Annotated in this window: 54 protein-coding genes and 2 pseudogenes (1 of these 56 only partly in view); 26 read left to right on the top strand and 30 right to left on the bottom strand. The window is 67.3% G+C overall.

Going from position 1 to position 55,368, the window contains the following annotated elements:
- Positions 1-494 carry the final stretch of a glycosyltransferase family 39 protein gene (locus tag DPQ64_RS13880; RefSeq protein ID WP_115864911.1) on the top strand. It extends 1,132 nt beyond the left edge of the window, so the window shows 494 of its 1,626 coding nt (coding positions 1,133-1,626); the start codon falls outside the window, past its left edge; its stop codon occupies positions 492-494.
- On the opposite strand, the gene DPQ64_RS13875 is transcribed toward DPQ64_RS13880, so the two are convergent.
- On the bottom strand, positions 491-1,663 hold the full coding sequence (locus DPQ64_RS13875; RefSeq protein WP_115864910.1) for a tubulin/FtsZ family protein: 1,173 nt from the start codon (positions 1,661-1,663) through the stop codon (positions 491-493). The genes DPQ64_RS13880 and DPQ64_RS13875 overlap by 4 nt on opposite strands.
- Before the next feature lie 357 nt (positions 1,664-2,020).
- Here DPQ64_RS13875 and DPQ64_RS13865 point away from each other — a divergent pair, with 357 nt between their 5' ends.
- Positions 2,021-2,863, top strand: coding sequence for a hypothetical protein (locus DPQ64_RS13865; protein WP_157971714.1), 843 nt, complete (start codon positions 2,021-2,023; stop codon positions 2,861-2,863).
- A 49-nt stretch (positions 2,864-2,912) separates the two neighbouring features.
- Here DPQ64_RS13865 and DPQ64_RS13860 read toward each other — a convergent pair whose 3' ends face one another.
- The 3 genes from DPQ64_RS13860 to DPQ64_RS13850 all read right to left on the bottom strand — a co-directional run bounded on the left by DPQ64_RS13860 (position 2,913) and on the right by DPQ64_RS13850 (position 5,558).
- Positions 2,913-3,155, bottom strand: a complete 243-nt coding sequence (locus DPQ64_RS13860) for a SelT/SelW/SelH family protein (protein WP_115864907.1) — start codon at positions 3,153-3,155, stop codon at positions 2,913-2,915.
- A 687-nt stretch (positions 3,156-3,842) separates the two neighbouring features.
- Positions 3,843-4,382: an Ntn hydrolase family protein gene (locus DPQ64_RS13855; RefSeq protein WP_115864906.1), complete on the bottom strand. Its 540-nt coding sequence runs from the start codon at positions 4,380-4,382 to the stop codon at positions 3,843-3,845.
- Positions 4,383-4,496: 114 nt separating this feature from the next.
- Positions 4,497-5,558, bottom strand: a complete 1,062-nt coding sequence (locus DPQ64_RS13850; RefSeq protein ID WP_115864905.1) for a glycosyltransferase — start codon at positions 5,556-5,558, stop codon at positions 4,497-4,499.
- A 398-nt stretch (positions 5,559-5,956) separates the two neighbouring features.
- Here DPQ64_RS13850 and DPQ64_RS13845 point away from each other — a divergent pair, with 398 nt between their 5' ends.
- Positions 5,957-6,250 carry a PadR family transcriptional regulator gene (locus DPQ64_RS13845; RefSeq protein WP_115864904.1) on the top strand — a complete coding sequence of 98 codons (294 nt, stop codon included), beginning with the start codon at positions 5,957-5,959 and terminating at the stop codon, positions 6,248-6,250.
- Positions 6,251-6,403: 153 nt separating this feature from the next.
- On the opposite strand, the gene DPQ64_RS13840 is transcribed toward DPQ64_RS13845, so the two are convergent.
- Together DPQ64_RS13840 and DPQ64_RS13835 are read right to left on the bottom strand one after the other, a co-directional pair.
- Positions 6,404-8,125 (bottom strand): MBL fold metallo-hydrolase, encoded by a 1,722-nt coding sequence (locus DPQ64_RS13840; protein WP_115864903.1) that lies wholly within the window; start codon positions 8,123-8,125, stop codon positions 6,404-6,406.
- A 233-nt stretch (positions 8,126-8,358) separates the two neighbouring features.
- Positions 8,359-9,180 carry a phosphosulfolactate synthase gene (locus DPQ64_RS13835; protein ID WP_115864902.1) on the bottom strand — a complete coding sequence of 274 codons (822 nt, stop codon included), beginning with the start codon at positions 9,178-9,180 and terminating at the stop codon, positions 8,359-8,361.
- A 308-nt stretch (positions 9,181-9,488) separates the two neighbouring features.
- Here DPQ64_RS13835 and DPQ64_RS19300 point away from each other — a divergent pair, with 308 nt between their 5' ends.
- Positions 9,489-9,632 carry a hypothetical protein gene (locus DPQ64_RS19300; RefSeq protein WP_198662133.1) on the top strand — a complete coding sequence of 48 codons (144 nt, stop codon included), beginning with the start codon at positions 9,489-9,491 and terminating at the stop codon, positions 9,630-9,632.
- A gap of 88 nt (positions 9,633-9,720) precedes the next feature.
- On the opposite strand, the gene DPQ64_RS13830 is transcribed toward DPQ64_RS19300, so the two are convergent.
- From DPQ64_RS13830 to DPQ64_RS13810, 5 genes are all read right to left on the bottom strand, one after another.
- Positions 9,721-11,142 (bottom strand): outer membrane protein assembly factor BamB family protein, encoded by a 1,422-nt coding sequence (locus tag DPQ64_RS13830; protein WP_115864901.1) that lies wholly within the window; start codon positions 11,140-11,142, stop codon positions 9,721-9,723.
- Between the two features lie 113 nt (positions 11,143-11,255).
- Positions 11,256-11,615 carry a CGCGG family putative rSAM-modified RiPP protein gene (locus DPQ64_RS13825; RefSeq protein ID WP_115864900.1) on the bottom strand — a complete coding sequence of 120 codons (360 nt, stop codon included), beginning with the start codon at positions 11,613-11,615 and terminating at the stop codon, positions 11,256-11,258.
- Between the two features lie 73 nt (positions 11,616-11,688).
- Positions 11,689-13,056: an MmgE/PrpD family protein gene (locus DPQ64_RS13820; RefSeq protein ID WP_115864899.1), complete on the bottom strand. Its 1,368-nt coding sequence runs from the start codon at positions 13,054-13,056 to the stop codon at positions 11,689-11,691.
- 375 nt (positions 13,057-13,431) lie between these two features.
- A complete protein-coding gene (locus DPQ64_RS13815; RefSeq protein WP_157971713.1) occupies positions 13,432-15,705 on the bottom strand; it encodes a DUF7827 domain-containing protein in 2,274 nt (757 codons plus the stop codon).
- A gap of 444 nt (positions 15,706-16,149) precedes the next feature.
- Positions 16,150-17,871 carry a potassium channel family protein gene (locus DPQ64_RS13810; protein WP_115864897.1) on the bottom strand — a complete coding sequence of 574 codons (1,722 nt, stop codon included), beginning with the start codon at positions 17,869-17,871 and terminating at the stop codon, positions 16,150-16,152.
- A gap of 84 nt (positions 17,872-17,955) precedes the next feature.
- Here DPQ64_RS13810 and thiC point away from each other — a divergent pair, with 84 nt between their 5' ends.
- On the top strand, positions 17,956-19,389 hold the full coding sequence (gene thiC / locus DPQ64_RS13805) for a phosphomethylpyrimidine synthase ThiC (RefSeq protein ID WP_115864896.1): 1,434 nt from the start codon (positions 17,956-17,958) through the stop codon (positions 19,387-19,389).
- 12 nt (positions 19,390-19,401) lie between these two features.
- Here thiC and DPQ64_RS13800 read toward each other — a convergent pair whose 3' ends face one another.
- Together DPQ64_RS13800 and DPQ64_RS13795 are read right to left on the bottom strand one after the other, a co-directional pair.
- On the bottom strand, positions 19,402-19,710 hold the full coding sequence (locus tag DPQ64_RS13800) for a nucleoside triphosphate pyrophosphohydrolase (RefSeq protein WP_115864895.1): 309 nt from the start codon (positions 19,708-19,710) through the stop codon (positions 19,402-19,404).
- Positions 19,711-19,755: 45 nt separating this feature from the next.
- Positions 19,756-20,037 (bottom strand): winged helix-turn-helix domain-containing protein, encoded by a 282-nt coding sequence (locus DPQ64_RS13795; RefSeq protein ID WP_115864916.1) that lies wholly within the window; start codon positions 20,035-20,037, stop codon positions 19,756-19,758.
- A 176-nt stretch (positions 20,038-20,213) separates the two neighbouring features.
- On the opposite strand from DPQ64_RS13795, the gene DPQ64_RS13790 reads away from it, so the two are divergent.
- Together DPQ64_RS13790 and DPQ64_RS13785 are read left to right on the top strand one after the other, a co-directional pair.
- Positions 20,214-21,011, top strand: a complete 798-nt coding sequence (locus DPQ64_RS13790; RefSeq protein WP_115864894.1) for a creatininase family protein — start codon at positions 20,214-20,216, stop codon at positions 21,009-21,011.
- 78 nt (positions 21,012-21,089) lie between these two features.
- Positions 21,090-21,506 (top strand): hypothetical protein, encoded by a 417-nt coding sequence (locus tag DPQ64_RS13785; RefSeq protein WP_115864893.1) that lies wholly within the window; start codon positions 21,090-21,092, stop codon positions 21,504-21,506.
- Positions 21,507-21,601: 95 nt separating this feature from the next.
- Here the strand turns inward: DPQ64_RS13785 and DPQ64_RS13780 are convergent, their stop codons facing one another.
- The 3 genes from DPQ64_RS13780 to DPQ64_RS13770 all read right to left on the bottom strand — a co-directional run bounded on the left by DPQ64_RS13780 (position 21,602) and on the right by DPQ64_RS13770 (position 24,103).
- Entirely contained in the window at positions 21,602-21,925 is a 324-nt protein-coding gene (locus DPQ64_RS13780) for a transcriptional regulator (RefSeq protein ID WP_115864892.1), read from the bottom strand.
- Positions 21,926-22,056: 131 nt separating this feature from the next.
- Positions 22,057-22,731 carry an O-methyltransferase gene (locus tag DPQ64_RS13775; protein ID WP_115864891.1) on the bottom strand — a complete coding sequence of 225 codons (675 nt, stop codon included), beginning with the start codon at positions 22,729-22,731 and terminating at the stop codon, positions 22,057-22,059.
- A gap of 25 nt (positions 22,732-22,756) precedes the next feature.
- Positions 22,757-24,103 carry a Zn-dependent hydrolase gene (locus DPQ64_RS13770; protein WP_115864890.1) on the bottom strand — a complete coding sequence of 449 codons (1,347 nt, stop codon included), beginning with the start codon at positions 24,101-24,103 and terminating at the stop codon, positions 22,757-22,759.
- Between the two features lie 111 nt (positions 24,104-24,214).
- On the opposite strand from DPQ64_RS13770, the gene DPQ64_RS13765 reads away from it, so the two are divergent.
- Both DPQ64_RS13765 and DPQ64_RS13760 read left to right on the top strand, forming a co-directional pair.
- Positions 24,215-24,394 (top strand): hypothetical protein, encoded by a 180-nt coding sequence (locus tag DPQ64_RS13765; RefSeq protein ID WP_157971712.1) that lies wholly within the window; start codon positions 24,215-24,217, stop codon positions 24,392-24,394.
- Positions 24,395-24,521: 127 nt separating this feature from the next.
- On the top strand, positions 24,522-25,634 hold the full coding sequence (locus DPQ64_RS13760) for a halocyanin domain-containing protein (RefSeq protein WP_115864888.1): 1,113 nt from the start codon (positions 24,522-24,524) through the stop codon (positions 25,632-25,634).
- Between the two features lie 464 nt (positions 25,635-26,098).
- Here the strand turns inward: DPQ64_RS13760 and DPQ64_RS13755 are convergent.
- Positions 26,099-26,362 (bottom strand): annotated as a pseudogene (locus tag DPQ64_RS13755) (aldehyde dehydrogenase family protein); the annotation flags it as partial.
- Entirely contained in the window at positions 26,275-26,457 is a 183-nt protein-coding gene (locus DPQ64_RS13750) for a hypothetical protein (RefSeq protein WP_115864887.1), read from the bottom strand. The pseudogene DPQ64_RS13755 and the gene DPQ64_RS13750, both read right to left, overlap by 88 nt.
- A 224-nt stretch (positions 26,458-26,681) precedes the next feature.
- Here DPQ64_RS13750 and DPQ64_RS13745 point away from each other — a divergent pair, with 224 nt between their 5' ends.
- Positions 26,682-27,173, top strand: coding sequence for a hypothetical protein (locus tag DPQ64_RS13745; protein WP_198662132.1), 492 nt, complete (start codon positions 26,682-26,684; stop codon positions 27,171-27,173).
- A gap of 168 nt (positions 27,174-27,341) precedes the next feature.
- The gene (locus tag DPQ64_RS13740) at positions 27,342-28,928 is read left to right on the top strand and encodes a hypothetical protein (RefSeq protein ID WP_115864886.1); all 1,587 of its coding nucleotides are present in this window, start codon (positions 27,342-27,344) and stop codon (positions 28,926-28,928) included.
- Between the two features lie 110 nt (positions 28,929-29,038).
- On the opposite strand, the gene DPQ64_RS13735 is transcribed toward DPQ64_RS13740, so the two are convergent.
- Positions 29,039-29,464, bottom strand: coding sequence for a helix-turn-helix domain-containing protein (locus DPQ64_RS13735; protein ID WP_115864885.1), 426 nt, complete (start codon positions 29,462-29,464; stop codon positions 29,039-29,041).
- Positions 29,465-29,602: 138 nt separating this feature from the next.
- Here DPQ64_RS13735 and dgoD point away from each other — a divergent pair, with 138 nt between their 5' ends.
- From dgoD to DPQ64_RS13715, 5 genes are all read left to right on the top strand, one after another.
- On the top strand, positions 29,603-30,751 hold the full coding sequence (dgoD, locus tag DPQ64_RS13730) for a galactonate dehydratase (RefSeq protein WP_115864884.1): 1,149 nt from the start codon (positions 29,603-29,605) through the stop codon (positions 30,749-30,751).
- Position 30,752: 1 nt separating this feature from the next.
- A complete protein-coding gene (locus tag DPQ64_RS13725) occupies positions 30,753-31,106 on the top strand; it encodes a hypothetical protein (protein ID WP_115864883.1) in 354 nt (117 codons plus the stop codon).
- A gap of 257 nt (positions 31,107-31,363) precedes the next feature.
- Positions 31,364-31,507: a hypothetical protein gene (locus DPQ64_RS18875; protein WP_157971711.1), complete on the top strand. Its 144-nt coding sequence runs from the start codon at positions 31,364-31,366 to the stop codon at positions 31,505-31,507.
- Positions 31,508-31,657: 150 nt separating this feature from the next.
- Entirely contained in the window at positions 31,658-32,017 is a 360-nt protein-coding gene (locus tag DPQ64_RS13720; RefSeq protein WP_157971710.1) for a HalOD1 output domain-containing protein, read from the top strand.
- Between the two features lie 160 nt (positions 32,018-32,177).
- On the top strand, positions 32,178-32,438 hold the full coding sequence (locus DPQ64_RS13715; protein WP_115864882.1) for a hypothetical protein: 261 nt from the start codon (positions 32,178-32,180) through the stop codon (positions 32,436-32,438).
- Positions 32,439-32,463: 25 nt separating this feature from the next.
- Here the strand turns inward: DPQ64_RS13715 and DPQ64_RS13710 are convergent, their stop codons facing one another.
- On the bottom strand, positions 32,464-34,659 hold the full coding sequence (locus DPQ64_RS13710; RefSeq protein ID WP_115864881.1) for a S9 family peptidase: 2,196 nt from the start codon (positions 34,657-34,659) through the stop codon (positions 32,464-32,466).
- A gap of 205 nt (positions 34,660-34,864) precedes the next feature.
- On the opposite strand from DPQ64_RS13710, the gene trxA reads away from it, so the two are divergent.
- The 3 genes from trxA to DPQ64_RS13695 all read left to right on the top strand — a co-directional run bounded on the left by trxA (position 34,865) and on the right by DPQ64_RS13695 (position 38,223).
- The gene (trxA, locus tag DPQ64_RS13705; protein ID WP_115864880.1) at positions 34,865-35,305 is read left to right on the top strand and encodes a thioredoxin; all 441 of its coding nucleotides are present in this window, start codon (positions 34,865-34,867) and stop codon (positions 35,303-35,305) included.
- Between the two features lie 71 nt (positions 35,306-35,376).
- A complete protein-coding gene (locus DPQ64_RS13700; protein ID WP_115864879.1) occupies positions 35,377-35,955 on the top strand; it encodes a class I SAM-dependent methyltransferase in 579 nt (192 codons plus the stop codon).
- Positions 35,956-36,981: 1,026 nt separating this feature from the next.
- The gene (locus DPQ64_RS13695; RefSeq protein ID WP_115864878.1) at positions 36,982-38,223 is read left to right on the top strand and encodes an orc1/cdc6 family replication initiation protein; all 1,242 of its coding nucleotides are present in this window, start codon (positions 36,982-36,984) and stop codon (positions 38,221-38,223) included.
- Positions 38,224-38,565: 342 nt separating this feature from the next.
- Here DPQ64_RS13695 and DPQ64_RS13690 read toward each other — a convergent pair whose 3' ends face one another.
- From DPQ64_RS13690 to DPQ64_RS13680, 3 genes are all read right to left on the bottom strand, one after another.
- Positions 38,566-39,375 (bottom strand): hypothetical protein, encoded by an 810-nt coding sequence (locus DPQ64_RS13690; RefSeq protein WP_115864877.1) that lies wholly within the window; start codon positions 39,373-39,375, stop codon positions 38,566-38,568.
- Between the two features lie 183 nt (positions 39,376-39,558).
- Entirely contained in the window at positions 39,559-41,238 is a 1,680-nt protein-coding gene (locus DPQ64_RS13685; RefSeq protein WP_115864876.1) for a response regulator, read from the bottom strand.
- Between the two features lie 160 nt (positions 41,239-41,398).
- Positions 41,399-42,382 carry an MBL fold metallo-hydrolase gene (locus tag DPQ64_RS13680; RefSeq protein ID WP_115864875.1) on the bottom strand — a complete coding sequence of 328 codons (984 nt, stop codon included), beginning with the start codon at positions 42,380-42,382 and terminating at the stop codon, positions 41,399-41,401.
- Between the two features lie 146 nt (positions 42,383-42,528).
- On the opposite strand from DPQ64_RS13680, the gene DPQ64_RS13675 reads away from it, so the two are divergent.
- Entirely contained in the window at positions 42,529-42,780 is a 252-nt protein-coding gene (locus tag DPQ64_RS13675; RefSeq protein ID WP_115864914.1) for a hypothetical protein, read from the top strand.
- Between the two features lie 501 nt (positions 42,781-43,281).
- The gene (locus DPQ64_RS18870) at positions 43,282-43,452 is read left to right on the top strand and encodes a hypothetical protein (protein ID WP_157971709.1); all 171 of its coding nucleotides are present in this window, start codon (positions 43,282-43,284) and stop codon (positions 43,450-43,452) included.
- A gap of 14 nt (positions 43,453-43,466) precedes the next feature.
- Here DPQ64_RS18870 and DPQ64_RS13670 read toward each other — a convergent pair whose 3' ends face one another.
- The 5 genes from DPQ64_RS13670 to DPQ64_RS13650 form a co-directional block, all read right to left on the bottom strand.
- Positions 43,467-44,183: a uracil-DNA glycosylase family protein gene (locus tag DPQ64_RS13670; protein ID WP_232820585.1), complete on the bottom strand. Its 717-nt coding sequence runs from the start codon at positions 44,181-44,183 to the stop codon at positions 43,467-43,469.
- Between the two features lie 195 nt (positions 44,184-44,378).
- Positions 44,379-44,912 (bottom strand): hypothetical protein, encoded by a 534-nt coding sequence (locus DPQ64_RS13665; RefSeq protein WP_115864874.1) that lies wholly within the window; start codon positions 44,910-44,912, stop codon positions 44,379-44,381.
- A gap of 511 nt (positions 44,913-45,423) precedes the next feature.
- Positions 45,424-45,612, bottom strand: a complete 189-nt coding sequence (locus DPQ64_RS13660) for a DUF5786 family protein (RefSeq protein WP_115864873.1) — start codon at positions 45,610-45,612, stop codon at positions 45,424-45,426.
- Positions 45,613-45,704: 92 nt separating this feature from the next.
- The gene (gene tuf / locus DPQ64_RS13655; RefSeq protein WP_115864872.1) at positions 45,705-46,976 is read right to left on the bottom strand and encodes a translation elongation factor EF-1 subunit alpha; all 1,272 of its coding nucleotides are present in this window, start codon (positions 46,974-46,976) and stop codon (positions 45,705-45,707) included.
- Positions 46,977-47,153: 177 nt separating this feature from the next.
- Complete coding sequence (locus DPQ64_RS13650) at positions 47,154-48,374, bottom strand: MFS transporter (RefSeq protein WP_115864871.1); 1,221 nt, start codon at positions 48,372-48,374, stop codon at positions 47,154-47,156.
- A 133-nt stretch (positions 48,375-48,507) separates the two neighbouring features.
- Between DPQ64_RS13650 and DPQ64_RS13645 the strand changes: the two genes are divergently transcribed.
- The 5 genes from DPQ64_RS13645 to hflX all read left to right on the top strand — a co-directional run bounded on the left by DPQ64_RS13645 (position 48,508) and on the right by hflX (position 54,483).
- A complete protein-coding gene (locus tag DPQ64_RS13645) occupies positions 48,508-49,482 on the top strand; it encodes an aldo/keto reductase (protein ID WP_115864870.1) in 975 nt (324 codons plus the stop codon).
- A gap of 77 nt (positions 49,483-49,559) precedes the next feature.
- Complete coding sequence (locus DPQ64_RS13640) at positions 49,560-51,194, top strand: succinic semialdehyde dehydrogenase (RefSeq protein WP_115864869.1); 1,635 nt, start codon at positions 49,560-49,562, stop codon at positions 51,192-51,194.
- Complete coding sequence (locus DPQ64_RS13635; protein WP_115864868.1) at positions 51,194-52,348, top strand: SDR family oxidoreductase; 1,155 nt, start codon at positions 51,194-51,196, stop codon at positions 52,346-52,348. Before DPQ64_RS13640 ends, DPQ64_RS13635 begins: the two co-directional genes overlap by 1 nt.
- 50 nt (positions 52,349-52,398) lie before the next feature.
- Positions 52,399-52,677, top strand: coding sequence for a DUF7553 family protein (locus DPQ64_RS13630; RefSeq protein ID WP_115864867.1), 279 nt, complete (start codon positions 52,399-52,401; stop codon positions 52,675-52,677).
- A gap of 321 nt (positions 52,678-52,998) precedes the next feature.
- The gene (gene hflX / locus DPQ64_RS13625; RefSeq protein ID WP_115864866.1) at positions 52,999-54,483 is read left to right on the top strand and encodes a GTPase HflX; all 1,485 of its coding nucleotides are present in this window, start codon (positions 52,999-53,001) and stop codon (positions 54,481-54,483) included.
- Positions 54,484-54,491: 8 nt separating this feature from the next.
- Here hflX and DPQ64_RS13620 read toward each other — a convergent pair whose 3' ends face one another.
- Together DPQ64_RS13620 and DPQ64_RS13615 are read right to left on the bottom strand one after the other, a co-directional pair.
- Positions 54,492-55,121 carry a hypothetical protein gene (locus tag DPQ64_RS13620; RefSeq protein WP_115864865.1) on the bottom strand — a complete coding sequence of 210 codons (630 nt, stop codon included), beginning with the start codon at positions 55,119-55,121 and terminating at the stop codon, positions 54,492-54,494.
- Positions 55,122-55,154: 33 nt separating this feature from the next.
- A pseudogene (locus DPQ64_RS13615) lies at positions 55,155-55,368 on the bottom strand (glycerate kinase type-2 family protein); the annotation flags it as partial.

Raw genomic sequence — 55,368 nt, 5'->3', positions numbered from 1 at the left:
CCAGCGACGTGAACGCCCACGGCGGGAGCCCGTCGCTCCCGCAGTTCGTCGACCACGACGACGTGGAGGCGATGGACTGGGTTCGGGCGAACACGGACCCGAGCGCCACGTTCGTCGTCCAAGGTGACACCGCCGAGTGGTTCCCACAGCAGACCCAGCGCACGATGCTGGTCGGGCCGTGGGGCGTCGAGTGGGAGGGTCCCGAGGCGTACCAGCGCCAGCTCGGCCTCTTCCGAGGCGTCTCCTCGTGCAACAGCGCGACCTGCATGAGCCGGACCCTCTCCGAGGAGGGCGTCCAGCCCGACTACGTCTATCTCCCGAAAGGGAAGTTCACGGTCCGCGGGATGGAGTACCGCCGGACGAGCAAGCTGGCGATGTCGATGCATCTCTCGCCGACGTACCGCACCGTGTTCGAGAACGACGGCGTCATCGTGTTCGAGGTCGCGGACGGTGCGACCGTGAACGCTGACGGAGCGTCGGGCGGAGGGAGTTAGAACAGCGGGTCGAGCTCGCCGTCCTCGTCCTCGATCAGGTCGGTCGTCTGCGCCTCGCTCTCGGCCTCGATCTCGTCGATGTTGTCCTGCGCGTCGACCGCGACCTGCTGGAGTTCCTCGACCCGTGGCACCGCCGAGACGCCCGACAGAAGCACCGCGCCCGCGACCTCGTCGGCGTTCGGCGTCGGGTAGTCGCCGCCCCGGACCTCCATCGATCCGGTCTGGTTCTCCAGCCACTTGCGGCCCTTCTCGACGCCCTTCCGGTTGAGGAACTGCGGCGGGCCGCTGGCGACGAGAAGTGATCGGTCCGCGCTCTCGATCTCGCAGGGCAGCGTGAGCCGACCGAGCGCGGCCTTCCGGACGAGGCTCGTGACGCGGTTGGTCGCGTGGGTCGAGTCGACCGCCTCGGTGCCGTCACTTTTGAACCGCGAGAGCAGGCCGCCCGAGGGGTTCTCGACCGCTTCCGCGGCGTAGCCCACCGTCGAGACGCCGCCGCAGTCGAGCGTGTTGATGATCTCGCTGGAGTCGACCACGCTCTCGCCGACCGCGCCCCCGCGCTCGACCTCGCCCGCGCCGAACAGCACGCCGAACCGGCGGACGATCTCCTCGTTGATGCGGTCGTAGCCCGCGCCGACGCTCTCGCCGGCCTCGCGCCACGCGTCGTTGTCGAACACGAGCAGGTTGTCGACCTCGCGGACGAACGTCTGGAACGACCGCGCGGCGTTCAGCGTGTAGATGCCGCCTTCGTCGCGGCCCGGCAGGACGCCGAGGCCGTAGACGGGTTCGGTGTAGATGCGCTTGAGATACTTCGCGAGCACTGGCGCGCCGCCCGACCCGGTCCCGCCGCCCATCCCGGCGACGATGAGGAACGCGTCCACGTCGTGGATCGGTACGTTGTCGACCGCGCCCTGGATCTCGTCGATGTCCTCCTCGGCGATTTCCGCGCCAAGCTCGTTGTCCGCGCCGACGCCGTGGCCCTTGACTCTGGACTGGCCGATGAGCACCTGATTCGCCTCGGGGACGTAGTCGAGTCCCACGAGGTCGGCCTTCGCGGTGTTGACCGCGACCGCCGAGCGCACCGCCTCGCTACCGGTGCGCTGGTCGTACTCGATGAACTTGTCCACGATCTTGCCGCCGGCCTGTCCGAAGCCGATCATGGCGAGTTTCATCGCAATCCCTCCGTGGCGCGGGACGGGCGACGCGCGCTCGTCGTTCCGCCGGCGAGTCGAGAGTCCCCGCTGGCGTTCCAGATGGCCGTAGCCGAGTCACTACCCCCGAGCTGATTAGTACACATTCCGTAGCCCCCGAGGTGGTAGACCACGAGGTCACTGATAAATCATGAGCACGGTTTTGTCCCACGAGCGACAGGTGTCCGTTCGGCGCGCGGTACGGATTCGTGTCAGGTTCGGCGTAACTCGCTGACGCCGTTTCGGTGTTCCACGAGTAGATATTAGGCGAGCCGACACCGACGAGATACAGTAGTTAATTATCCGTCACTACCGTCGCTCCGCGACGGGGAGACAACGATGAAGCGAACACTGCTGATAGCGGTAGTCGTCGCAGGACTGGCCGCCTGCGGGGCGCTGTCGTCTGCAGCGACGCTGACGCCTGCGGCGGCCTCGACCGACTCGGCGGAGTCGGCGATTTCGCCGCCACAGGCCAACGAGACCGCGTTCCCGCCGGGGGTGAACGAGTCGGGCGTGACCGGCCCGCTCGCGCTCGCGACGGCCCACCGCGAGACGCTCGGGAACACCTCGTACGCGGCGGTGACCACGATCACGTTCCAGCGGCCGAACGGGACCGTGGTGGCCGAGGCGACGACCATCACGCGCGTCGAATCGGGCGGCGAGTCGTTCTCCGTGGCCACGACGGGGAGCCAGTCGAACGCGAGCGCGCCGCTCGGCGTCGACCACTACAGATCAGAGAGGTGGGTGAACGAGACCACTGTGGTAGTTGCTGATACCCTCCGTAGCGAGGAGCCGACTTACCGGCAGGTCAACCGCGAAAACTCGCTGACCGGTCCGGACGCCAACTGGGAGTTGCTGTACGGCGCGTTCGGGACCGGCGAGACCATCTACGTCGGTCAGGTCGAGCGGGGCGGGACGACCCTGCACAAGATCGTGTCCACGCCATCGAGAACCGAGGCGACCGACGGCCCCGTCGACGGAACGACGTACGACTTCTCGGCGCTCGTGGACTCCGAGGGAGTGGTCCACAACTTCCAGACGACCCAGCGCTCGACGCTAGAGGGCGAAACGGTGGTGGTCACCAGAACGATGCGGATTACCGAGATCGGGAACACGACCGTCGAGCGACCGGACTGGTACGAGCAAGCAGTCGAGAACGACACGGAGACCGCGTCCGAATAAGAACGAAAGGGAAGACGGGCGGAGTAATTCGATTCCGGCGGTCGGCGATCTACGCCGACGCCGACACCTTCTCGCCGACCGACTCGGCGATGCTGTCGACGTCGTACTCGTCAGTCTCCTTGTCGAAGACCTGCTCGCCGTCCGCGCGAACCCTAAATACGCCGCTGTCGCCGGTCACGAGCGCCACCGAGTCGAGTCGCTCGCCGTACTCGCTGAGCAGCGCGTGCTGAAGGTCCTGTGCTCGGTCGAGCATCCCGCACGGCACGCAGTATTCGATTTCGACTTCTGTCATGGTCGCTTGGCAATTGGTGTCGAGTGAACTTAAAAAGCGGTGGGACTCTCGGATTAGCGTTTCCCAGTATTCGGTGTGGCTCTCGTTGCAACCGGGATCTGCGACACTGAAGCGAAATTATTCGAAATGAGGCTGGCGCGCGCGAGCAACGCGCGCGAGGTCTTCGGGAGCGTCGCGACCGAAGGCTCGGAGGACGCGGGTTGTCCTCCGGTGGACGAACGACCGAGCGGAGTCTGCGCGAGCGATGCGAGCGCAGGCTCGGCAGTGGCAGCCCGCGCAGCCCGCAGGGCGAGCAGGACCGTCTGCCGGTGCGAGGGAGTGAGGAGGCTGGGGAGGTGTGAGGTTGCGGTTATCATGTGTCGAGGCAGTAGCTAGCTTCGTGCTTCTTTGAATCGGAAGACAGTTCTGAGCTAGCTACTGCTTGCGCCTCGGCGTGACCGCACAGCACCGCACCGCGACAGCACCGCAACGAGCCTCGTCCTCCCCAGCCTCCTGTGCTTCTCGACCTCCGCTACGCTCCGGTCTGCGATGCTCGTCCCTCGCGCGTTTTGGCGCGGCGCATAAAAGCGCCGCGCAGCACGCGCCGGGGGTGAAAGGAAAACCAGCGCATTCAGAGTCCGGAAGACTAGCGCAAGCCGAGCAGAAATCGACCGAGACAGAAAATATTGGCAAGCCGAACGAGCGAGTTCAGAGCGTTTCCGAACTGCTTTCGAGGCGGTACACGTCGATGGTCTCGCCCGTCCCCGCGTCCCGGTCCGCGGCCGACACGATGGCCTCGCGAGCGAGTTCCTCCGCGTCGTCCAAACGCGCCACGTCTCCGCCGTCCAGAACGCCCAGCGCGAACTCAGCGCCCGAGCCCAATGCGATCCTGTCGTCGGTGACGATGCTCCCGCTGGCGTCGATGCCTCGGACGCGAGCCTCGCCGTCGTCCTCGCGGCCCGCAACGACGGCTTCCACGCCCTCGCGCGCGAGGTTCGAAGCGACCGTCGCGAGCCTGCCGATGCGCATCGATTCGCCCTGCTCGGTCTCGTACGACCGGATCTCGGATTCGAGTTGGCTGCGGAACTCCTCGACCACGCCGCTCTCGCCGACTGCGGCCGCGCCCACCTCGCCGAAGTCGAAGACGTGGTCCTCGTCGCGGCTCCGGACCGTCCCGTCCTCGACTCGCAAGCGGTCGCCCGCCAGCACTGCGCCGCCCTCGGCCTCGACGGCCACGATAGTTGCCATGAGCAAATCGACGGGAGCCCGGCGGAAGTGCGTTGTTGCCGCGGACCCGGGGTGGAGAACGCAGCTGCGACGACTGAGCGGCTCCGCGTCGGCGCTCGACCGACTCTCGCCGATTCACGTGACCGACTCGTAGACCGCCTCGATGCGTTCGCCCGTCCGCCGGAGGCTGATGTCCCTGACCGCCTCGCGACCGTCGGACGGCCGGGGGTCGTCGAGCACGTCGACGAGTCCTGCGAGGAGTTCGTCGTCGTCGTCCGAGACGGTCGCGAGGGAGACGCCGTCGAGCCGGTCGGCCACGTCGCCAACGTCGGTCGAGACGACCGGGAGGTTACACGCCATCGCCTCCTTGACGGCGTTGGGCGAGCCCTCGTGGTCGGAGGTGAGCAGGAGCGCGTCAGCGGCGTTCATGTACGTCGCGACCTCCGCGTGCGGGACGCCGTAAACCACCTGTAGCTTCGCGTCGCGGTCGATTCGGTCGTCGGCGCGTTCGACCAGCCGGCGGGCGCGCTCGTGGTTCTTTATCCCGCGAGAGGGCGGATACGGAAACAGGACGTGGCGAGCGTCGGGGTCCCAGCCGACGTGCGCGCGGGCCTCGTCGGTCGGTCGGGGCGCGAACTTCTCCATGTCGATGCCGTGCGGGATGACGTGGCAGGGGGCGTCGAGCTCGCGTGCCATCTCCTCGGACATCACGATGACCGCGTCGCAGTGGCGGGCGCACCGCTTCGAGAGCCAGCCGTACTCGCCGAACAGATCGGTGCCCCACAGTGAGAGCACGACCGGGAGCCGAACCTGCGCGAGCGCCATCGGCGCGGTCAGGCCGTAGTTGGCGTGGACGAGGTCGTAGCCGTCGAGCGACTCGCGGACGACCTGCGGCACGAACCGGAGGTAGTCGCCGACCGAGCGCTCGGTCACGTCCTCCCCCGCGAGGTGGTCTCCCGGCGGCGTGACAGTCTCGCAGTCGACGCCCCGCTCTTCGAGCGTCCGGACCTGCTGCTCGAAGAACCGGGCGTCGCGGTTCGAGACGAGGTTGAGGACCCTCGTCGTCCGCTCCGATCGAGTGTCGGGGGCAGTTCGCGCCTCGGGGCCCGACGTGCCTCGGTCGAGCGCCCGCGCCGACCGGGTCGTTTCGGACTGAGACGTGTCGGGACCGGTCGTCTCAGATCGAGTCGATTCCATACGGTTCTCGTCGCGTTCCTGCGTGGGTGTGTCTCGTGACATGGTATCGGTGAGTGCCGCGAATCGGTGTGCTGCGACCACCTCGCGTGCGCCAGCGCGGCACTGGCGGTCGGGCGGCACTGGCGCTCGTTGCACGACCTTCCGCGCCGAGCGTGTTTGTTATGCGGAGCCTGAACCGCGGGGTGGAGCGAAGCGGGCTCGGGCGTCGCGGAGTCGGCCGGCAGAAGCGCGTGCAACCGTCGACCCTATCCGCCGCCGCGCAAAGCCGGAAAACCGGGGCTCCCGCAGTCCGAACCCCTCGGTGCGAAAAAATAAGCTGAGGGTCGTTTCCGAGGAAAATTCGAATTTAATGGCCACCAAATTTATAATTACAGAGAAACCACTATCTAGCGTAACTCATGCACGACCTGACTGGGTTCCAGCGGGACCTCCTGTACGTCATCGCGGGCAAAGACGAGCCCCACGGCCTCGCCATCAAGGAGGAGCTCGAATCGTACTACGAGAAGGAGATCCACCACGGCCGGCTCTACCCCAACCTCGACACGCTCGTCGACAAGGGGCTCGTCGACAAGGGCCAACGCGACCGCCGGACGAACTACTACGTCCTCACCGACCGCGGCCGCCGCGAGATCGAGGCCCGCCGCGAGTGGGAGCAGAACCACCTCGAAGAGACGGCCTCCATCTCCGCGTAACGCCCGATAGACGGCAGGTATCGCCCAATCGACGCCAGCAACGTCCCGCCGAACCGCCGACCGAGCGGTCCCCGAATCGAACCGCCAATCGAACTGCCCGCCGAATCTCCTTCGGCAAGCTGTTCTCCGCCAACTCACACCGCAAAGCGTCGCTCACTTTTCGCCCGAATCTGGCTCCTCGCCGGGAGCTGACGCTGCACCCGAGTCGGAGACGACCACCGAGACCTCCTCGCCGTGGTCGAGATCGGCGTCACCGAGCAGTCTGAGCAGCGTCGCGTCCTCGCCGGCCTCGACCACGCGAGCCCGGTAGGGGTCCCGGCCAGTTGCGCCAGTGGACCCCGGTTCGAGCGCGTCGAGGCGGTCGAGCACCGCGCGACGGAACGCCTCGGGGTCCTCGACGACCGCGTCGGACTGGGACTCAGCGGCGTCCGAGACCGTCTTCGACGCGGTCGATTCCCCTTCCGGCTCTGCCTCCGCGGCAGCGTCATCCGCCACTGGGAAGTCGGCCGACTCGCCGGTCGGACCGTCGAAGCGGGCTTCGAACCGTTCGACGTCGAGTCCCTCCGCGTCGAGGTCGGCCGCTTGCATTCGCGTGACTCGGGGCAAGTCGTCGGCCTCGGCGTCGTCGACTCTGAGGCCGTTCGACCGCCAGTCGCGGGCGCGGATGGACTGGACCGCGGGCTCGCTCAGCCACGGCGGCGACGACCACCGGCCGTCGACGTAGATGGTCTGCTCGCGGTGGTCGTCGCTGGCCCAGACGAAGCGCTGGTCGTACCGCCCGCGGAACTGGCGGAGGGCGCTCCGGGGGCCGTGGCCGGCGACGACGTGGATGGGGTCGAACGCGGTCACGAGGTCGTCGATGACCTCGATGTCGGGGTGGTTGACGAGCTGGTAGTCGTAGACGGTGGAGGCGGCCGTCTCGACCGGGTCGGTCGCGCCGCCGGTCAGCTGGACCAGCGTCGCACTCGCGTCGTCAGCGATGGCGTCGAACAGCTTGCGTGCGCTGCCCTCGTTGGGCACCTCCGGTCCCGCGACGGTGACGCCGCCGCGGTCGAGGAGATCGCTCGGGTCCTCGAACACCGCCACGGGGTCGACGTTCGGCACGTCGTAGCCCAGATCGGCGTACAGCTTGGCGACCTGTCCGGCCAGCGTGACCGGGATCGACTTGTCGAGTCGGTCGCCGAGGTGGCCGAGCAGGTAGGCGACGTGGAGCCCGGTCAGCGCGCTGGCGGTGACCAGCACCGACGAGCCGGCTGTTGCCCGCTCGGTGACGGTGAACAGCGACTCCGAGAGCGTCCCCTCGAAGTCGTCGGTCGTCGAGACGTTGACGAACAGTGCGTCCACGTTCGCGGGCAGGTCGGTGTCGAGACCGGGGTAGCCGGCCACTCGCCTGCTGGTGAAGTCGCCGGTGAACAGCAGGTGGTTGGCACGCGAATCCGCGCGGAACCGGACGAGGAATCCCGCCGCACCGGGCGCGTGGCCCGCCGGAACGGGGAAAACTTCCACGTCAGGGACGACCGTCGCCCAGCCGTCGAGCGGTTCGAGCCGGTCGAGCACCGAGTCGGTCGCGCCGATGTCGTAGTTCTTCTCGCCCTCGGTCAGCACGTCCGCGAGGACGTTCGCGGTGGGTTCGGCGGCGTAGACCGGTGCGCCGTCGCGCAGCGAGTCGGCCAACGTGGCGTAGTGGTCGAGGTGCGCGTGGGTGAGCACCACCGCGGCGAGGTACTCGTCGTCGGCGAGCAGGTCGTCGAGGTCGACACCGCTTCCGGAGTCGACCAGCAGGCAGGGCGTCCGCTCGCGGGCGTCCTCGCGGAATCGGAGGAGGTACGACCCGCCGCCGGTCGACGGGTTCGCGTGCTGGTAGCTCAGGTTCATCGAGAACCACGAACTTTCGTCGGCACGCGAACGTGTAGCATACGACCGACCACGAACCGGGGGGACCTAAACGCTTTGCCACCCTTTAAATAATGTTACCGCCGGATAGGGAAATGGTCATTCTGCCGGCGTGAATGGCAGGCAGTCGTCGGGGTTTCCGGGCGTCTGCTGTCGATTCGCTGGTCGTCTCCGGGTGATTTACTGGTCGCCCTCGGGCGATTTTTTGGCCGCGTTTACTCCGGGTCGTACGACGTGACCCGGCCCCACGAGCTCTTCTTGCCCCACAGCCCCGAGCGCATGCACTCCAGTTCGACGATCTGTGAGTTGTCCACGAACAAGTTCACTTCGGGACCGAAGTTCTTGATGTACCACTCGAACACCTCGGGGTCGGCCGCCTCGAACACGCAGTTCTCGACGCCCACCTCGTTGGCGATCTCGAAGGCGACGTCCGTGCGCCACTCGCGGACCCGCTCGGTGATGCCCTCGGACTCGACCATGATCTTGTACGCGCCGGCGTCGAGGTGGCGCTGGGCTTCCCGGATCGCGCTCGCGGGGTCGATGGCTGCCTCGCTCTCGAGTTCCTCGACCGACGACGCGCCGCCAGCGCCGAACTGGACGTTGATCTCGGGCTTGGGCTTGAGGCCCTTCTCCTGGACGAGGTCGGTCAGTGCTACCAGATCGTCGGTGTCGATGGCGACGAACCCCGACGAGATCTCCACGATGTCGAACCCGAGTTCGGCGGCCGCCTCGACGTACTGCTCGACCTTGTCGTGATTCCGCACGAGGACGTTCTCGACGAACCCGCCGGTCGAGACTTCCACGTCGTGCTCGTGACAGACCTCGATGAGTTCCGCGACCGCGTCCTCGGGCATCAGCGCGAACGACCCGCCGGAGAACTTGTAGATGTCGACGTACGCCCCCATCGTTTCCAGAATGTCGCGCAGTTCGCGCGGCCCCATCGGGTCGTAGTACGGTCCCCGAATCTCGGTGATGCCCTTCTCGCGGGGCTTCGATTCACGCTCGTTGACGTGCAGGAAGTCGAATTCTCGGTCCACGGAAATCCCCCGGACTGGTTACCACGGACCCGTACTTTACTGTTGGCCAACGGGGAACCGTGTTCGGACTTCTGGACAGTCTCGTTCGTGTCTTCGATTCGGACCCCCACGAGTTCGCTCAGTGAATCTTCCGGTCAGGCGTGCGCTGACTTCCACTGTCCACCCCGGCGCGTGCGGGCGCAGCCTCCGTGCCGCGCCAAGCGCGCGCTGGAGTGGACGTGACAACTTGAGCGAACACGCCCGACGACCAACCCCACGCAAAAACCCCACCCCAGAACACCCATCCGGCAGGAGACCGTACCCCGTCTATGACCTACCAAACCACGATGGGCTGGTCGCTGGTGTCGTCGGGACTCGTCACGCTCCTGCTGACGGTTCTACCTGGGGATTCCGTCTGGTGGGGCGTCCTCCTGCTCGTCGCCGGCATCGGGATGCTGTACGTCCGCCAGTAGACGGAGAAAGAAACTCCGAACTCGGAGCTCACGAACCAAGAGTTCCGGGTTCGTGAATCCCGGGTTCGTGAATCCCGGATTCGTGAGTTCAGGGTTCGACGTCGTACGCGAGGATGCCGCCCGACGTTCCGGCGAACACCCTCGACGCGACGGCCGTCGCGGTGGCGTACGGCTTCGGGGTGCGGAACTCGCCGACGACGTGGCCGTTCATCTCGTCCAGCAGGACGAACTCGCGGTCCGGTCCGATACCGGGGCTGACGAGGATGCCGTCGTCGACGATGGCCTGTTCGTGGACGTACTTCTCGTCGTCGGGGGCCCACGACCATCGCTCCTTACCCGCACCAGCGTCGATGGCCCCGACGCGCGTGCCCCCGCCGAAGTACAGCGTCTCCTCGCGGCGCTGATCGCGGATCGGCCGGATGATACTCCCGTGGGTGTCGAGCCGCCAGCGTTCGTCTCCCGCCCGCGAAAGCGCGATCAGCGGCCTCGACCCCACGTAGAGCCGCTCGGACGTCGCCTCGATCTCGGACGGGCCGCGCCGCCACGCGGAGACGCGCCAGCGTTCGGTCCCGTCCGGCGCGAACGACGCCACGCCGTCGGCACCGGTCGCGGCGACGACGCCGTCCTCGATGGCGACCGGTTCCGGGAGGTGGTACTTGCCGGCGTCCGTGCGCCACCGCTCGCTTCCATCCCGGTCGAAGGCGACGAATTCGTGGTCCGACCCGTCTTCGGCGGTGACGTTCGCGTAGATGCCGTGGCGAGCCACCGTCGCGTTGACCAGCGAGGCGACGGTGGTTCGCCACAGTTCCTCACCGGTCGCGAGATCGACGCCGTGGAGCCGGCCCTCGCCGGAGGGGTCTTGATTCGGGCCTAGCTCTGACGGCGCGGCCCTGACGTACTCGCCGGCGAGGTAGAGCACGTCGTCGACCACGCCGAGCGGAGTGAGGTACTCCCGCACCTCGAACGTCCACTCGCGTTCGCCGGTGTCCGGATGGCGGAGTTCGGCATAGTTGCGAAGCGTCTCCTCGTTCAGCGTGTGGCTGACGACCAGCAGGTCCCCACCGACGTCGTGGACTCGCGGCGCGCCGTTTGGTGTCAGGTCGCCGCGCACCGGAGCGTTCCAGCGAACGTCCCCCGAGGCGACGGCAACGTTCGCCACCGTTCCAGCGGTCGTCCCGGCGTACAGCGGGCCGCCAGTCGTGTTCGGCTTCCGGGGCCTGTTCGGGAGCCAGAGCCCCTCCACATCGCCATGGAAGGAGTCGACGGTCCACGCCTCGGTGGCGACCTCCACGTCCGTCGCGGTGGTAGATTCTTCGCTGATCGCTCCGTCGGTAGTGGATCCCTCGCCGGTCCTCGGTGCGGTCGCGGTCGTCCCGGTCGTCGTGAACCCCTCCGCGGTCGTCGTCGCGTCGACCGCAGACTCCGGGTTGTCGCCCGTACAGCCGGCAATCGACCCGGCCGTCAGACCGGCCAGCGCTTGGAGGAGGCGTCGGCGGGGATGTTCGCGCATACTCCACGGTATTCACGTCCGCGTTAGAAGCCTTGTGGAAGGTGACACCTTGTGGAAGATGACACGTCCAGAAGATTGTGGCGTTCCGCTTCGCTTCGTTCGGGTCGACGCCGCTACGCCACGTGAACCCGGGTCACGTGCCCGCCGCAGCCACACTGCTCGACGTACTCCCACGAGAGGTCCTCGATCCGACGGTCGCCGACGTTCTCGTCGCCGAATCGCTCGTCGAGCGCGTCGAAGAGATACGTCTCGGGGTGGCCGTGGTCGCCGTGGGTCACGAGGTTGACGTGGTTCCCGGCCGCGGTGTGTTCGATGGCCTGCGCGGCCTGTTCGACCACGAGATCGCGGCTCTCGGCGTGCTGTGGCAGTTCGAGGTTCGCCGACCACGAGTTGTCGTGGACGCGGTCGGTGATCTGTTCGACGTCGCTGTCCAGATCGTCGGCGTGATCGTGGTCGTGACTTGTCGTTCCCATACGTAATCGAACGGTCCGCTAGCGGAAAGAGGGCGTCCCGAACAAGTTCGGTCGAGTGCTCTCTCGCCAGCCGTCAGTCCAGCAGCGCCACCAACTCCGACACGTCCCGGTCGTCGAGTTCGCGCACCGTCTCGATGATTTCCTCGCGCCGGTCGGCGTCGTAGCGCTCGCTCGCGGTCTCGTGGAACTTGCGCTCGATCTGGGCCCACGACATCGGGTCGTTCGGGTGGCCCTCGAAGCCCTCTTTCTCGACGAGGTACGCCGTCCCGTCGGTCATCTCCACCGCCACGACGGCGGGCATCTCGCCGTCCTCGAAGCGGGCGGTGAGTTCGTCGTCCGCCGAGACGTCCACCTTCCGGAGGAGGTTCTGCACGTCGTCGCGCCGGATGCGCTCGGGGTCGTACTGGGCGCTGGTCATCTCGCGGTCGATCAGCGCGGCCGCGAGCATGTACGGCAGCGAGTGGTCGGCCTGCGCCTTGGTCTCGACCTCGTAGCGGTTGCCCTCCCCGCCGCCGATGATGAGCTTCGCGCCGGCGAACGTGTCGAGGCGGATGCCCGCCACCTCGTCCGGGTCGACGGTCTCGCGCTCGGCGAGTTCGATGACGCCCTCGACGGCCGACTGGGCGTACGTCTCGGCGACGTACTTCTTGGTCATCACGTCGTGGACGCGCTCGGCGGGCGAGAACTCCGCCTCGAACTCGCCCGAGACGACCTGCTTCCAGCCCTTCTGGCCCTCGAAGAGGTTCGTCGGGCCCGCCAGCCCGTGCTTGGCGAGGAACGCCGAGTACACCGCGTTCCGGGCCGCGTTGGCCGACGCGATCCCCTTCCACTCAGAGATACCGCCGGTTCGGGTCACTCGGAGCGCGTTGTGCGCGGTGCCGGCGATGCCGATAGCCGACCGGAGCGACTCGCGGTCGAGCCCCAGAATCGTCCCTGCCCCGGTAGCAGCGGAAATCACGGTGTGGGTGACGTGGTCCCAGCCCCGGTCGCGGACGGGCGCGGCCCACGCGAGCGCGCCCTGCACCTCGTAGGCCACGCCGATGGCGGTCAGCAGGTCCTCGCCGGAGGCGTCGGCGTACTCCCCGCAGGCGACGATGCCGGCGACGTTGTCGCTCGGATGGGGCGTCTCGTCGGGCGCGAGAAACGAGTCCATGTAGTCGAGATACCGCACCAGCGCGGTGTTGTACATCGCGGCGTCCGGCGGCGAGGCGGTCGCCGCGCCGAGCGACGAGTCCGAGCCAGCGCCCCACAGCGTACAGCCCTCGCCGCCGAACGCCGCGACGGTGTCGCCGACCACGCCCACGGGCGCTTCGTCCATCGCGGCGACCGCGATGCCGAGCGAGTCCACGACGCGCTTTTTCAACTCGTCGACGGTCTCCTCGCGCAGATCAGCGAAGTCGAGCCCCAGCGCGAAGTCCGCGATGTCGGCGGTGGTCGTCATACCCGCACCTGAGACGACACCCCGGAAAAAACGGACCGTGCGTTCAGCCGGAAATCCGCCCGGGAGCGCTGGTAACGGTGGATTACTCCGATCCCTCGTTTGCCGATTATTTGCCCGCTGGGCCGCCACACCGTCGGTTTTGGAGTTCCAGGAAGCGAGTACCACCGCGCCAATGCCTTCAGCCGCGCCCCCTGCTTTCACGCCGCACCTGTTGCTTTTCGTCGCGGCCGCGTCGTCGCTAGCGAGTCGCTGGCGTCGACGCGGCCGCGACCACGGTCCGTGGACCGGCGGGGCATCTCCCGTGGATCGTCGAACCGAGCGCCCGCTTGCGGCGGCGGGTCGAACGACCCTCGGGAGGGCCGGCGGCGCTGAAGTTCAGCGCCGCCGGAGGGCCAGCATCCCGACCGCTCCGAGGACCGCGAGTGCGCCGCCGATGGCGAACGGTCCGAGCCCGGACGCCGGTGCGCGCGCCGCCTGCTCGTCGGTCGTCTCGTCCGCGGTCGTGGTGTCGTCGGCCGCGACGACCTGCTCTCCGGTCGTTTCGCCGTCGGCCGCGTCGGCTTCATCGTCCGCTGTGTCTTCCTCGTCCGCGCCGGCCTCGTCCGCTTCGGCTGCGGTCGTCTCCTCGCCTGCACCGGATTCGTCGCCGTCAGTTGCATCACCCTCACCGTCCCCGGTCGCGGTCGTCTCCTCGTCTCCGGCGGCCCCGTCAGCCTCGTCTTCCGCGGTCGTCTCGGCTTCGGTGGTCTCGGTCGTCTCGGTTTCCGTCTGCTCCGCTTCGGTGGTCGTCGTGGTTTCGGTCGTCGTCTCCGTCTCGGTCGCTCCGGCTCCATCGCCGACGACTACGCCGGTCGCGTTCGCCTCGGGTTCGGCCACGTCGACGGTGAAGTTCGTGCCCGGCTCGACCTCCGAGAGGTCGAACGACGCCTCCCACGAGCCGTCCTCGCCGACGGTCGCGGTCGCGCGCCGCAGGAACGGGCTGTCCTGCGTGTTCGAGACCTCGATCTCCAGGTCCGTGCCCGGCGCGACCGAACTCGACCCAGAGATGGTGGCGTCGCTCGACGCTGGCACCTCGATGGGCTCCTGGAACGAGACGTCGCGCTCGACCACCGAGAAGTTGGCCGACAACGAGGTTCCCTGACCCTCTTCGACGTACGGGTTGGCGTCGGTGACGTTGAACTGCGCCTGGTAGCTCGCTCCCTCGTCGAGCCCGTTGGTCGGGATGACGAAGAAGAACTGGTCGTTGGCCTCGTCGACGATCAGTTCGCCCCGGTCGAGGGGCACCTGCTCGCGCGGGACGTTGATCTCGCCGAACCGGGTCAGCGACATCGACAGGCCGGTGGTCTCGTTGTTCAGGTCCGAGCGATTCTGGAGGTAGGCGTACAGGCCCGAGGCCTCCACCTGAACGATGGCCCAGTCCTGGTACGCCACGCCGTCGTCCTGCGTCGCGGACTCGGCGATCTCGTCCGTGTTACCGACGCTCACGGACTCCGGCGCGGTCCAGACGGCCATCCCGCCGGTCTCGCGCTCGCTCAACTGGACGGCACCCACCGCGGTCCGGGTCGCGCCCACGGACACCTCGATGGAGTACGCCGCGGCGTCGAGCCGGCCCGGAATCGGATCGGTGACCAGCTCGGCACCGCTCAGGCTATCCTCGCCGGCCACCGAGATGCCGGGCGCGTTCTCGGCCTGTCCGGCCCGGTAGGTGTCGAACTCGACGGTCGCCTCGCCGTCGCCGTTCTCGTCGACGACTGTGAACCGCGCGTGGTAGCCCACGTCCTGCGAGCCGAGGTCGACCGTGGCGGTGTCGGTGCCGTCGAAGGTGACGTCGAACCGAACCACGTCGCCGCGCTGCTGCTCGTAGGTGTCGTTCGAGAGTGCGGCCGAGCCCTCCACGGGTTCGGTCACGGTTATCGTCGCGGTGTCCTGCGCGGTGCCGTCGGACGCGACGACCGTGACGTTGTACGTCCCGGGCTCGACGCCGGTGAAGTTGGCGTCGAGGATGTCGTCGCTACTGAGGTTCCGGGTCACGACCGCGCGGTCGTCGCGCGCCTCGGTCGCCGAGAGTACGTCCGCGAGTTCAGAGGCGCTCAGTCCCTCGGAGAACAGCGTCGCTCCGTAGCCTGCCCGATTCGAGGCGATCCGCAGGTCGGTCCGGGCGTCGGGATGGTCGTCGTTCCTGACGGTCCCGTCCTCGAAGCTCGCGTCGAGCGTCTGTTCCGCGACCTCGAACGCCGCGTCGCTGACGTTCCCGGTGCGCTGGGCCGCGCCGTCCTCGAACACGACCGGCTGGTCGTTCGCGTCGACGACGACGTACTCGCCGTCGAGCCCCGTCGAGGAGAACGTCGCCGACCCGCTCCCGTCGAGGAGCAGTTCGGTGACGAGGCCGCCGAGTTCACCGTCGTCGACCCGGCGAACCGCCCAGACCTCGCTGGCGTTGTCCTCGCTCGCGGTGAACCGCATGAGCTGGCCCTGCCAGAACACGTCGTCCGAAGTCAGGTTCACCTCCGCCGTCCCGTCGATCTGCATCTGGACTGCTGTTGCGTCTTCCGATACCCCGTCGGTGCTCGACGCGACGCCGCCGGTCAGCCCGGCCGTGGCCGCACCGACCACCAGTAGTGTCGTCAGTAGTAGACTCGTACGTGTCATGATTTCCCCATCTGCCCCCTCCGCGCACCGTCGCCGAACGGGTTCTCGGTCCGCCTCGGCGGTGTTGCGCGGATTCTCGTCCGGACTTCGACGAATCTGGCAAAGTATCTTGCGCCGGTATCGGGCGATTGCCAGCGGGCAAAGAGAGCCTAGTCCGGGCGTATTCCAGCAGACTGCGGCCAGCGTGGCACCGGGCTCTGCGGAGTAATCCCGACGACCCAGCATTTCCCCAGGCGGCCGACCGACCGAACAACCCAACAGGCGGCTTGTCGGCGGGGTCGCCGCGCGCGGCGACCGCCGCCGACCAGCCCCAACCCGGCGTCGGCAAACCGCAGTCCGTCGCCGACCAGCCCCAACCCCGCGTCGGCAAACCGCAGTCCGTCGCCGACCAACCGCCCCGAATCCCCGCGCCACCACTCCAGAACACCCGCACTCCCCGCCCGATCAGTGCGCGAGTTCCGTGAACCGGTTCACGTCCTCGTCGGTGCCGGCGACGATCACGTCGTCGTCGCGTTCGAGCCGGAACTCCGGACCGACCGCGGTGATCACGTCGCCGTTCCGCTCGACCGCGACGATGGTGCAGCCCGTGCGCTTGCGGACGTCCGCCTCCGCGAGCGTCCGGCCGGCGAGCGCGGGTGCGGTCGTGCGCACGATCTCGACCTGATTGTCCATCGAGACGACCTGCTCGCCCTCGAGGATGGTCGAGGCGAGCATCCGGCCCGAGACGGTCGCCAGCGCCAGCACGTAGTCCGCGCCCGCCCGGTAGATCTTCCGGACGTTCTCGGTCTCCTCGGCGCGGGCGAGCACCTCGACGGTCGGATTCTGGTCGAGCGCGACCAGCGTGCCGAACCCGGTCGTGGTGTCGTTGGCAACCGCGAACACCACGCTCCGGGCGTCCTCGATGCCCGCCGCTTGGAGCGTCTCCGGGTCAGTGGTGTCGCCGACCACGTCGACGCCCGGTTTGTCTTCGAGGTCGACGACGGTGTACGGGACGTTCGCGGCGGCCAGCGCGTCCACGATGGTCGAGCCGACCTCGCCGTATCCCACCACGACGACCTCGCCCCGGCCCGTCTTCCGCCGGGCCGAGCTCGTGAGTTCCTCGAGGCGGTCGATGTCGGTCTCGTGGCCCGTGACCAGCAGGATGGTCCCCGGCCCGAGTTCCAACTCCGGCGACGGTGGCGACCGGAACTCGCCGCGAACCCACGCGCCGACCACGTTCGCGCCGGCCTGCTCGCGGATCTGGCTGTCGGCGAGGGTCGCGCCGGCCACGTCGCTGTCGCGCTGGACCGACAGCTCGGCCACCTCGAAGTCCTCGCCGATCTCGACGGTCGTGTCCGAGGGCATCTCGGGACCGAGCACGCCCTCGTCGTCGGCTTCGGACCGGTCCTCCTCACGGTCACCCTCCACCCAGTCGCGGTCGCCCCCGTCCAGATCGGTCGACACCGCGCCGGTGATCTTGCTGGCCAGACTCTCGCCGAGGAGCCGCCGGGGCGTGAGCACCCGGTCGACGCCCGCGAGTTCGTGGTAGGTGGCGAGGTCGGGGTCCTCGACCACGCTGACGACGGGCACGTCCGGCGCGACCTCCTCGGCGGTCAGCACCACGCTCACGTTCACCTCGTCCCCGGCGTCGGCGACCAGCGCGCGGGCCGCGCCGAGGTTGGCCGCCGTCAGCGTGTCGACCGATTCGGGGTCGCCGTGGAGCACGGCGTGGCCCGACTCGTAGAGTTCGGTGGCGCGCTCGCGGTCGGCTTCGACGATCACGTAGGGCACTGCCCACGAATCCAGTTCCGCGATGAGCGTCTCGGCCCGCGGCGAGTACGTGCTGACGACGACGTGGTCCTCGAGATCGACCGACCGCGGGAGCGTGGTCGAGACCGCTTGCTCGAACAGCGGAACCACGAACACCGGAAGCGCCATGAAGATGAGCACCACGCCGGTCACGTCCATCACCGACACGAACGCGTTCATCTCCGGGGTCGCCCACGGCGCGTCGGAGCCGTACCCGGTCGTGGTGAACGTCTCGACTACGATCCGGAGCGAGTGGTGGAACGGTTTGGGTCGGCCCTCGAAGGTGGTCATCCCGTAGTCGTACGCCAACGCGTAGCCGACGATGACCGCGGCCAGCGTCCCGAGATAGTAGGCGGTGCGGCGCTTCCACGTATCCATCGCCTGGGAGTTTTCAGGTCAGGGGCTTAGCCCTTCGGGAGGCGACCGCCGAGTTTATTAGCTAGTGGTATAACCTAGTAATCCATGACGCAGTTACAGCGTGCCCGCGAGGATACGATCACCGACGCGATGGAACGGGTCGCCGAGCGCGAACGGGTCGATCCCGAGTTCGTCCGCCAACAGGTGGCCGACGGCCAGGCCGTGATTCCCGCGAACTTCGAACACGACCGGCTCGACCCGATGATCATCGGCCGAGAGTTCGCGACGAAGGTCAACGCGAACATCGGGAACAGCGAGGAGGCCAGCGGCGTCGAGGCGGAACTCGAGAAGCTCCACGCGGCGATCCACTACGGCGCCGACACCGTGATGGATCTCAGCACCGGCGGGGACCTCGACCGCGTCCGAGCGGCCAACGTCGAGCACTCGCCCGTCCCCGTCGGGACCGTGCCGATATACGAGGCAGTCAAGCGGGCCGACAGCGTCGCGGACATCACCCGCGACCTCCTGCTTGACGTCATCGAGAAGCAGGCCCGGCAGGGCGTCGACTACATGACCATCCACGCCGGCGTCCTGCTGGAACACCTCCCGCTGACCGACGACCGTAAGACCGGCATCGTCTCGCGCGGGGGCTCCATCCTCGCGCAGTGGATGGAGGACCACGCGGTGCAGAACCCACTCTACACGTCGTTCGAAGAGATCTGCGAGATATTCGCCGAGTACGACGTGACGTTCAGCCTCGGCGACGGCCTCCGGCCCGGGTGTCTGGCCGACGCGGGTGACGACGCCCAGTTCGCCGAGCTGGAGACCCTCGGCGAGCTGACCCGGACCGCGCGGGACCACGGCGTGCAGGTCATGGTGGAGGGACCGGGTCACGTTCCGATGGATCAGATCGCCGAGCAGGTCGAGCGCCAGCGGGAAGTCTGCGACGGCGCGCCGTTCTACGTCCTCGGCCCGCTGGTGACCGACGTGGCACCGGGCTACGACCACGTCACGAGCGCCATCGGCGCGACCGAGGCGGCCCGTTCGGGGGCCGCGATGCTCTGCTACGTCACGCCGAAAGAGCATCTCGGACTACCGGACGCCGAAGACGTGCGCGAGGGGCTCGCAGCATACCGCATCGCAGCCCACGCCGCCGACGTGGCGAACGGTCGAGAGGGCGCGCGCGACTGGGACGACGCCCTCTCGGAAGCCCGGTACGACTTCGACTGGGAGCGCCAGTTCGAACTCGCCCTCGACCCCGAGCGCGCCCGGTCGTACCACGACCAGACGCTCCCCGGCGACAACTACAAGGAGGCGCGCTTCTGCTCGATGTGCGGAGCCGAGTTCTGCTCGATGCGCATCGATCAGGACGCGAGGGACGCCGACGGCGAGATGAGCGACATCGACGACGAGACCGACGTCGAGGGGTCGCCGGCCGCGGTGGTCAACCGGCCGCCGGTCGGCACTCACGAGGTCGAGGGCGAACCCGCGCTCGTGGACATGGACTTCGAACGCGACTACCCGTCCGCCGACGACTGAGCAGACGCGGTATCACTCGACGCGTTCCAGAACGATTCCCTCCTCGAAGCCCCCGCGCTCGTCGGTCTTCTCCTCGCGGAGGGCCTCGACCGCGCTGCGATCGAGGCCCTCCGCGTCACGGATTGCGGCGACTACCGCTACCACGTCGGCGAGTTCCTCGGGGTCGCCCGACTCGCGGAACTCTGCGGCCTCCTCGCAGAGCTTCTCGCGGAGGCGCTCTCGATACTCCGCGCCCTCGGCGACGTGAGTCACGGGCGTCTCGCCGTTCTCGCGGACAATCTCCGGAATCCGGTCGCGGACGAGTTTGTCGTACTCGGTCACGGCGGAGCGTCGAACGGCACGGAGAAAAGTGTTCGGCGGGGCGTCTCAGACCGCTTCCGCGCTCTCGGGCGCGCCCTCGCTGGCCTGCAGACACTCCGCGACCGAGTCGGTGAGGACGTAGATCTGCTTGCGGGCGTCGGGGATGTAGACGCGCTCCTCCACGACGTCCTGCTCTTTGAGTCGCTTGATGGAACTCCGGACGGTGCGGGGCGACAGCCGGGTTCGGTCGCTGATCTCGCCCTGCGTGAGCGGGTCGTCACTGTATTCGAGGACTTTTACGACCAGCTTCGCGCTCGGCGGTGCGTCGTCGTCGAGACAATCAGACATCGTGTATTCAGCGTGGTCCGCCACCCGAATATACGTTTGCTAACCCCGGTGAAAGGGAGTTACCTCGACGTAACCGGGTGGTCGAATTCCGGCACGGCCGGGGCCGATTTTGGTCGAGCATTCATCGAAACTGCCGACAGGGAAGGAACTTTACCGCGCCGAACCAGTCTTCCGGTATGTACGTCGCCGACCAGACGTGGCCTGAGCTGGCCGATTACGTCGCCGAGGAGTCGCTCGCGGTCGTGCCGCTGGGGTCGACCGAACAGCACGGGCCACACCTCCCGCTGTCGACCGACCACACCATCGCGGAGGGGCTGGCCCGCGAGGCCGCCGACCGGACCGGCTACCTCTGCACGCCCACCGTGAACGTCGGGGTGAGCGTCCACCACAAGCAGTTCCACGGCACGATGTGGGCCGACCCGCCGGAGTTCCGCGACTACGTTGAGAGCGTCTCCAGAAATCTCGCGTACCACGGCATCGACCGCATCGTGTTCGTCAACGCCCACGGCGGGAACCAGACCCACCTCCGGGAGGTCGGCCGCCGGCTACGCGAGGACGAGGTCGCCTACGCGGTCGAGTGGATGTGGGACGAGTCCATTCCCGAACTCGTCGACGACCTGTTCGAGACCAACGGCCCCCACGGCGGCCCGAAGGAGACGGCGATGATGCTCCACCTCGACCGGGAGAACGTCCGCGAGGACCAGCTCGAAGCGGCCCGCGATGGCGGGGCCGCCGACTGGCCGAACGAGGACGCGGCGTACGTCCACGGCGCGCGCAACTTCTACGACTCCATCGACAACACCGAGAACGGCGTGCTCGGCGACCAGACCGACGCGACGCCCGAGAAGGGCGCGCAGCTGTTCGACGCCGCGAGCGACCAGTTGGCGAAGCTCCTGACGTGGCTCGACGACCAGCGATTCGAGGATCTGATGGCGAAGCCGCACGTCGATCCCCAGCCAGGCAGTCGGCGGTAGGCCGAGCGATTCCTTCGAGAACGGTCGGCCCGTCACTCGGCCACAGCCCCTAACCGCGTGAGAGTCGTCCATCCGTCCATGTCGAACGACCCGTACACCGACGACGAGTACGATAGCACGTACGAGGACGTTCACGGCGACGAGCCCGCGCGCGACCAGTACACGAGCGACGGGGTGACCGACGACACGTTCTTCCCGTCGGGCGTCGGCGGCACGCTCTCGCCGACGAGCTGGGGCGTCTGGCCCGGCGGCGACACGGTGGACGCCGACTACGACGGCACCGAGGGCGACCGACCCGCGACCGACGATGGCGATTCGACGGTCGGCAAGCAGGACGACGACGAGGACGGAACGTGGCTGGACGAGGGCCTGATCGGGCTCGTGTTGGTGGTCGGCGTGGTCCTATTCCTGTTCCCCGAACCCGCCACGTCCGCCGTCGGGATGGCCCTCGTCGCGGTCGGGCTGGTGGCGTGGCTGGTCGACTGGGCGACGTAGGTCGGGAGTCGGCTACGGACGCTAGGCTACACCTACTTCGGCTGCTCGGCTATACCCACTTCGGCTGCTCGGCTACACCCACTTCGGCTGCACGACTACAACCAGCCCGACGGAAGCTCGTCCTCGTGGTCCTCGAGCAGTTCGAGCAGCGGCTGAATCTCCTCGAAGTTCGGCCCCTTGGTCACTTCGTGGGCCTCCCGGTTCCACTCGACGAACCCGTACTCGGCGAGCTTCGGCAGGTGGACGTGGTTCATCTCGACGAGGCGTTCGAAAGCTTCGTCGGGCGCTCCATCGTCGACGACTGGGGCGTCGTCCTGCGGGTTGTGGTCCAGTAGCGCTACCAGCAGTTTGCGCCGTTGAACGTCCGCGAGCGCGTCCAGCGCGTCGTCGAACGAGTCGGCCGCGTCTGGATCTGTCACAGGTTCACTGACGGTGACGGGCTACGTTAACGTTGGACAATTTAACGCTGCCGAGTTGTAATGAGAATTCGAGTTACAGGCGGTTCTCGGCAGTGCGAAAGAGAGGGACGACCGGACCCTGTTGCGTCCGACTACGTCCGACAACTCACCGCGATTCCTTCACCGAGCGGGATCGCCGCGGTTCGGAAGTCGGGGTCGTCGCGCACCGCCAGCAGGTACTCCGCGATGCCGAGCGTCTGGTCGTCGGCCGCGAGTCCGTCCGCGTCAGGGTCACCACCCTCGACGATTTCGAGGATGGCCCGGAAGTCCTGAATCCCGCTCTCCATGGCGTTGTCCGCGACGACGATGCCGCCCTCCGCGACCTTGTCGGCGACCGCGTCGAGCGCGTCCGGATAGCCGTCTTTGTGACAGTCGATCAACACCACGTCGAAGGGGCCGTCGTAGCGCTCGATGGTTTCGAGCGCGTCGCCGTCCTCGAACGTGGCTCGGTCGGCGTAGCCCCCGCGGTCGAGGAACTCGCGGGCCTGGTCGAGTTCTTCGGGGTCGTGTTCGGTCAGCACGATCTCCCCGTCGGCGGGCAGTGCCTCGGCGAACCAGTACGCCGAGTAGCCGAAACCCGACCCGAACTCGAACACGCGCTCGGCGTCGACCATCTCGGCCGCGAGCCCGAGGAACGCCCCCACCTCGGGCCCCACCGTCGGGAAGCCGATCTCCTCGCCGTGGACCTCCATCTCGCGGAGCACCTCGTCGCGGTCGGGTGCCATCGCGCGGACGAACCGCTCGGTCTGCTCCGGCAGTAGCTCCATGCCGGGGTCATCGCGGGACGAAAAGTTAACTGTTCGGCGTCTCCCCGGCCCCTGCGAGGTCCGCAAGCGCCCCCGCAAGCACTCGCGTCGCGGTCGCGCAGTCGTCCCAGTCGGTCCACTCTCGGGGGTTGTGCGAGATGCCGTCTCGCGAGGGCGCGAACAGGAGTCCGGCGTCGGTGACATCTGCGAGGTGCATCGTGTCGTGGGCCGCGCCCGAGTGGAGATCGAGCGTCTCGATGCCTGCCGCCTCGCCCGCGCGGTGGGCGGCCCCGCGCACGCGGTCGTTCATGGGCGTGGGCGCGAGGTCGAACGGCCGGGCGAACTCGGTCGCGACCCCGCGTTCGCGTTCGAGTCGCGCGAGACTTCGGCGAGCGCGCGAGACGATCTCCGCCATCGCGTCGCGGTCGACGTCCCGCACGTCGACCTCCAACTCGACCGCGCCGGGGACGACGTTGGTCGCGTTCGGGCGCACGTCGAGGCTCCCCACGGTTCCGACCGCGGTGTCGCTCTCGGCGGCGACCACCTCGCGGGCGGCCCGCTCCACGTCGAGGACGAACTCGCTGGCCGCCGCGAGCGCGTCGGTCCGGTCGCCCATCGGCGTCGCGCCGGCGTGGTCGGCCTCGCCGCGGACGACCGCCTCGCAGTGAGTGATGCCCGTGATCGCGGTGACGACGCCGACCGGAACGCCCGCCGCCTCCAGTCGCTCGCTCTGCTCGACGTGGAGTTCGAGCCACGCGTCCCATTGGCTGGCGTCGAGTCGCCCCTCGCCACGGAAGCCGATGGCGTCCAGCGCGGATTCGAGCGTGAGGGTCCCGCCCTCGCCGTCGTCGGCCGCGAGTTCGAGCGCTTCCCCGACCGTGCGCTCGCCCGCGGCGACCGACGAGCCGAGCAGCCCTGACGCGAACCGCTGGCCCTCCTCCTCGGTGAACGAGACGACGTCGACCGGACGAGCGGGCTGGACGCCAGCGTCCTGCATCGCTCGAACGGCCTCCAGCGCGGCGTACACCCCCAGCGGGCCGTCGAAGATGCCGCCCTCCGGCACGGAGTCGAGGTGGCTCCCGGCCGCCACGGGAGCCGGGCCAATGTCGGAGCGCGAGACAGTGTCGGAGCGCGAGTCGGCGTCGGCTGGCGAGTCAGGCGTCCACCGGCCCGCGAGGTTGCCCACGGCGTCGATTCGCACGTCGAGTCCGGCGTCTTCCATGCGCTCGACGAGGTACTCGCGGGCCCTCCGGTTGGCCTCGGTGCCGACGAGGACCGTGCGCCCGCGGCCTTCTTCCGCCTTGATAGCCCCAAACTCGGCGTTTCGTTCGAGGTCGGCCCGTAGTCGCTCCCGGTCGACAGCTCGGCCGACCAGATTCGCGCCCTCGTTCATGGTGACACGGTCGCACGCCGGGCTAATCAGTAATGGGTTCGCGTCCGGGTGGAGTCCACATCGCTCGATTCGGCAAGTGGACCATTGGCCGAAGAGACGTACACCGGGGGCATGAACACCGCCGAAGTCCTCGTCGCAGAGCTCGAAGCCGAGGGCGTCGAGTACGTCTTCGGCATCCCCGGCGAGGAGACCGAGGCGTACCGGCCCGAAAGCTGGGACGACCTCGCGGACGCGCTGGACGGGGCGGTTCCGAGCGGCGAGATGTCGGGAGTCGAGATGCAACTGGGCTGATCCGGACGCCAAACCGGAGCGAAGCCGAGCGGGTATATACGCCGGGCCGAACACGTTCGAGCGAATTCCACGGCTCGGGAACGGGAGGGGGTTTATAACCCCCATCGACGGGAACGTCCAGATACCGATGAACACCCACAGCTCCCGTTCCGACGGTGCTATCGCGCGGCGAACGTTCCTGAAGGGTACGGCCGGACTCGCCGGCGTCGCGGCCGTGGGCGCAGGCGCGAGCGTGCCCGCGGCGGCCCAGTCGCCGTTCGGCGGCTGGTTCGACGGCGTCGGCAACTACGACGGCGTGGTCGACCGCCGAGGCGAATCCGAGGTCACGGTCGAGGTCGGCGCGCAGGGGAACGGCGGCAACTTCGCCTTCGGCCCCGCCGCGGTGCGAATCGATCCCGGAACCACGGTGATCTGGGAGTGGACAGGGCAGGGAAGCATGCACAACGTCTCGGCCGACGACGGCTCGTTCGAGAGCGAGATGGTCGGCGAGGCGGGCCACACCTTCGAGCAGACGTTCGAGAATGAGGGCGTCACGAAGTACGTCTGCACGCCCCACGCGACGATGGGGATGAAAGGCGCAATCGTCGTCGGCGACGACGCGGCCACCGATGCCTCCGACTCCTCGGGGTCGAGCGGGTCCGGAACCACCGAGAGCACGGATAGCGGGTCGTCCGAGACCACCGACGGCGATGGGTCGGGTGCCGGTGATGGTTCAGGCAGTTCCGGCGGCGCGGGCGGCGACGCAAACCTCGAATCGTGGTTCGAGGGCGTGAGCAACTACGACGGCGTGGTCGACCACACCGGCGAGTCCGAGGTCACGGTCTCCGTGGGCGCGAGCGGGAACGATGGCAACTTCGCCTTCGGCCCCGCCGCGGTGCGAGTCGACCCCGGTACGACGGTCGTCTGGGAGTGGACCGGACAGGGCGGCAATCACAACGTCTCGGCGCAGGGCGGGTCGTTCGAGAGCGAGATGGTCGGCGAGGCGGGCCACACCTTCGAGCAGACGTTCGAGGAGGAAGGCGTCGCCAAGTACGTCTGTACGCCCCACGAGACGATGGGCATGAAGGGCGCGGTCGTGGTCGGCAGTGAGGCAGCGAGCGATGCTCCGGTCGCTGCGGCGTCGGCTTCGGGCGGCCGGAGTACGACCGACTGGCTCACGCTCGGCTTCGCCGGCGCGCTCGTGGCGGGGCTGCTCGGGCTTCCGATCGCGGACCAGCGGTCGAAGCAACGCGAGGCGTAGGCGGAAATCGTACTCTCGTGTTTTTTCGTGGTTTCGGTGAGTGATTCCGTTGTTTCGGAGCAGTGGCTGTGCGGGTGGGTTGCTGTGCGCTCGCGGTTCTCATTTGCTCAAGCGATAGTCTGCGTCGTTGTGGAGACTTTATCGACCGTGATACGTTCCATCGAAAAGTCGACGAAGCTAGCTACTGCCGAGGCATCGGAGAGACCGCGACTCCACAGCACCGCGACCGCGGGCCTCAGCCCTCCCCAGCCTCCTGCGCTTCTCGCTTCGCTGCGATGTCTGCGGGCGACCCACGAGTCGCCCGCACGGCACGCGAGGCGCACTGGGCCTCGCCATGCTCGTCCCTCGCGCGATTTGGCGCGAGATGAACTCGCGCCAGCACGCGCCAGGAGCTGACGGACAGCTGTCGAAACTGGTGGACCAGAAACCGTCGAAGAGAGCGTGAAACAGATGTTCGAGCAGTTCTACTCGACGCTCAGGTCCACGTCGTCCTCGCCTCCATCGGGCTCTTGGACCCAGATCGTCTTCTTGTTCACGAACTCCTCGATGCCGTCCTCGGCGAGTTCGCGACCGTAGCCCGAGTCCTTCACGCCACCGAACGGGAGCCGCGGGTCGGACTTCACGAGTTCGTTCACGAACGTCATCCCGGCTTCGATGCGGTGGGCGAGTCGCTCGCCCCGGTCGAGATCCTCGGTCCAGACCGACGCGCCGAGACCGAGGTGAACGTCTCTGTCGCCCTGTCGAGCGCGGCGGCGACCTCTTCTTCGGAGTCGTCGGAGATCGGTTCGAGGTCCTCTCCGGTCGCGGGGTTCGTTCGGTCCATAGCGTCACGGAAACGCCGGGAAGTCCGTTGTAGCTTCGGGCTGGAAGGAAGCGGACTGTGTCTTCACAGCCGTGGACGGCGAGGGCTCTCCATTCCAGCGAGTGTCGACAAAACTAATTAGCATAAATATAACTAGGAGTATACAGAAGAATCGTAACCAGTAGCGACGAACCGTGTTCACGAGACACAGGTAGTAATCATAACATATAACCAGTTCCCCACGGATGACAGACAACGTTCCCTCCAGACGAGCAGTACTCGTTGGACTGGCGACGACGACCGGCGGTTGCCTCGGGCAGGTGTTCGACAACCCTTCGATGGCCCTGACGGGGATCCGCCTCCACAACTGGACCAACTATCAGACGACAATTCACCTACAGCTGTTCCGCGAGGACGAGCGCGTCCTCGAAGAGCGAGTGTCGCTCGCGCCGCTACAAGAGCCGGGATCGGTAGCTTCGTTCACGCCGGGATGGTCCGTCGAGGACGCTCGATACCGCATCCGGCTCGAAGAAACGGACGGCGGCGCGACCCTCGAACGTCGGCTGCCCCCGGACGACTTCAGCTGGGACGGCTGCGCGTACGCCGACATCGACCTCGAGAACGGGTGGGGTCCGAATCGGACCGTAGGACCCGACGCGGAGAAGTCGTTCGAGATGCACCTTCAGGAGGTCACCGATCCGAAGGACTTCTCGAGCGACTACTGCCCGGACCGGTGACTCGTCCGGGACCCGAACAGAGCCGATGCTCACAGTGACAGCGACGGCACTCGGAAAAAGAAGGGAAGAGAAAGTCGGTTACAGCCCCCGAAGTGTCGACAGTCAGCCCGCGCCTACTCTGCGCCCAGACGCCCCATAACAAACCGACGGGCCCGCCGAGACACGCGCATGGAGAAACGAACCGCGGCGCTGGCGGTGCTGGCTGTCTCACTTGCGACGCTGGTCGTGTTCGCGAGCCTCGGGGCACTCGTCCCCGCGAGCGCCACCGACGATCCCGCAGCCGAAGCTCCTCCAGTCGAAACACCTCCAATCGAAACCCCCGCAACCGGAACCCTCGCAGTGACGGACCGAACGCCGCCGGAACTCCCCGAGCAGTGGCAGGAAACCGACGGTGGCGACGGCGACGACACCTTCGCCGACCTCGTGCGGACGCCGGACGGCGGGTACCTCGCCGTCGGCTGGACCGAGCGCGACGGCAACGACGACGGCTGGCTGGTCAAGATCGACGGCGAGGGCAACGAGCAGTGGTCCAAGACGCTCGGCGACTCGGGCACCGACCGCTTCTGGGGCGTGGCCGAGACCGACGACGGCTACCTGCTCGCGGGCCGGTCCGACGAAGACGGGGGGCAGAACGGCTGGGTCGTCGAGATCGGCTTCGACGGTGAGGTCGTCCGTGAGCGCACCGTCGGTGCTGGAGCATTCTACGCGCTGGCCCGTGACGATGGCGGTGTTGGCGAAAGCGGCGACCCCGTCTCGAACGAGTCCGGAACGCCGAGCGACGCTGGCTACCTCCTCGCCGGGATGACCTACGGCAGCGACGGTAACCCCGGCTGGCTCCTAAAGCTCGACGGAGACCACGAGGAGGCGTGGCGGACCACAGTTTCGACGCCCGATGACTACGGCGACGGCCGCCTCCGAGCTATCGTGCCGACGGACTCGGGCTACTACCTCGCCGGGAAGGCCGTCGGCGACAGCGACGACGGCTGGGCGTTGAACGTCGACGCCGAGGGCGAGACCGAGTGGGCGACCACCGTGGGCGGCCCGGGCAGGGACGACGTGTGGGCGGCGGCATCGGTTTCCTCGACGACCGAAGGAGCGAGCCCCGAGGACGACGGCTTCGTGCTCGCAGGCGAAACCGAGAGTGACAGCGAGGGGCCGCGCGACGGCTGGCTGGTGAAGTTCGGCCCCGAGGGCGAGGTCGAGTGGGAGCGCTCGCCCGGCGGCGAGGGGACCCAGTGGCTCGACTCGGCGATGCGGACCGACGACGGCTTCCTGTTCACGGGGAGCTCGAATCAGGGGCCCCACGGGAGCGCGGACGGCTACGTGCTGGCGACCGACGAGAGCGGCGAAACCCGGTGGGAGAGCTACTACGGCACGGCCGCGTGGGACAAGCCGTGGCCCGCCATCCGCGCCCACGGTGGCGGCTACCTGCTCGCGGGCAAGACGACGATGGGCAGCGACGACGGTGACGGTGACGGCTGGCTGCTCAGAATCGGCGACGGAACGGACGGAGCGGGCGGGGGAGGGACCACGGGAGCAGAAACGACGGGAGAGACCGCCACGGTGGACGGTGAAACCTCTGAAGCACCCGCTACCGACCGGACGACCAGCAGCGGTGACACCACCGCCGAAGCCATGCAGGGCGAGACGCCGACCGCCAGCGACGCACCCGGAGCGGTCCCCGGATTCGGTGTCGGTGCGGCGCTGATCGCGCTTCTCGTGCTCGGAGTGGCACTGCTCGCGGTCCGGCGCTAAGTTGATGGGTCCTGCAAAGTCGGCTGTGCGGACCCTGCGGAGTGGGCTGTGCGCGTGCGGCGCGGTCGACCGACCGCGCCGAACGCGCGCAGCCGAGGCCGAAAACGAGGTCAGAGCGGCGCGTCGGACTCCCGGAGGAGCCGCCGGACGTGGCCCAGCGAGTAGGAGACGCCGAACTCGCGCTCGATGAACTCCCGGACCGCGTCGGGAGTCCACGACGAGCCGTCGACGCCGTGTTCCTCCGGCGGTTTCGAGAGCGCGTCGAACAGTTCCTGGCGGTCACGTTCGCCGAGTTCGGCCGGTCTGCCCGGCCGGTCGTCGTCCTCCACCGCTTCTGCGATGGGCTTGTCGTCGATGCGGTCGAGCCAGTAGTACAGCGTCGACTCGGGAACGCCGTACCGTTCCGAGAGCGTCGACACCGGGACGCCGTCCTTGTACGCGATGGCGATCATGAGCCGCTTGGTCGCCTTCGGACTCTCGGCCGCGTCGAGTTGCTCCCGCAGGGCCGCCAGCGTGACGCCGTCGAGCTTGTCCATCGTGACGAATTTTCATATTTCTGGTTTTTAATTGTACCCCTTTCGTTCGATCGCGGGAAAGCTGAACCCGCCGAAACGTCGCTTCGCAGAAACGCGCGCACCCCCGACGTTTTGGCGGCAGGGCGCGTAGCGGCCCGCATGAGACTGACCGACTACGAGCTGTTCGAGGTGCCCCCGCGGTGGCTGTTCCTGCGCCTCGAAACCGACGACGGCGCGGTCGGGTGGGGCGAGCCCGTGGTCGAAGGGCGGGCGCAAACCGTTCGCGCCGCGGTCGAGGAACTGGTCGAGGAGTACCTGCTCGGGGAGGACCCGACTCCCATCGAGGACCACTGGCAGACGCTGTACCGCGGCGGATTCTACCGCGGTGGCCCGGTGCTGATGTCGGCCATCGCGGGCATCGATCAGGCGCTCTGGGACCTGAAGGGTAAGCAGTTCGGCGCACCCGTCTACGAACTCCTCGGCGGTCCGGTCCGCGACCGAATGCGCGTCTACCAGTGGATCGGCGGCGACAGGCCTGCGGACGTGGCCGAGGCGGCCAGCGAGCAGGTCGAAGCGGGGTTTACGGCGCTCAAGATGAACGCCACCGCGGAGACCGAACGCGTCGAGTCGCCCGACGAGATTCGTGCGGCGGTCGACCGCCTCGGCGCGGTCCGCGAGGCCGTCGGCGAGTCGGTCGACGTGGGCGTGGACTTCCACGGTCGCGTCGCCAAGCCGACCGCAAAGCGACTCGCGAGCGCGCTCGAAGTCCACGAACCGATGTTCGTCGAGGAGCCGGTGCTACCCGAGCACAACGACGCGCTCCCGGCGATCGCGGCCAACACGACGACCCCCATCGCCACGGGCGAGCGGATGTACTCGCGCTGGGACTTCAAATCGGTGCTGGACGACGGGACCGTGGACGTAATCCAGCCCGACGTGAGCCACGCCGGGGGTATCACGGAGGTAAACAAGATCGCGTCGATGGCCGAGGCCTCCGACGTGGCGCTCGCGCCACACTGCCCGCTCGGCCCCATCGCGCTCGCGTCGTGCCTGCAGGTCGACGGCTGCGCGCCGAACGCCCTGATCCAGGAACAGAGCCTCGGCATCCACTACAACGAGGGCAGCGACGTTCTCGACTACCTCGCCGACCCCTCGGTCTTCGCGTACGACGACGGCTACGTCGCGCTCCCTGACGGCCCGGGCCTCGGCATCGACATCGACGAGTCGGTCGTCCGCGAGCGCGCAGGCGACGTGAACTGGCACAATCCCGTCTGGCGACACGCCGACGGCAGCGTCGCGGAGTGGTAGCATGGCGGACGACACACTCGCGGCGTTCCCCGATGTCGACGACGAGGACGACCGCGAACTCGTCGCGCGCCACCAGCGCGCGGTCAGAGATCTCGACGGGGTGACCGTCGACGGTCTGGTCTACGAGTACCGGACGCAGTTCCACCGCGACCCGCTCGTGACCCAGAACGAGACCGCGTACTTCCTCGCGGTCCGGAGCCACGTCTGGGACGAGTTCGCCGAGCGGACGGACCTGAGCGACGAGGAATTGGCGAGGCTGAAGGAACTGCACGCCGAGCAGTTCGCGGCGAGCGTCGGCGGGCAGTCCGGTAATGATCGGGGGAGCGGAGAGCCGATGGTCTTGACGAAGGAGTAAACTCCGCCGCCGAACGACTGAAGCGCGCCGCGGTCGGGAGCGAGTCTCACGTATGAACCGATTCGAGGGCGCGGCGGTGGTCGTCACCGGGCGGAGCGCAGACGAAGGCGAAGCGACCGCGAGGGAATCTGCGAGAGCGGTGGCCACGCGAAATTCGTTCGCGCGGACGTGCGCGAACCCGATCGCGCGGACGTGCGCGAACCCGACGAAATCGTGCCGCTGGTCGACGCGACCGACCAGGATACGGCGGCATCGACGTGCTGGTGAACAGCGTGGGCGTCGAGACCAACACCGCCGTCACCGACGCGAACCGACTGGTCGATGGCGGTCGGTCGGCGCTGCTGCAGGACGACACCCTGCCGTCGTACCGCGACCGGGCCGAATCCGACGAGAACGGCTGATAAGTCGGAGTTGAGCCGGCGATTTCTCCAAGCGAAACGATGGTTCCTCGATTCAGGGCGATGGTTTTGGGTTTCCGCTTCCGTGAATTATTTGTATAGCCGAATAATCATTGATATATATCGATTGTGGCCGTCGATATCAATCCACCCATGAAAACTGACACGGAGCCCTCTACGGAACGCGTACCGTCCCTCGACCGGGACGGGCGTGCGGCGTATCGCGTCGAATCGAGCGACCGAAAACCGAGCACGACAGTCGTCCACGCGGTCGCGGAGCTGTCGGGCACCGACCCGCTCGGCGGTGGGGCGGTTCTCTACGACGTAGTGAACCCGGACGCGCTCGACAGGCTGTTCGCCGACCGCCACGACGGGACTTCGCGACCCGTGGGGCGGATCTCGTTCGAGCTACGGGGCTGTCGAGTCGAGGTGCGAAGCGACCACGAGGTCGTGGTGTACGAACCGGTCGACGGTCGCGGCGAGTCGCGCTCGTCGGCCACCGGATCGGCGTGACCGCGTCGTGGGCTGTGGTCCCACGGTAAGGTGATCCTACCGTCGGAATCGCCGCGAGGGATCGGGTTGGGACGGTCCTCGTTCCGCGGAACGGTAAGAACGGGGACACGAAAAGGTAATGTACCGATAGTCGCTGGTTCGCGCAAGGGGAGATTACCGCATGGCCGTCTCGAACAACGTCACGTTCTGGGAGATGTTCCGGGAGCTACCGGTTCGTACCACGCTCGCCAGCGTGGTCCCGGTGCTCCTCGTCGTCGCACAGCTACTCAACGGATTCGTCCACGGCGTTCCGATGGTCCGAATTGCGGGCTTCGCCGTCGGGATGTTGATCGCAGCGGTGCTCGTCACGCAGCACCACCTCGCGACGTTCCGCCGCGGGAAGCTCCAGCAGGACCTGTTCGGCGGAGACGACGGTCGGTGAACGATATCGAGCGACCGAAAGGACACTACTCCTGCGTTTCCGGGTCGAACCGCTCGAACCAGTCGGTCAGTTCTGTCAGACGGTGGACCGCCCGGTCTGGGTCGCCGATGGCGTGGTGCTCGTCGGGATAGACGACGAGGCGCGCGGGGACGCCCTGTTTCTTGAGGCTCACGTACAGCTGCTCGCTCTGGGAGGGCGGACATCGCCAGTCCTCGCCGCCCGCGGTCACGAGCAGGGGCGTGTCCATCTCGCCCACGTCCGCGATGCTGCCCGCGTCGTCGTACCGCTCCGGGTTCTCCCACGGGAGGCCGAAGTCGTTCGCCCACCAGACGTGCGAGTCGTCGATGCCGAACGCCGAACGGAAATCGTAGACGCCGTGCTCGGCCGCGGCGGCCGCGAACCGGTCGGTCTCGGCCACGAGGTACGCCGTCGTAATAGCGCCGTACGAGAAGCCGGTCGCGAACAGCTGGTCGGGGTCGGCAACCCCGCGGTCGATCAGTTCGTCGACGCACGCCAGCACGTCGGCGGTCTCGCGCGGGCCCCAGTCGCCGCGGATGGCCTCGCTGAACTCGCGGCCGTACGAGGAACTGCCGCGGTAGTTGGGTCGAACCACTGCGTAGCCCTGCCCGGTCAGGTAGGCGTAGAGGAACTCGAACGTCGGCGCGTCGTACGAGACGGGGCCGCCGTGGACCGACGCGACGAGGGGAACGGTGTCACCTTCGCTTTCGCCGGCCACGTCGCTTTCACTGGGGTCGAAATCCGCCGGGAGGTAGACGATGGCGTCGATCTCCTCGCCCTCGGACTCGACGGTAATCCGCCGGCAGTCCGGCATCCGATGGTCAGCGACGAGGTCGGCAGTTGCCTCGGTGAGCTGGGTCGGCTCTGCGGTGGAGCCGAGCGAATCGAGCGACCCGGTTCCGAGCGCGTGGAGTTCCCGACCGCTCTCGGGATCCGAGAGCACGACGGCCGCAGTCCTGCCGCGGCAGTCGAATCCCTCGACGGTCCTGTCCCGGCCCTGCGCGTCGAAGGTTCGCTCCGGGCGCTCGTCCGCGCGGAAGGTCGCGAGGCGGGTCAGCCCCTCGTCGCCGATGGGCGCGAGCAGGTCGTCGCCGTCCCACGCCGGACCGCCGAAACTGGCGACCGTGCGGTCCAGATCGCCGGCCCACGAGCCGACCGAGACGACTGGCTCCTCGGAACTTGCCGAGTTCGCCGCGGCGGTCGAGTCGACCGCCGCGGCGAACTCGACGACGTACGGCTCGGCGGGCACGTGGCCGTTCTCGGGGTCCCGGCCCACGAACGCGAGTCGGTCGCCCGCCGGATGCCAGCGGAGTCGCGACGCGGTGAGATCCGAGTTGGTCAGTTTCCGCAGGTCCGAGCCGTCCGGCGCGACGGTGTAGACGTCCATCACGTAGTTGTCGTCCGGCCGGTCGGTCCGGTTCGAGAGGAAGGCGATTCGGTGGTCTTCAGCACCGGCCACGGGAGCTGGCGACCACGCGGGGTTGAGTCCGGTCATCGGTTCGCGCGCGCCGCCACCGTAGGCGTCGTCGAGCCGGATCGTTTCGCGGGAGTCGTACTCGACGACGAACAGGTAGGTTCGAACGTCGTCGAGCCAGCCCGTCCCGTCGTACTTGTGCTGAAGTCGCTCGGTCTCGACCGGCGCGTCGTCCTCTCGCCGGGCGCGGAGGTAGTCGCGCTGTTCGTCGTCGGGGTCGCGGGCCGCCACCACGAGACGGTCGCCGTCGGGCCCCCAGTCGTAGCCGCGCGCGCCCTCCTCGAAGGTCGTCAACTGGCGAGCGTCGCCGCCGCGTTCGAGGTCGAACGCCCAAATCTGGGGATTCGGTTCGGTCTCCTCGTCGTCGGGTTCCCCGTTGGTGGATTCGTCTCCGCTGGAATCGTCCTCGCTGTTGGAATCTTCCTCGCCGGAGTTCTCGTGATCGCCTTGGTTGACTGCGATTTCGGTGTCCGTCTCGCGGGCCGCTCGGAAGGCGAGTTTCGACCCGTCGGGGCTCCACGTCGGGTCGCTCGCGTCTGCGTCCCGCGTGAGTCGGTGAGGGTCACGGCTCCCGTCTGCGGGCGCGACGAACAGCGACGTTCGCCGCTCGTCGGCCTCGTGGTCGAACTCGTCGGCGACGAAGGCGACTCGGTCGCCGGACGGTGAGACGACGGGGGCCGAGACGAGCGTCAGGTCGTAGAAGTCCTCGGGGTCGAGCGGGTCGCTCATGACGAACGTGTCGCAGTCCGACCGTATCAGGGTGTGGGTACCGGATGCAACAGGAGAACCGGACGAGGTGGAGGGATCGGATGCAGCGGGGTATCGGTCGCGATGGAGGGATCGAACGCGGACGAGGTCAGGAACCGCGACGTCGGCCCGATATTGTGCGACCTCTGCAAAACGGTTAAAGCCGTCGAATGCGAAGGGCGAGGCGATGACCGACGACCAACTCGAAGCGCTGCGAGAGCAGAAGCGCCAGGAGCTTCTGAACGAGGGTGCCGCAGGGACAGGAGCCGAGGGGGGAAGCGACGATGCGGAGACCGGTGTATCCGCCGCACCCGACGACCCCATCCACGTCGAGAGCGTCGAGCAGTTCTCGACCGTCACGACCGACTACGACGTGGTGCTGGTCGACTTCTACGCGGACTGGTGTGGCCCGTGCAAGATGATCGAACCGACGGTCGCCGCAATCGCAGCCGAGACCGACGCGGCCGTAGCGAAGGTCGACATCGACCAACACCAGGGGCTCGCCGCCCAGTACGGCGTTCGGAGCGTGCCGACGCTCCTGCTGTTCGCCGACGGGAAGCAGGTCGAGCAGATCGTCGGCGCGCAGGACGAGTCGAAGCTCCGGAGCCTCGTGGAGCGGTACTGCTGAATTTCGGTCGGTGTCGCAGACTGCACTGTGATGACACAGTAATTAAGACCGTCCGACGCGGAGTTTCTCGAATGGGCTTTCACACCTTCGACCCTGCGACGGCCGACAAGCTCGAAGACGTCTCGCGGTACCGCTATCTCTCCCGCGAGGAACTGCTTGCTGGGCTGGGTTTCGACACTGGCTCTGGAAGTGGAAATCTCGGCACCGTCGCGGATCTCGGGAGCGGAACTGGCTTTTTCACCGACGACGTCGCTCCGTTCGCTGACGAGATTCGGGCCGTCGACCTGCAGGCCGAGATGCACGAACTCTACCGCGAGAAGGGCGTCCCGGAGAACGTCGACCTCGTGACCGCGAACGTCGGCGACTTGCCGTTCGACGACGGAGAACTCGACGCCGCCTTCTCGACCATGACGTTCCACGAGTTTGCGGGCGACGGCGCGCTCGCGGAGGTCGCCCGCGTTCTCGGGGCTGACGGTCGACTGGTAGTCGCCGACTGGACCGCCAACGGGGACGGTGAGAGCGGCCCGCCGGTCGACGAGCGGTACGACCGCGACGGGGCGGTCGACCTCCTCGACGACGCGGGATTCGAGACCGTTCGGGCCGACGAGCGCCCTGAGACGTTCCTCGTGGTTGCCAAAGCCGGACGCTAACTGTCGCTGGCGGGGAGCGAGGATGCAAGCTGTTGACGGGGTACCCACGGCCCTGACTACCCACGGCCCTGACTTTGTAACGACCACGCCGACTACGACACCACGATTTCCGCTGTTTTGCGGGAGTCTGGCAGGTTTCGATGAGTACCCAGCGGGAATTCGGTGCGGACTCAGAAAGACTGGAGTAGCCTCGCGGTTGATGACGGACTCCAGTCGTGGCGGTTAGTGATTGAGCCTAGGTCGTGCGAAGGTGACGACCGGTGGACGAACACCACTGTTTCCGGTGTTTTGGTCGAGGCTATGGTCCGGGCGTTCGGTCAGGATTGTCGGGGTGAGACTCCGAAAAGACGTTTCCGCTGGAGACCGGATATTGAACCGTTTTCACCGTTCGTCTGGTCGAAGGTTCCTCGAGCGCTCGAGCGATTGGACTGGTGGAGTTCGAGGAGCCCCACACCACGATTTCCGCTGTTTCTCGAAGATTGAGTCGGTCGAGTGGTCGGAGATACGAGCGGAACACCCACCCCATCGTTTCCGCTGTTTCGGTCGGGTGAAGGGTTGGGGTGGGGTAGAGTGGAGGAGGGGTAGGATTAGGGGAGGGTTGGAGAAGGTCGGGGGTTGCTCGGAAAGAGAACAGATCTGCTCGAAACGAAACTAGGACCCAGTCGAGACAGCATTTGCATCCACCGAGCCAAAACCATAGATGACCTAAATAACTAATTTAAACAATTTAAATAATTTCGTCTATTTGCGCTACGGGTATTGTTTAACAGTATTATATAAAAATCTACCGCTTACTGTAGGCCGGATTCCCTCGCCCCATCCTCCCGCTCCCAAAAGCTCCGGAAACGATGGGGTGGGTGTGGTGCACCGTTTCGACTTAAAGAATCGCGATGACAGAGACAGCGGAAACGACGCACCCTTGAAAACCACCCTCGACGTAAAAATCCTCGAAACAGAAGAAACAGCGGACGCCCCTGTGACCACCGGGCTTTATGTCGGCGTCCGTTCTATCGGGGCACAACGACCATGCCATCGTTCAGCTTCGACCGGGACAACTCCCTCTACAAGAACCGCGACGCGTTGCTGGAGGAGTACACCCCGGACAACCTCGTCGGGCGCGACGAGGAGCTCGAGGAGTACCACGCCGCGCTCCAGCCGATCATCAACGGCGAGGCCCCCTCGAACATCTTCCTCTACGGCAAGAGCGGCGTCGGCAAGACCGCAGCCACGCGATTTCTGCTCAGCCGGCTTCAAGACGACGCCGCCAAGTACGACGACATCTCCCTCGACGTCCTTGAGATAAACTGCGACGGCCTCAACTCGAGCTACCAGGTCGCGGTCCGACTCGTCAACACGCTGCGGGACCCCTCCGAGCAGATCAGCAACACCGGCTACCCGCAAGCGCAGGTGTACAGCTTCCTCTGGGAGGAACTCGACGAACTCGGCGGCACCATCATCGTCGTGCTCGACGAGGTCGACCACATCAACGACAACTCCATCCTCTACCAGATCCCGCGTGCCAGAAGCAACGGCTACCTCGAACACGCCAAGATCGGACTCATCGGCATCTCGAACGACCTCTCCTTCCGAGATTCCCTCTCCGCGAAAGTCCGGTCGTCGCTCTGCGAGAAGGAAGTATCCTTCCCGCCGTACGACGCCACCGAACTCCAGAAGGTGCTGGCCCAACGCGAGGCGGTCGCGTTCCACGACGGCGCGCTCGCCGACGACGTCATCCCGCTCTGCGGCGCGTACGGCGCGCAGGACGCTGGCGACGCCCGGCAGGCGCTCGACCTCCTGCTCGAAGCCGGCGACCTCGCGCGGAAGGAGGCGGTCGATCAGGTTACCGACGAACACGTCCAGGAGGCCCGCGAGAAGCTCGAACGCGACCGCATCATGGAGGGCGTCGCCGACCTGACCGAGCACGCCCGGCTCGTCCTCTACGCGCTCACGTCGCTCGAAGCCGAGGGCGAGACGCCGACGCGCTCCCGTGACGTCCGGCCCCGCTACGAACAGCTCTGCAACCACGTCGGCACCGAACCGCTCACGAGCCGCCGGATGCGCGACCACCTCGCCGACCTCGCGATGCTCGGTGTCATCTCCTCGACCGAGAAGAACGAGGGGATGTCCGGCGGCAAGTACCGCAAGCACGCCCTCAAGCAGGACCTCCAGCTCGTCGTCACCGCACTTGAGGAGACCATCGAGTTCGCGGGTGTCCACGAGAGCATCCGGCCGTACTACCAGACCACGTTCGAGGACGACGGGAGTTGAGAAAACCGTCCGAGGAACGCTTCGGAGAGACTTCTTTCGAACCCCGCTGTTTCCGCTGTTTTGCGCACAGAATACAGGGCTCTCGGACTCACGACCGCGCTTCGGGCAACCCCGTGATTTCCGCTGTCCACCCACTCCAGCCCCAACACCGCCGTTTCCGCTGTCTGTCTTGCCCCATCACTATCAACCAGCCTGCTGTCTACATTCGTCGCTTCCTGAAACGCGCCTCGACCGCGTGAAAACTCGGAAGTCGACTCACGTGGTTTCGATTCGCACGGAAAGTATTGCCGCGTGGACAGCGGAAACGGCGGGGTAACGACGGAAGGTTCGTTCAGGCGCGCCCTACTGGCCGTGCTCGACTTCCAGAATCCGGGAGTCGCAGTCGGCGCAGCTCACCGCGACCACGTCCATCGTCCGGCAGCAGGACTCGACGGTGTCCTGCTCCATCGCGATGTCGCCGCCACAATCGGGACACGTCTCGAGGAAGATGCGGAGGCCGCTCAGCACGCGGCTCTGGTTCGTGACCGTCAGCGCGTCCCAGTCGGGGTACCGCTCTTCGAGCACCTTCGCCGCGGCGAGGTCCGCGACCAGCGCGGCGCGGGACTCCCACTGGCCGAGCCGTCCCTCGTCGTAACCGGCGACCAGCGCTTCCTCGTGTTCTTCGAACGAGAGCTTCTCCTCCTCGACATCGAGGACGTGGCTCAGCTCGCTCTTCTCGGAGCCGTCCCGGTCGATGGCGTCCATGTGGTCGTACCACGACTCGCGGAACGAGTCGGTGAGACAGAGGTCGTCGACGCCCTCGCAGCCTTCGACCGCGCCCGCGTCCGCCAGCACTTCCTCGGGTTCGCGCTCCTCCTCGGCGACCCCGACTTGCTCGGCCTCCAGCTTGTCGAACTTCGCCAGCACCCAGTCTGGGAAGTACCGCTTCGTGAGCGTCGGCGTTCCCGGCACGAGATACCCCCGGAAGTAGATGGCGGCGAGCGAGAGTGCGAACACCGCCCCGCCACCGACCGGGGTGAGTACCACGCCGGCGGCCGCGCTCCCAACCGCAGCGATGACGACGTTGACGATCGTACAGGGCGTGCACCGATTCTCGCCGGTGTACTCCTGTTGCTTGAATCGTTCGAGGGGTCCGGCCGATTGCGTACTCATACCGTTGTGTTCGCGGTTTTATCCATATATATCTGTCGCTAAAGCAAACGGACATATCGGGACAATATGGACCATTCGAAAAAGGACCAGTCGAAAAAGGACCAGTCGAAAAAGGACCAGTCGAAGAAGATGGACTGGTCGAGGCGAGATGGCCCTCCACAGAGGGTTCCCGCGAGCCGTCACCTACTCCCGGTCGAGGACTGACACGCTTCGAGGTGAAGCGTCTTCGTCGGTGGCGCGCCGGAGTCGGATCGTCACCGCACTGCCGTCGGTCCGGTAGTCGTCGAACGACACCTGGCCGCCGAACTTGCCGACGATCCAGTTGGTCAGCCAGAGGCCGAGTCCGCTGCCGTGCTGGAGCGAAGTCTCCTCGCCCTCCGCGAGTACCTCACGCTCGGTCTCGGGGATGCCCGGACCGTCGTCGAGCACCGTCACGTCGACCCACTCGCCGTCGTCGCTGGTCGAGACGCCCACTCGCACCGTGGGGTCGTCGTTGTGCTCGACCGCGTTCTCGACGACCTCGCTAATCGCCGCGCCCAGCGTCTTGTCCGCGTACACCGTCGCCGAGTCGGGGGTGTCGATGAGGATTTCGGCGTCCGAGCACGACTGGCGGAACTCCGAACAGGTCCGCTCGACGCAATCCACGACGTCGATCTGGGCGGTCGCTCGGGGACCGCCGTCGAGCGTCTTGCCGACCTCGCGGGCCTTCTCGCTGATCTCGATGAGGTCGCTCGCCTTCTGCTTGATGACCTCGGCCTCGCGCCCGGCCGGCGGGAACTCTTCGATCACGTTCTCCGCGCGTCCGATGACCACGTTGAGGTCGTTGCGGAGGTTGTGTCGCAGTATCCGGTTGAACACCTGGAGTCGCTGTTCGCGCCCGACGAGTTCCTCGTGGGTCTGGACCGATTCGATGGCGGAAGCGATGCAGTCGCCGAACTTCGAGAGCACCCGGCGCTCGTTCGCGCCGAACGCGTATCTGGCGTCCGACCAGACGCTCAGCACGCCGTAGTCGCGGGTTCCGTACGCGAGCGGGACCGCCGCGGCAGCGTAGCCGTCGTCGACCGCCCCGTCGGTTTCGAACCCTTCTCCGCCTTCGATTCTGGACGACTCGCCGCCCTGCATTCGGAACGACTCACCGGGGTCGAGTCCCTGCGCGATCTGGATCGACCGCGTCTCGGCCGCGTCGCGGACGGGCACCCGGTCGCGGCCCGCTCGGTTGTCGTCGAGCAATACCGGGCCGAGGTAGCGTCGGCCGATGCCGGCGACGGCTTGCGGGCGAACCGCGCGGGCGTCCTCGTCGACCTTACCGATCCACGCGGACACGTACGGCTCCGAGTCGGCGAGTCGCTCGCAGACGGTTCGCTCGATGACCTCCTGTGAGGACGCGCCGAGTATCGTCTGGCTCACGTCCCAGAGGAGTTCGTTCACGGTCGTCTGGCGGTCGGCGAGTCGCTCGCTCTGGCGACGCGCGATGGCGTTGTCGATGGCGTCGGCCAGCACCGCGAACTGGTCACGCTCGCCTGCCGTCGACTCGCCATCGCTCTTCGGGAGGTAGTCGGCCACGCCGGCCGAGATGGCGTCGCTGGCGACCCGTTCGCTCCCCTTTCCGGTCAGCAGGACGAAGGGAATCTCGGCGTCGATTGCGCGGAGCGCGTCGAGCAGTTCGAGCCCGTCCCCGTCGGGCAGGTCGTACTCGCTGACGACGCAGTCGAACTGCTCGCGCTCGACGGCCTCTAGGGCCGCCTCCCCGCGGTCGACGGTGGTCACGTTCATGTCGTACTCGCCGTCGAGGGTCCTCGCCGCCACTCCGGCGAAGTCGGCGTCGGCGTCGACGTGCAACACGCGGGGATGCGCGCTCGCCATTCTCTGTACGTCGGCCATTCACCGCCGCCTTATAAATGGTTTCATTTCTTCAATTACGACTGTGATATATTCCGGGTGGCGTCGAGTCACCTCGACGTTGGTATCGAATCGAGTTAGTACCTCACACTGACTCGATTCGAGACGCGGTCGCCCCGCGAACCTATCCGAACAGCGCGTCGAGGTCCGGGTCGTCGTCCACGAGCGCGTAGCCCTCCGCGCCGCGCTCGACGACGCCGTGGCGTTCGAGGTGGTCGAGGTGCGCCCACGCCTCGCCCGGCCCGTGCATGATGTGGATGTTCGCGAGATCGCCGAACAGGTCACCGCTGACGGTCCACGGGTCCGCGGTGCCGCGCTCCCGGAGGACGTCGAGCACGCGCTCGGTGCGCTCGCGGTGGTGGTCGATGATCTCCTCGGCTCGGGCCCCGGGGTCGTCGATGGGGTCGCGGTGGCCCGGCCACGCTCGGGCGTACCCGCCGTCGACGATGCGGGCGAGCGAGTCGAGGTACGTTCCCAGCGGGTCCTCGACGCGGGGGTCTGCGCCGCCGACGTTCGGGGTGTACTTCGGCAGGAGCGCGTCCCCGGTCAGGAGTTCGCGCTGTGACGAATCAGCGTCCGGCGTGTCGAACGCGAAGCCGGTGAGCCCCGCGGCGTGGCCGGGTAGATGGATCGCGGTCAGTTCCGTGTCCCCGACTTCGAAGCGGTCGCCGTCGACGAACGTCTCCACGGTCGGCGCGTCGCCCTGGATCTCGCTGTGGAGGTCGAGGAAGTCGAGCAGTTCGGCGGCCTTCTCGTTCGGGGTGCCCCACAGCTCGAACAGGTCGCGCTGGTCGATCTCCTCGGCGTGGGTCAGCCCGTCGTCTACGACCATCGGCGCGTCGGCCTCGTGGACGTACACCGGCGCGTCGCCCGCCTGCTGGATTTCGCCGGCGAGCCCGGCGTGATCGTGGTGCCAGTGGGTGAGCAAGACGACGTCGAGGTCCTCGAACGAGACACCGTGCTCGGCGAGCCCGTCCCGGAGCTGCTCGCGAGCGTCGTCGGTGGCGACGCCGGTGTCGACCAGCGCGGTGGTCCCGCCGTCCGCGCCGAACAGATACGCGTCGTTGCGCCCCTCGAAGACGGTGTTCCCGAGCTGGATGCGCTTCACGGTCGTACTCGACGCGTGGCGGATAAGTCGCTTTCCCTCTCGCGGTTCTCGCCAGCATCGCGACGCGAACGGAGTTTAACTCACACTGGAGTAAACGTTATCACGGAACGCTTATGTTCGAGTCTCACACGCCTTCCGCCAACGCGATGAGCGAACGAGCCGCGCGCGAGCGCGAGGCCGACCCGGTGAACTGGCGACGTACCGACGGCGGCGTCGAGATCTACGAGGAGGGGAACCCCGACGCGTGGGTGCGGATGGAGTTCGTCGGCGGTCTCGACCCGACCGAGCGCCTGTACGGCATCTGTGACGACTGCGGGCTGGTGACGCCCCAGCGAGCGCTCCCCTCCGAGCGCATGGCCTGCGGGAACTGCGGCGCGGAGTTCGAGATCGAGTCGTAGCGCGAAATCGTATTTTGAGGTTCTCGGCGGTTCGTCGATATTCTCGTTTCAAATCTTTGGCATCCACCCGGCGCGCGTTTGGGCGCGGCGCGGTCACGCGCCGCGCCCTAGCGTGCGAGGGAGGTGGTCGCTTTTATGCGACCACCGAGGCTGGGGAGGTCTGAGGGGCGGTTGCGGTCGCGGTGCTGTTGCGGTCGCGGTGCTGTTGCGGTCGCGGTGCTGTTGCGGTCGCGGTGCTGTTGCGGTCGCGGTGCTGTTGCGGTCGCGGTGCTGTTGCGGTCGCGGTGCGGTCACGCCGAGGCTCAAGCGGTAGCTAGCTCCACTCGACAAATACCATCGTTCGCGGTGCGGTGCCGTGCTGTGCGGTAGCGTTTCTGTGGTGCGGTGCTGTGCAGTTCTCGACGAGTCTCCACGGGTCAAGCAGCACCTAACGCCCCAGAATCCTCCCAAACCGCCGAATCCACCACGACCGTTTTCACGGATGCTACCGTTACGCTGGTCATGGCGATACCGAAACCCACGTCCCCGCTCGAAATCGCGGCGGTGGCCGTGGGCGCGCTCGTCGGCCTTCTGGTCGTGCTGCCGCTCGTTCCACTGCTGCTCGACCTCGTCGTAGGCACGTTCCGGTCCGTCTTCGACGTGATCGTTCCCGGCGGGCGCACGTACGAGTGACTGCGTGCGAACGACTACCTAACTTCGTAGGTGTCGTCGGTCGCGACGAACCGGCTCAGGTCGGCGGTCTGGCGGTAGTCCGACGCCAGCAGGTCCGACAGTGAGTCGACCAGTCGCTCGCGGTCGCTCTGCTCCGAGTCCCTCCCTTCGCTTCCCTCGCTCTTTCCCGAGCGTCCCCTCTCGTCCCACTCGCTCGGCTCTCGAATCGGAACGACGAGAAACCCGCGGCCGGGCACGTGCTCGGCGTGGAGCGTGGCCATCCCGTCTCGGTCGAGCAGCGCCTCGCGGGCGGCGTAGGTCCCGAGTACGTGGCGGGTCGCGCGCTCGCCGACCGGCAGGAGGACGTGGGCCGCGATGGCCCGCAGTTCTGCGTCGAAGAAGCGCTCCATGTCGTCGTATTCGCGGTCGGTCGGCTGGCGGTCCTCCGGCAGACAGCACGCGTGGAGGTAGCTCGCGAACAGGTTCGCGGCCGCGGGCTCGTCGCTGTAGGCGTCACCGAGCAGGCCGACCTCGTTCAGCACCGGCTGGAGGCGCTCGCCCGCCACGCTGCCGGTGAAGGGCACGCCGGTCGCTCGGCCGCCGTGAACGCCGGGGTGGTCGCCGACGAGGTGGAAATCGGCGTTGGCGTCGCCGTAGCCGTGGACCGCGGGGACCTTTCCGCTGGAACCGTCGTCCGGGCAGGGCGGCCGCATTCCGAACGGGTTGCTGGTTCTGTCCGTGACGTTCCTCACGGCGCTTCGTAGGGTAGATGGGTGTAAAACCGGCGTGGTTTCCGGCGAAAGATGCTTCTCCGGAATGTGGCTTTCCTCGACTCGACTTGTTGGCCCGGCGCGGGCGAGTACAAACACCAAGCCATCGAGGGTAATTCCCGCAACACACCGCGTACGGTTCGCCACTCTTCTTCGAAGCGATAGATTGTATCCCGGCTACTTGATGACGGACTCGAGGTTTGTGTAGAGGTCAGTTAGTGCGTGTGCAATCTTTCGCCGGGGACGCGATTTGGCGTCGACCTCCATGCCGTGACTCTTGAGCCACCGCCGCATTTCTCGACTCCCGGCTTTCCGTTCGATGCCGACCTGCCGGAGGTGCTTGATCGGATGTCGCAGCCAGTTGTACTCCTCGTGGGCGAACACGTCGATATACGTCGCCGAGTGGGCGATGAGGATGACGTGGATCTGTCTGTCGGCCAGCGAGCCCCGTCGATACGTCCAGCTACCGTTTGGCTCCGACCCGACCGGCGGCTGGTGATACCACGCCAGCGGATCCCACTCGAAGCCGTGTTCTTTGAGCGCCGTTGTGAACTCGTCAAGCGGCTGCTGGACGGTGCCGACGTATTCGGTCTCCCGAAGGCGGTATTCGGGCTGCCCGAGAGTTCGCGCAAACCGGGTAATCCACGGGCCGAGCCGCTGTCTCACGCGGTAGGGAACGTCCGGTTGGAGCGTCTGGACGATAGTCCGCATTTGGCGACCATTGGGTTTCCGGCGCCTCAAATGTGTTGCAGCCCGGGCGAAACGCGAGCGACACCCCGTAAGGGGTGAACCGCGTAGAGTCACATCTTGCTAACTACATCCTCTATATCTCGCATAGCAAAATATCCGTTTTGAGGATTCCAACAGCGTTGCTCTAGCCTCCGAGAGGCCACAACTGCCCCGCACCGCGCCCGCGCCTCGTCCTCCCCAGCCTCCTGCGCTTCTCGGGCGTCGCCCTGCGATGCTCGTCCCTCGCACGCTAGGGCGCGGCGCGCGTTCGCACGCCGCGCCCAAACGCGCGCCGGGTGGTCTTTGGGAACCAGTGCAAACCCGGTGAAACGAGAGCCCCAGTTCACCCGCGTAGAATAACAAAAATGACCAAGAACTTGGATTGGAAGTCAGTCAGAAATAGAACGACGAACCTCCATCCGACCGCGCTACCGGCGTCGCTGAATCGAGGGAGAACGTCGGAACCCCGGTTCCCATCCGCTACCGACTCGTCCTACTCCTCCTCGGCTTCGCCGCTGCCCTTGATCTCCTCGAGCTGGTCGAGGAGTTCGTCCTGCGAGGCGTCCGAATCGAACGACACCTTGCCCTCGTGGGTGTTCTCGTGGACGGTGACGCCGTCGTCCTCGTCGAAGTCGTTTTCCTGGTCTTTCTGCTCGGACTCGTCGTAGCTACCAAAACCCATGTTCCTAGTGAGGGGCCGAGGATAGTAAAAACGTCCGGTGTCGGGTTCCCCCTCGATTCGACGCCCGAATCACCCCTCGGCGCGCCGCCAAATCACCGCTCGGTCACGTCCAGCACGCGTCCTGCGGCGATGGTCTGGCCCATGTCGCGGATGGCGAAGCTCCCGAGTTCCGGGATCTCCGACGCCGGTTCGATGGAGAGAGGCTTCTGGGGCCTGACCGTGATGACCGCGGCGTCGCCGGACTTGATGAAGTCCGGATTCTCCTCTTCGACCTCGCCCGACGAGGCGTCGATCTTCTGGTCGATGGACTCGATGGTACACGCGACCTGCGCGGTGTGAGCGTGGAACACCGGGGTGTAGCCGTCGGTGATGACCGACGGGTGTTGCATCACGACGATCTGGGCCGTGAACGTCTCGGCGACGCTCGGCGGATCGTCGGCCGGGCCGCAGACGTCACCGCGATGCACGTCGTCCTTGCCGATGCCGCGGACGTTGAACCCGACGTTGTCTCCCGGTCCCGCTTCGGGCACCTCCTCGTGGTGCATCTCGATGGTCTTGACCTCCCCGCCTACGTCGCTGGGCTGGAAGGAGACGTTGTCGCCCGTGTTCAACATCCCCGTCTCGACGCGGCCGACTGGCACCGTCCCGATGCCCGAGATGGTGTACACGTCCTGGATCGGCAGCCGGAGCGGCGCGTCGGTCGGCGGCTCGGGCTCCTGTAGTCCATTGAGCGCCTCCAGCACGAGTTCGCCGTCGTACCACGGCATGTCGTCGCTACGCTCGACGACGTTGTCGCCCTCCAGCGCCGAGATCGGAATGAAGCTCGCGTCGGCGGTGTCGAACTGCACTTGATCGAGCAGATCCTTGACTTCTTCCACGACCTCCTTGTAGCGATTTTCTTTGTAATCAACCGCGTCCATCTTGTTGACCGCGACGATGAGCTCGTTGATGCCCAGCGTCCGCGCGAGGAACACGTGTTCCTGGGTCTGCGGGGCGACGCCGTCGTCGGCGGCCACGACCAGCACCGCGTTGTCGGCCTGCGAGGCCCCCGTGATCATGTTCTTCACGAAGTCACGGTGGCCGGGCGTGTCCACGATGGTAAAGTAGTACTCGTCGGTCTGGAACTCCTGGTGCGCGATGTCGATAGTGACCCCGCGCTCGCGCTCCTCGGCGAGGTTGTCCATGACGTAGGCGAACTCGAAGCCGCCCTTGCCCTTCTCCTCGGCTTCCTCGCGGTGCTGTTCGATGATGTGCTCCGGGATACTCCCCGTCTCGTAGAGGAGTCGCCCGACGAGCGTCGACTTGCCGTGATCCACGTGGCCGATGATGGCCAGGTTCTGGTGCGGTTTGTTTGTCTCTGCCATTGGTTCCCACCCCGTCAGTCGTAGTGGACGGTCCCGAGCGCTAAAAGCCCTTCCGCGCTCGTCGGGATTCGACGGCCTTGCGACGCTCGCAGAATCCACCCCGCGGCCGAACGCCCCAGACTACTCCCGTCGGCGGCCGCGAACCACGCTGCCGCGAGCGCGAACAGCGACTCGGAATTATCGCACGTCGGGCGCGCGCCACGCCAGCACGATGCCGGCGACCGCGACCGCCCCCGCGAGCAGGAACGCCGGCCGGTAGCCCGCGCGGTCGATGATCTCCCCGCCGACGATGGGCGCGCTGAAGGCCCCCAACATTCCGACGGCGGTCAGCATCGACACCGCGGTCGTCCGGACCGCCGGGTCGACGACCTCCGCGACGTAGGTGTACACCAGCCCGAGCGCGAGCTGGACCGCGAGTCCCGACACCACGAGAAGTGCGATCACGACCGGAATCGCCGTCGTGAAGACGAACCCGACGACCGCAGGCGCGGCCACGACGAACGACAGCAGGACGACCGGGCGGCGCTGGCCGCCGAACAGCCGGTCCGAGAGCACGCCGCCGCCGGTCCGCGAGACGACGCCCATCGCGGGGAACAGCGCGGTCAGCGTGCCGCTCAGCGCCAGCGAGACGGGGAACTCGTCGTTCAGAAAGCTCGGGAGCCAGCTGTTGAGGAACAGGTACAGCGAGAACGCCAGAAAGCACAGCAGCGAGATGGTCCACGCCGCGCGGTTGGTGAACAGCTGGCGGAACTCCCTGCCGGTGGGGGCGTCGGCCTCGACCGCGAGACTCTGGCCCCGCGTGGACGCGAGGAAGACGACGACCCCGAGCGCGGCCAGTCCGGCGAACGTTGGCAGGGTCGCGGGCCAGCCCAGCGGCGCGGCCACGAGCGGGCTCCCGAACTGGCCGAGCGCGAACCCGACCGGCGCGCTCGCGGTGAACACGCCGACCGCGGTCGCTCGGATCTCGGCGTCGACCGCCTGCCCGACGACGTACGCGCCCGCGTTCCAGATGGTGACGTACGCGAGGCCGCCGAGGACCCGCGAGGTGAACAGCCACCAGTAGGTCCCGGCGGACGCGGCGACCCAGCCCCACGCCCCGGCGACGAGGAGGGCCAGACCGGCCACCACGATCGCCTTCCTGACCGACACGCGGTCGAGCGCGATGCCGACCGGGATGCTGCCGATGACGGAGCTCGCGTACATCACGCTGACGAGCCAGCCGGCCGCGGTCCGCCCGACGCCTAGCGAGTCTCGGGCCAGCGGGAGTACGCTCGCCGGCGCGATTTCGTAGGCCGCCGCGGCGGTCGAGAGCGTGAACACGCCGGCAACCAGGCCGACCGTCTCCCAGCGGGCGGGCTCGGTCTCGGACGCCCGACCGGCTTCGAAGTCGTCGGTCACGGCGGTATCTTTTCAGGTCGAGTATAAAACTCCGGCTTTGGCGGAAATCCAGTCGGTCGAGACACCACTCTCGATTCGCGTTTCGATTTCCGACTGACACACTGTTTTGGTGTTCCGGCGCGAGGCCCCGCACATGGAGTACACCACGCTGGGCGACACCGGCATGGAGGTCAGCCGGCTCTGTCTCGGGTGCATGAGCTTCGGATCGAGCGACTGGCGGCCGTGGGTGCTCGACCCCGAGGAGGGCGAGGAGATCATCGAGCGGGCCATCGACCTCGGCATCAACTTCTTCGACACCGCGAACATGTACTCGAACGGTGAGAGCGAACGCGTGCTCGGCGACGCCCTGGAGGGCCGCCGCGACGAGAGCGTCGTCGCGACGAAGGGCTACTTCCAGATGGACGACTCGGACCCCAACTCCGGCGGGCTCTCGCGGAAGGCCATCGAGCAGCAGCTAGAGGCCAGCCTCGACCGACTCGGGATGGAGACGATCGACCTCTACCAGATCCACCGCTGGGACGACGACACGCCCATCGAGGTGACGATGCGGGCGCTCGACGACGCGGTGCGCCGCGGAAAGGTGCGGTATCTCGGTGCCTCCTCGATGTGGGCTCACCAGTTCGCCGACACCCTGCACACCAGCGACAGGCTCGGACTCGAACGATTTGCGACCATGCAGAACCACTACAACCTCGTCTACCGCGAGGAGGAGCGCGAGATGCTCCCGCTCTGCGAGAAGGAGAACGTCGGCGTGATGCCGTGGAGCCCGCTCGCGCGGGGCTACCTGACCAGACCCCACGAGGAGGTCGACGCCACGACGCGCGGCGAGTCCGAGGAGTATCTGTACCAGCATCCGTACCGCGAGGGCGGCGGCCCCGAGGTCAACGAGCGCGTGCAGGAACTCGCGGCCGACAAGGGCGCGACGATGGCCCAAATCGCGCTCTCGTGGCTGCTCCACAAGGACTGGGTCGACGCGCCCATCGTCGGCACCACCAGCGTCGAGCACCTCGAACAGGCGGTCGAAGCGCTCGACATCGACCTCTCGCCGGGCGATATCGCCTACCTCGAAGAGCCGTACGAGCCGGTTCCGGTGTCGGGCCACGACTGAGGCCGATCCTCGAAAACTGCTGGACTGTTTTCCCGCGTGGGGGAACGCTGATACAACGTCGGTCCGTGTTGTGGGCCATGACCACAGACGCCGATTCGTTCCCCGTTGTGCGCGCCGAGTCCGCGTTCCCCGAGCGCGTGACGGCCGACCGGCTGTCGCGGCTGGCGGCCTCGGTCCCGACCGAGGCCGCCAGCCGCGGCGAGGGCGGAAGTGAAGCTCCCGACCGCGGCGAAATCGCGATCGAAGCGCCGTTCTCGGGCGAAACTATCGGAACGATTCCCGCGTGTGCGCCCGAGGACGTGGATGCCGCGGTCGAGCGCGCCCGCGAGGCCCAGACGGCGTGGGCAGACCGTGACCCCGAATCGCGGGCCGACCTCCTCCTGCGGTTCCACGACCTCGTGCTCGACCACCGCGAGGAGTTGCTCGATTTCGCGCAACTCGAAAGCGGGAAGGCCCGCGCCGACGCCTTCGAGGAGGTGCTCGACGTGGCGGCGACGGCCCGCTACTACGCCCACCGGGCCGACGACTACCTCGCGCCCGAGCGCCGGAAGGGCGTGCTCCCGCTGTTGACCCGCACCACCGTCCACCGCCGCCCGGTCGGGGTCGTGGGCGTCATCTCGCCGTGGAACTACCCTCTCACGCTCGCCATCTCGGACGCCATCCCCGCGCTACTGGCGGGCAACTCGGTCGTGCTCAAGCCCGCGAGCGAGACGCCGTTCACGGCGCTTCTCCTTCGCGACCTGCTCCGCGAGGCGGGCGTCCCGGACGCGGTCTTCGAGGTCGTGACCGGCCGCGGGAGCGAGGTCGGCTCCGCGCTGATCGACGCGGTCGACTACGTCTGTTTCACCGGCAGCACCGAAACCGGCCGGACGGTGGCGAGTCAAGCGGGCGAAAACCTCGTGGACTGCTCGCTCGAACTCGGCGGCAAGAACCCGATGGTGGTGCTCGACGACGCCGACCTCGAAAGCGCCGTCGAGGGCGCGCTCCGGGGCTGTTTCACCAACGCGGGCCAGCTCTGCATCTCGTTCGAGCGCCTCTACGTCCAGCGCGGAATCTACGACGACTTTTGCGACCGGTTAGTGCGGCGGACGCGCGGGCTCGACCTCCGGCCGGGCTACGACTACGAACCCGACGTGGGGAGTCTCGTGAGCGCCGACCAACTCGAAACCGTCGAAGCGCACGTCGACGACGCGGTTGCGAAGGGCGCGGACGTGCTGACCGGCGGCCGCGCGCCCCCCGACCTCGGACCCTACTTCTACGAGCCGACCGTGCTGGCGGGCGTGACCGAGGAGATGGACGCTGCTTGCGAGGAGACGTTCGGCCCGGTCGTGCGAATCGAACCGTTCGACGATGACGCCGAAGTGCTCGCTTTGGCGAACGACTCCGAGTACGGACTGAACGCGAGCGTCTGGAGCGAGGACGCCGAGCGCGCCCGGCATCTCGCCCGGCAGATCGACTGCGGGACGGTCAACGTCAACGACGCCTACGCCGCGTCGTGGGCCTCCATCGACGCGCCGATGGGCGGGATGAAGGACTCTGGACTCGGGCGGCGACACGGCCGCGAGGGGTTCGACAAGTACACCGAGTCCAGAACCGTGGCCGAGCAGCGCGGCCCGCCACTCGCCCCGCCGTCCGGCGTTCCGAAGCGCTGGTACGCGACGGCGATGACGCTCGCGCTCCGCGCGATGAAGCGGATTCCGGGGCTGAAATGATGGCCGAGGCGACCCCCGAATCGGTGTTCCTCACCGGTTTCCCGGGCTTCCTCGGCTCGGAACTGGTCGCGCGCCTGCTCGACAGATATCCCGAGGACGTGCCGATTCGGTGTCTCGTCCAGCCGAAGTACCGCGAGGCCGCCCAGCGGCGGGCCGACGACCTGAATTCCCGATATCGAAACAGTTCGACCCGCGGCGGCGCGGACTCGTCCGCGCCGCCGCGGGTCGAACTGTACGAGGGAGACATCACGGAGTCTGACCGCGGACACGGCGGCGACTACGACGATCTTCAGCGAGACGCCGCGGAGGTGTACCACCTCGCGGCCGTCTACGACCTCGGTGTCTCCCGCGAAGTGGGGATGGCGGTCAACGTCGGGGGCACGCGCAACGTCCTCGATTTCGCCGAGGGCTGTCCCGACCTCCGGCGATTCCAGTACGTGAGCACCTGCTACGTCAGCGGGCGACACGACGGGACGTTCACCCACCGCGACCTCGACGTGGGCCAGTCGTTCAACAACCACTACGAGGAGACCAAGTTCCTCGCGGAGGTCGCGGTCCAGCGCCGGATGGACGAAGGCCTCCCTGCGACGATATACCGCCCGGCGATCACCGTCGGCGACAGTCGAACCGGCCGGACCCAGAAGTACGACGGGCCGTACAACGTGCTCCGACTGCTCCGCCGGCAGGCGAGTCTGCCGGGCCCCAGCGTCGTCCCGACCTACGGCGACCCGAACGACTTCGAGGTGAACGTCGTCCCGCAGGACTTCGTGGTCGACGCCATCGCCACGCTGAGCGGGATGGAAACCAGCGCGGCCGAGGTGTACCAGATCTGTGACCCCAATCCGCCCACGGTCGCGGAGATGACGCGGTCGTTCGCGGCGGCGCTGGGCCAGCGCGTGGTCCGAGTACCGGTGCCAGGCGGGCCGGGACCGACCCGCTGGACGCTGGAGAACGCTCCGGGACTCGCGAGCGCGCTCGGCGTCGAGCCGGCGGTCGTGGATTACTTCGCGCATCCGACGAGCTACACCGCCTCGAACGCGACCCGCGCGCTCCGCGGGACCGGCGTCGCGTGCCCGCCGTTCGGCAGCTACGTGGATCGACTGGTCGCGTTCTTCCACGAGCATCCCGACGTGTCGGCCGACCCGATGGCGTAACCGGCCGCCGGAGCGCAACTCCTTTGGACCGCGTCCGAGTAGCCGGGCCTATGCCGAACGATACCACAGACGAACTCCGAGCGGCGGCGGAGTCGATAGACGCGGCCCGCGAACGCGCACCTGACGACGCGGCCGACCGACTCGACGGCTTCGCCGAGCGCGTCCGGAAGATGGCCGACGGAGAGCGCGGGCCGGACCACGGCGCGCTCGCGCGACTGGAGCACGGGCTTCAGGACGTTCGCACCGACCTCGACGACGAGGGTGCGGAGGCGGTGGACGAGGCGCTCGACCACGTGCGGGCGTATCGGTCGACGGTCGATGGCGTGTAGCAGCGGGTCGCTACTTCTCGACGCCGGACTCGGCATCGCCCTCGCCGAGTTCCGATTTCCCGAATCTTTATCACGGATTACGGACAACTCGGTAGTACGTCGAATGAAGACCTCTCTCTTCCTCCACTGACCGGACGAGCGTCCGCGGCCACGGCGTCCGCCGCTTCAGTCGCCTTCGAAACGTGAGTCCCGCCAGTCGTCCGTCGCGCTCGCAGGGCGGCGTCCGGTCCGGTTGCGATTCAGTCGTTCGATGAGCACGCGTTCGGCTCATCGCGAGTAGTCGGGGCAGCGACGAGCAATCGCCACCACGGAATCCCATCCATGCAATCCCAACCCGCAGTAATCGCGAAGCGCGCCGATCCGAATCACGCCGAGTTGAACCACGCCGATCCGAATCACGCCGACTCGAGTCACGCCGACCCGAATCACGCCGGGCCGAACCACGCCGACTCCGAAGGAACGACCGCTGGCGGTCCGGACACCACCGAGATACGAAAGCTGGCCGCGGCCGCGGGCTACGAGGTCGTCGCGGCGGTGACCCAGACCCGCGCCGAGGACCCCGCCACGCAGTTCGGCAGCGGGAAAGCCGCAGAACTGGCCGAGGCGGTCGCCGACACCGGCGCATCGGTCGTGATCTTCGACAACGAACTCACGCCGACTCAGACCGTCGAGCTCGCCGACCTGTGTCCCGAGGGAACGACGGTCCTCGACCGCTACCGGCTCGTCCTGGACGTGTTCGAGGACCGCGCCGGGTCCGAGCGCGCCACGCTACAGGTCGAGCGCGCCCGACTGGAGAACGACCTGCCGCGAATCCGCGAGGCGGTCAGCCGCGAGATTGCGGGCGAGAACCTCGCGCACGACGAGCGCGGCGGCGGACGCGTCCGCGACGTGCAGCGCCGCATCGACGAACTCGACCGGAAGCTCGACGACCTCGGCGACGAGGCCGCGAAGCGCCGCGAGCGCCGCCGCGAGGAGGGATTCGCGTTCGTCGCGCTCGCGGGCTACACCAACGCCGGGAAGTCGACCCTGCTCCATCGGCTCGCGGACGACCTCGACTTCGAGGCACATCGACCGAACCACGACGACCTCGACGAGACGGCCGAGATCGAGGACCGACTGTTCGAGACTCTCGACACCACCACGCGCCGGGCGACCGTCAACGGCCGGCGGACGCTGGTCACCGACACCGTCGGGTTCGTCGCCAATCTGTCCCACGACCTCGTGTCCTCGTTCCACGGGACGCTCTCGGAGACCGCCACCGCGGACTGCGTGGTGCTGGTCGCCGACGCCAGCGACCCGCCCGCGGAGCTCCGCCGGAAGCTCGAAACCAGCCTCGACGTGGCGGTCGACGCCGGGAGCGGCAGTGCGGACAGCAAAGAGGGAACTGATACGGACCGAGAGATCGTTCCGGTACTGAACAAGGCCGACCTGCTCGACGCCGACGAACTCGCCGAGCGCGAGCGGGTCGTAGCGGAACTCGCGGCGGACTTCCCGGAGAGTGGCGAGACGATCACGGCCGAACCGGTCCCGATCAGCGCGACTCGGGGTGACGGCCTCGACGCACTCGTTGAGCGAATGGCCGACGCGCTCCCGGATCTTCGCGAGGTCGAACTCCGGCTGCCGAACGACGACGGCGCGATGAGCCTCGTCTCGTGGCTGTACGACCACGCCCGGGTCGCGGATGTGGACTACGCCGACACCGAGGTTCGGGTCGCGTTCGAGGCGCGTCCCTCGGTGGTCGAGAAGGCTCGCGCGAAGGCCGACGCGGTCGGCGGTCGAGCGCGAGCAGCGGTATCGTCCGAGTAAAGAGGTATTCAGACGCCGCCCGCACCGCCACACCCGGCCGCCGCACTGCCCGCGCCCGCACAGCTCGCAGCGCTCGCGCTGGCGGCGGAACTGGCCGCGACCATCGCCATGCCGGAGTTTCGGCTGTAGTCCTTGCACTCGCCCCACGCGACCGGCGCGATCTCGTCGTCGATGTCGTGGCCGTCTTCGACGGCCGCCCTGAGTTCGCCAACCCCGAAGCTCGGGTCGCTGGCGACCCGGTCGGCGAGTTCGGTCGGCACCGCGATCCGGCGACACTCCTCGGCCTCGAACAATCCGTCACCGTCGAACGTGAACTGGACGTCGAAGTGGCGCACGAACACGTCGTCGAACGCTGGGTCGAGCGCGAGCAGCGCCGCGCCGACTAGCTCCCAGGCGAGGTCGAAGTCGGGCGACTCGACGTCCTCGCCGAGCGAGAACCGCGCGATGGGCACCGTCACCGGCTCGTCGTCCGGCCCCTCGTTGACCACCGCCACGCCGGTCACCCCGGCGTCCTCGATGCCGTGGGTGTCGAGGTCGACCTGTCGGCCCAGCGCGTCGTCGGCCGCCTCGCGGGACTCCTCGATCCGGTCCTGCGCGTCGTCCTCGTCGTCGCCGAGTAGTCGGTCGATGAGTGACATGTCGGAATAGTCACGGCCGACCGTCTTCAATGTTCAGTCCCGCGCGCCGACGACGAGCACCCGGAGGTCGTTGACGTTCGTGCCTGTCGCGCCCGTTCGGATCGCGCAGTCTGCCCCCGCCAGTACGCCGAGCGAGTCGTTGTCCGCGAGCGCTTCGCGGGCGGCGTCGGCGGGGATTCCCGAGCAAGACTCGTCCCCCGGATTCGCCGACTGCGGGGCTGGCGACGCGGCCGAGTCGGCCGCGTCG

The sequence above is a fragment of the Halorussus litoreus genome, from assembly GCF_003382685.1.
Classification (GTDB): Archaea; Halobacteriota; Halobacteria; order Halobacteriales; family Haladaptataceae; genus Halorussus; species Halorussus litoreus.
The sequence above is the reverse complement of the archived record's forward strand: the minus strand, read 5'-3'. Positions and strand labels throughout refer to the sequence as shown.

Bases quoted from the DNA above. Each gene is read 5' to 3' on its own strand.
- dgoD (WP_115864884.1), top strand. From the start codon at position 29,603: ATGAGACTGACCGACTACGAGCTGTTCGAGGTGCCCCCGCGGTGGCTG.
- trxA (WP_115864880.1), top strand. From the start codon at position 34,865: ATGACCGACGACCAACTCGAAGCGCTGCGAGAGCAGAAGCGCCAGGAG.
- DPQ64_RS13645 (WP_115864870.1), top strand. From the start codon at position 48,508: ATGGAGTACACCACGCTGGGCGACACCGGCATGGAGGTCAGCCGGCTC.
- DPQ64_RS13620 (WP_115864865.1), bottom strand. From the start codon at position 55,121: ATGTCACTCATCGACCGACTACTCGGCGACGACGAGGACGACGCGCAG.
- DPQ64_RS13775 (WP_115864891.1), bottom strand. From the start codon at position 22,731: ATGGAGCTACTGCCGGAGCAGACCGAGCGGTTCGTCCGCGCGATGGCA.
- DPQ64_RS13815 (WP_157971713.1), bottom strand. From the start codon at position 15,705: ATGACACGTACGAGTCTACTACTGACGACACTACTGGTGGTCGGTGCG.
- DPQ64_RS13715 (WP_115864882.1), top strand. From the start codon at position 32,178: ATGGCCGTCTCGAACAACGTCACGTTCTGGGAGATGTTCCGGGAGCTA.
- DPQ64_RS13855 (WP_115864906.1), bottom strand. From the start codon at position 4,382: ATGGCAACTATCGTGGCCGTCGAGGCCGAGGGCGGCGCAGTGCTGGCG.
- DPQ64_RS13875 (WP_115864910.1), bottom strand. From the start codon at position 1,663: ATGAAACTCGCCATGATCGGCTTCGGACAGGCCGGCGGCAAGATCGTG.
- DPQ64_RS13840 (WP_115864903.1), bottom strand. From the start codon at position 8,125: ATGAACCTGAGCTACCAGCACGCGAACCCGTCGACCGGCGGCGGGTCG.
- DPQ64_RS13825 (WP_115864900.1), bottom strand. From the start codon at position 11,615: ATGGGAACGACAAGTCACGACCACGATCACGCCGACGATCTGGACAGC.
- DPQ64_RS13630 (WP_115864867.1), top strand. From the start codon at position 52,399: ATGCCGAACGATACCACAGACGAACTCCGAGCGGCGGCGGAGTCGATA.
- DPQ64_RS13700 (WP_115864879.1), top strand. From the start codon at position 35,377: ATGGGCTTTCACACCTTCGACCCTGCGACGGCCGACAAGCTCGAAGAC.
- DPQ64_RS13765 (WP_157971712.1), top strand. From the start codon at position 24,215: ATGAACACCGCCGAAGTCCTCGTCGCAGAGCTCGAAGCCGAGGGCGTC.
- DPQ64_RS13740 (WP_115864886.1), top strand. From the start codon at position 27,342: ATGGAGAAACGAACCGCGGCGCTGGCGGTGCTGGCTGTCTCACTTGCG.
- DPQ64_RS13685 (WP_115864876.1), bottom strand. From the start codon at position 41,238: ATGGCGAGCGCGCATCCCCGCGTGTTGCACGTCGACGCCGACGCCGAC.
- DPQ64_RS13810 (WP_115864897.1), bottom strand. From the start codon at position 17,871: ATGGATACGTGGAAGCGCCGCACCGCCTACTATCTCGGGACGCTGGCC.
- DPQ64_RS13690 (WP_115864877.1), bottom strand. From the start codon at position 39,375: ATGAGTACGCAATCGGCCGGACCCCTCGAACGATTCAAGCAACAGGAG.
- DPQ64_RS13770 (WP_115864890.1), bottom strand. From the start codon at position 24,103: ATGAACGAGGGCGCGAATCTGGTCGGCCGAGCTGTCGACCGGGAGCGA.
- DPQ64_RS13640 (WP_115864869.1), top strand. From the start codon at position 49,560: ATGACCACAGACGCCGATTCGTTCCCCGTTGTGCGCGCCGAGTCCGCG.
- tuf (WP_115864872.1), bottom strand. From the start codon at position 46,976: ATGGCAGAGACAAACAAACCGCACCAGAACCTGGCCATCATCGGCCAC.
- DPQ64_RS13720 (WP_157971710.1), top strand. From the start codon at position 31,658: ATGAAAACTGACACGGAGCCCTCTACGGAACGCGTACCGTCCCTCGAC.
- hflX (WP_115864866.1), top strand. From the start codon at position 52,999: ATGCAATCCCAACCCGCAGTAATCGCGAAGCGCGCCGATCCGAATCAC.
- DPQ64_RS13785 (WP_115864893.1), top strand. From the start codon at position 21,090: ATGTCGAACGACCCGTACACCGACGACGAGTACGATAGCACGTACGAG.
- DPQ64_RS13725 (WP_115864883.1), top strand. From the start codon at position 30,753: ATGGCGGACGACACACTCGCGGCGTTCCCCGATGTCGACGACGAGGAC.
- DPQ64_RS13675 (WP_115864914.1), top strand. From the start codon at position 42,529: ATGAGCGAACGAGCCGCGCGCGAGCGCGAGGCCGACCCGGTGAACTGG.
- DPQ64_RS13660 (WP_115864873.1), bottom strand. From the start codon at position 45,612: ATGGGTTTTGGTAGCTACGACGAGTCCGAGCAGAAAGACCAGGAAAAC.
- DPQ64_RS13635 (WP_115864868.1), top strand. From the start codon at position 51,194: ATGGCCGAGGCGACCCCCGAATCGGTGTTCCTCACCGGTTTCCCGGGC.
- DPQ64_RS19300 (WP_198662133.1), top strand. From the start codon at position 9,489: ATGACCTACCAAACCACGATGGGCTGGTCGCTGGTGTCGTCGGGACTC.
- DPQ64_RS13860 (WP_115864907.1), bottom strand. From the start codon at position 3,155: ATGACAGAAGTCGAAATCGAATACTGCGTGCCGTGCGGGATGCTCGAC.
- DPQ64_RS13790 (WP_115864894.1), top strand. From the start codon at position 20,214: ATGTACGTCGCCGACCAGACGTGGCCTGAGCTGGCCGATTACGTCGCC.
- DPQ64_RS13865 (WP_157971714.1), top strand. From the start codon at position 2,021: ATGAAGCGAACACTGCTGATAGCGGTAGTCGTCGCAGGACTGGCCGCC.
- DPQ64_RS13750 (WP_115864887.1), bottom strand. From the start codon at position 26,457: ATGGACCGAACGAACCCCGCGACCGGAGAGGACCTCGAACCGATCTCC.
- DPQ64_RS13845 (WP_115864904.1), top strand. From the start codon at position 5,957: ATGCACGACCTGACTGGGTTCCAGCGGGACCTCCTGTACGTCATCGCG.
- DPQ64_RS13850 (WP_115864905.1), bottom strand. From the start codon at position 5,558: ATGGAATCGACTCGATCTGAGACGACCGGTCCCGACACGTCTCAGTCC.
- DPQ64_RS13735 (WP_115864885.1), bottom strand. From the start codon at position 29,464: ATGGACAAGCTCGACGGCGTCACGCTGGCGGCCCTGCGGGAGCAACTC.
- DPQ64_RS13745 (WP_198662132.1), top strand. From the start codon at position 26,682: ATGACAGACAACGTTCCCTCCAGACGAGCAGTACTCGTTGGACTGGCG.
- DPQ64_RS13820 (WP_115864899.1), bottom strand. From the start codon at position 13,056: ATGACGACCACCGCCGACATCGCGGACTTCGCGCTGGGGCTCGACTTC.
- DPQ64_RS13795 (WP_115864916.1), bottom strand. From the start codon at position 20,037: ATGTCTGATTGTCTCGACGACGACGCACCGCCGAGCGCGAAGCTGGTC.
- DPQ64_RS18870 (WP_157971709.1), top strand. From the start codon at position 43,282: ATGGCGATACCGAAACCCACGTCCCCGCTCGAAATCGCGGCGGTGGCC.
- DPQ64_RS13830 (WP_115864901.1), bottom strand. From the start codon at position 11,142: ATGCGCGAACATCCCCGCCGACGCCTCCTCCAAGCGCTGGCCGGTCTG.
- DPQ64_RS13710 (WP_115864881.1), bottom strand. From the start codon at position 34,659: ATGAGCGACCCGCTCGACCCCGAGGACTTCTACGACCTGACGCTCGTC.
- DPQ64_RS13665 (WP_115864874.1), bottom strand. From the start codon at position 44,912: ATGCGGACTATCGTCCAGACGCTCCAACCGGACGTTCCCTACCGCGTG.
- DPQ64_RS13760 (WP_115864888.1), top strand. From the start codon at position 24,522: ATGAACACCCACAGCTCCCGTTCCGACGGTGCTATCGCGCGGCGAACG.
- DPQ64_RS13695 (WP_115864878.1), top strand. From the start codon at position 36,982: ATGCCATCGTTCAGCTTCGACCGGGACAACTCCCTCTACAAGAACCGC.
- thiC (WP_115864896.1), top strand. From the start codon at position 17,956: ATGACGCAGTTACAGCGTGCCCGCGAGGATACGATCACCGACGCGATG.